Source organism: Arthrobacter sp. 3Tela_A (assembly GCF_049311025.1).
In the GTDB taxonomy this organism is placed as follows: Bacteria; Actinomycetota; Actinomycetes; order Actinomycetales; family Micrococcaceae; genus Arthrobacter_B.
Window position 1 is genome coordinate 1 of record NZ_JAXIOM010000034.1, and the last position, 42,377, is coordinate 42,377.

Consider the following 42,377-nt stretch of genomic DNA (forward strand, 5'->3'; position numbering starts at 1 on the left):
CCCCCCGGCCCGGCGCGGGGCCGCGGCAGCAATCCCCACGCCCCGGGGGGCCCCCGCCCCCCACGGCAGCAACGCGCCCGGTGCCTGCGCGAAGAAGCGGGCTACACCGGCGACCCATCCTGAGCCGGCGCCTGCGGAGACCAGAAGGGGAAAGTCCAGGGGCGGGGCAAGGTACCCAAGCAGCACGGCGGCCATGCCCGCAATGGTCACGAACGGAACCACCGGGGCTGCGGCAATGTTGGCGGGCAGGGAGTATGCCGGCAGATTCGGTTGGAGCAGGACGAGCACCGGAGAGCACGCGACCTGCGCCGCGAGGGGTACCGCCGTGAGGACTGCCACCGGCTGCGGCAGGAACCGTGCCAGGCCCCCGGACAGGGGCGGACCCAGGAAGATCAGTCCCGCCGTCGCGCACACCGAGAGAATGAATGCATAGCTTCCGCTGAGCCAGGGATCCACTGCCAGCAGGACGGTGGCGCATAGACAGAGCAGTGCAGCCGGGACCTTTCCCCGTCCGGTGAGCACCGCGGCTGTACCGATTGATCCCATGACTGCTGCCCGCAGCACGCTGGCGTCGGGCCGGACTACCAGCACAAAACCGGCCAGCATCAGGACGGCGACGGCCGCAGCGGCCCCCCGCGGAAGGCGGATCAGGCGGGACAGCAGGAAGACGAAGGCCAGCAGGTAACTGCAGTTGGCTCCGGAAACTGCGGTGAGATGAGTGAGCCCGGTGTCCTGCATCGCCGTGGTGAGCTCGGGAGGGGCGGTTGATCTGTCCCCCAGAACCATACCGGGCAGCAGACCCGCGGCATCCGTAGTGCCCAGCGTCTGTGCACGTTCCGCGAATCCCGTCCTCAGGGCCGTCGCAAAGGCCAGAAGCCCGTCTGCGGGTTCGACGGCCGGGGCGCGTGAGGCACGGAGCACCGCAGCTGTGCGGTCACCCGGATCGGAAGCGCTGAGCACACCTGCAGTGGTGAATGTATCCCCCAAATGGATGTCGGCGTAGGCATCGTTTCCGATGACGAGGACAGGCAGCCGGGCAGGTGAACGTTCACCGGCCAGCGTGAAGCTGTGCAGCTGCGCTTCCAGGAGATACCTCGGCTTGCCGCTGAACCGGTCCGCCGCCGCTGCGCGGGCATCACTGGTCGCGACGAACTCACCCGTGATGGAAGCGCCCGATGCCACGGCCGCACCCGCCGGGCCGGCGGCACGGGACACCACAGCCGAACCCGCCGAACTGGCTACCAGGACCAGCACGGCGAGGGGCGCCAGCACGGCAGCGGTTGGGCCGCGGAACTGTGGCTTCCTTCTCCGCCTGGACAGCAGAAGGAGCAGCAGCAGGAGTACCGCACCGGTTGCCGCGGCCAGCAGGCTGAACGGACCCGGCAGACGGACCGCTGCTGCAGCACTCGCCCAGGCGCAGGCAGCAACGGGCACCAGCCGCAATTCGGTATGTGGCCTGAAGTCGCCACCAGCACTTTCGGATCCGGAACGCCCGGGAGCCTGATCGCTCGTCCGGGACCCCAGAACAGAATTGGCCAAGCGCCGCAGGATGGCCGAAATACCGTCCATGCGGCCGCCGGGTGGGCCGCCGGAATAGCTGTTCAGGAGCCCGCCCGGGGAGCTGTTGGAGCGCCGGCTGCGGGAACCGCTTACATCTGGTCCGGCGGCCTCAGCTCCGTTGCCGTCCGCTGGGTCTCTCCTTCCGGGGTACGCCGCGCCGCCTGGGTTGGAACCGGCTCCCTCGCTTGCCGCCACAGTGTAGCGTTCCCAGCGGCTCCGGCGTCCCATCAGGCTGGTCCCCGCAGACACGATTGCGCCGATGTCCTCTTCCCTGAGCCCCGGCACTCCGGCGGGTCCACCCAGTTCACACGGCAACCAGGGGGAGCAGTGCGGCGAGCATGGCCTCTCCAATCCCCGGCACGGCGTCCAGATCCTCAGCGCGCTGGAACGGTCCGTGTTCGGTACGCCAGGCAATGATCCGGGCGGCCAGCACCGGGCCCACCCGGGGCAGCGTCTGCAGTTCAGCTTCCCCGGCCGTGTTGAGGTTGACGACTGACGCTCCGGCACCGGAGCCTGTCCCAGCCGGGGTTCCCGGTGAGGGCTGGACTGGTGAGGGCTGGACTGAGGAGGGCTGGCCTGGGGGTCCGGCGTCCGGCGCTGCAACCGGGCCGCTCGGGTCACCCCGAGCGGGGATCACCACCATGGATCCGTCAGGCATGGGGGCAGCAAGGTTGACCCGGGTAAGGTCGGCTTCACCCGTTGCTCCTCCAGCCGCAGCAACGGCATCGGCAACCCTGCTTCCCTCCGGGATACGCACCAGCCCCGGAGCACCGACGGCGCCGGCCACGTGCACCACAAGTTGGGTGCCCCGGCCGGCCTCTCCCGTTGTTTCAGGTTCGCCGGGTGCCTCCGGAGCATCTGGCTGGCCGGTCCCCCGGTCCGCCTGCGGCTGGCCCTCATCCAACTCATCAGGCCCCGGTGTTCCCGTTGCTGCCGGGTGCCCGCCAGAACCGGCCGTGGCGAGGTTCGAACCGAGTTCCACACTGAGTACCTCGGACGACGCGCGGTCGCGCAGCAGGGGCACCGCAGCGGCTGCTGCCAGCATCAGGCAGGCAGCGAGGATTCCCGCGCGCAGTGGAAATCTCCAGCGCCGTGGGTTCTGAAATGAAACACCCGGATCAGTGCTGGAATCCGGTTCATCTTCCTCGGGATCCGGAAGCTGCCACACGGCCTCGGTGTCCTCCAGCTCGGGACGGCCGCGGGAGTCCGTCCCGACTCCCGGTTGGCCGCCGGGCGGCGGAAGGTCAACGCCAGCGGCACGGCGCCGGGCGGCTAGACGGGACGGCAGTACGGCAGGAGGTTCGGTCTCCCAGCGGTGATTGGCCATACCGGCAACCTACGGTCCCGGAAGAACGGAGAGTTCCCGGCTGAAGGGCGTTGTGAACTGCCTGGGTTTGCGGCAGGCGTTGTGCAGGAAGACTGGGCCGCGGCCGTCTCAGTCGATGTCCCGGTCAGGGTCCGCGGGACGGACCTCCGTCCGGGCCGCCGCACCCGGCGCCGCACCCCCCGCCTCGGTTCCCGCGGCAGTTCCCTCCGCAGGGTCCGCGGAAGCGTCGATGCCGGTCCCAGCCGGAATCCCCGCATCGCCGTCAACCGGCTCCGAGCCGGAATATCCACTCGGCGCAATAGCCACCGCCAGCACCCCCAGGCCGGCATGCGCGGCAAGCACTGCGGGCAGCGGGCAGAGCATCACTTCCGCTTCGGGCAGCTCACGGATCACAGCAGATGCCAGGCGTTCAGCCTCCGCTTCGTTGCCAAAATGGTGGACGGCAACGCGAACCGGACCGGAACGGCGGGACAGTTCCGCCCGGGAAAGTTCCTCAAGCCGGGCCAGTGCCTTCGGCGCGGTCCGCACGCGCTCCAGGGGAACCACCAGGCCGTCCCGGATCGCCAGGATCGGTTTGACCGCGAACAGGGTGCCGAACCAGCCGGCGGCAGCACCAATCCGGCCGCCGCGGCGCAGCTGGTCCAGGCTGGGAACGTAAAAGAGAATATGGGCCGCTTCGGCACTGAAGCGGGCGGCAGCGGCGACGTCGGGCCCCTCCGCGCCCCCAAGTGCCGCACGGGCCGCAGCCTGGACCGCGTATCCCAGGCCCATGGCAACCGACTCCGTATCCACAACGAGCACGGGAAGCTCAGCAGACCTCGCCGCAAGCCGGGCCGAATCGACGGTTCCGGAGAGCTTGGAGGAGAGGTGAACCGAAACGACAGCCTCAAAACCGGCAGCAGCAAGTTCAGCGTAGACGGCCTCAAACTGGCCCGGAGCAGGCCGTGAGGTACGGACTTCCTGGCCCTGTGCAAGGGCTAGCGCTAGGGCACCGATCATTTTGTCAGTGCCCTCGCCGTAGATCTGGTCCCCGATCATCACCGGCATTGAAACAACCCGCACCAGCGAGGCAAGCGCGGGAGTCTCCGCCCACTGTTCAGGCAGGGAACACGATGAGTCAGTGACGACGGCGACGCGCGGACGTAAAGCAGGTTCAGTCCCGGCCTCCCGGGATTTGAACCACCGCCCGCGCAGCGCCGCCCAGTCCATCATGGCTAGGCAGGCACGATGTTTACGAGCTTGGGCGCCTTCACGATGATGGTGCGGATACCGGCGCCGTCGAGCGTGCGCTGCACCTGCTCCGAAGCCAGCGCCAGCTCACGCAGCGCGTCTTCGGTGATGTCTGCCGGAACTTCCAGGCGGTCGCGGACCTTGCCCTTGACCTGCACGATCGCGGTGACGGTGTCCTGCACAAGCAGGGACTGATCAACCGCAGGCCAGCCTGCGTTCGCGACCGACGCCGGGTGGCCCAGAGCGTTCCAGAGGTCTTCGGCAGTGTACGGGGCGAAGAGGCTCAGGATCACGGCCACCGTTTCGGCAGCTTCACGGACTGCGGGATCCGAAGCGCCGGCACCGGCGTCGATGGTCTTGCGGGTCGCGTTGACCAGCTCCATCAGCTTAGCGATCACGACGTTGAACTTGCCGGCGTCCAGCAGCTCAGCGGCGTCGGCGATGGTCCGGTGCGTGACGGAGCGCAGTTTCTTGTCCCCGGAGGTGAAGTCCGCACCGGGCTCGGAGGCCACGTCCTGGCCGAGGCGCCAGGCGCGTGCCAGGAACTTGGCGGAGCCCGACGGCGAGACGTCCGCCCAGTCGACGTCGTCTTCCGGCGGGGATGCGAAGACCATGGTCAGGCGCACGGCGTCGACGCCGTACTTGTCCAGCTGCTCGCCCAGGTCCACACCGTTGCCGAGGGACTTGGACATTGCCTTGCCGCCGTTGAGGACCTGGCCCTGGTTCAGCAGCGCAGTGAAGGGTTCGTCGGCCTCGATCAGGCCCATGTCCTTGACCACCTTGGTGAAGAACCGGGAGTAAAGCAGGTGCAGGATGGCGTGCTCGACGCCGCCCACGTACTGCCCCACCGGCATCCAGTTCCGAACTGCTTCGGGATCAAACGGACCCTCGGTGAAGTGCGGGGAAACGAAGCGCATGAAGTACCAGGACGAGTCCACGAAAGTGTCCATGGTGTCGGTGTCCCGCTTGGCCGGGCCGGCGCAGGAGGGGCAGGAAACGTTGACCCACTCTTCCACGGAGGCCAGCGGAGAGGTGCCCTTCGGGGCCAGTGCCTCACCCTTCAGCCCGGTGGGCAGGGTGACCGGCAGCTGGTCATCGGGAACCGGAACTTCGCCGCACTCTTCGCAGTGGATGATGGGGATCGGGGTGCCCCAGAACCGCTGGCGGGAGAGCAGCCAGTCGCGCAGGCGGAAGTTCACGAACTTCTCGCCGGTGCCCTTTTCTTCCAGGATGCGGATCGCCGCGGGAATGGCTTCGGACTTCGGCAGGCCGTCCAGCTCACCGGAGTTCACCAGGGTGCCCTCGCCGGTGGTGGCGGTGCCGGAAACGGCAGGATCTTCTTCGCCGGTGTCCAGCACCGCGCGGACGGGCAGGTCGAAGGTGCGGGCGAAGTCGAGGTCTCGCTGGTCGTGCGCGGGTACGGCCATGATGGCGCCGGTACCGTAGTCGGCCAGCACATAGTCGGCTGCCCAGACCGGCAGCTTCTCACCGTTGAGCGGGTTGATCGCGTACCGGCCGGTGAAGACACCGGTCTTGGTGCGGTCCGTGGCCTGGCGTTCAATGTCGGAGAGCGCCTTGACGTCCTCACGGTACTGCAGCAGCGCTTCGCGGTGCTCGTCGTCCACCAGGTCCAGGGCCAGCGGTGCATCCGCTGCCACTACGAAGAACGTTGCTCCGTACAGGGTGTCCGGGCGGGTGGTGAAGACGGTGACCTGCTCTTCGGGCTTGTTCCCGGCAGCCTCAATGGCGAACCGGACGTGGGCACCCTCGGAACGGCCGATCCAGTTCTTCTGCATGGCCAGCACGCGCTCAGGCCAGTGGCCCTTCAGCTGCTCCATGTCGTCCAGCAGGCGGTCGGCGTAGTCGGTGATCTTGAAGTACCACTGGTTCAGGGCCTTCTTGGTGACCTGGGTGCCGCAGCGTTCGCAGGCGCCGTTGACGACCTGCTCGTTGGCCAGCACGGTCTGGTCCTTCGGGCACCAGTTGACCGGGGAGTTCTTGCGGTAGGCCAGGCCGCGGTCGTAGAAGCGGGTGAACAGCCACTGGGTCCAGCGGTAGTACTCCGGATCCGAAGTGTGCAGGCGGCGGGACCAGTCAACGCTGATCGCGTAGCGCTTGAAGGAGCCGGCCTGGGTGTCGATGTTGCGGTACGTCCACTCGCTGGGATGCGCGTTGTGCTTGATCGCGGCGTTTTCCGCGGGCAGGCCAAAGGAATCCCAGCCGATCGGGTGCAGCACGTCGAAGCCGAGCTGGCGCCAGTAGCGTGCAACCACGTCGCCCATCGCGAACGCTTCAGCGTGGCCCATGTGCAGGTCGCCGGACGGGTAAGGGAACATGTCCAGGACGTAGCGGCGCTCCTTCGAACCGTCGTCGGCCGGGGTGAAAACGCCAAGGTCGTCCCAGACAGCCGGCCACTTCTTCTCCATGGCCGCGAAACTGTATACGGCCTCTTCCGACTGGTCAGTCTGTGACTGCGTGCTCACTATGCTTCGCCTCTGTCCTCAAGAAAATCCTGGTGATCCGCGGACTCCGGCGTGCCGCCGGTTCCGCCTGCGCTGTTGACTCTTCCCCAGACACACAAAAGCCCCTCGTCAGATGCAAGGGGCTGCCGCGTTTGATACAAACGCGGCTATCTAAGGAGGAGCAATGCGGTCATTTCTCCACTTTACAACAGGCAGCGCCCGACGGCGGTGCCCGGCACAGGGCTGTAACGGACCGGACATCCGCAGTTTCCCCTCCTGCGCTTCAGCCATGCGGCGGAAGGCGCCGGCTACGGCGTATCTTTTGGCCCTGCCTGTGCGTCTACCCGGTAAGGGCATGGCACAGTGCCATGCTTTTTATCAGGTACCGCCATGGGCGGGAGAGCGAGGGGATGCGCAATGACACTGGGAACGGGAACGGACTTCGAAGCCGGCGCGGCAGGCGAAACGCAGGCTTTGGCCGAAAACAGGGTGACCCTGCGGCAGGCCCGCCGCGATTTCCTGGTGGCATTGGAACCGGTCCGGGCTTCGGTGTACGCCTACTGCCGCAGCCTGACCCCCACCGTGTGGGACGCCGAGGACCTGCTGCAGGAAACCCTGACGAAGGCTCTGGCGGAAGCGTCGCAGCGGTATGAACCGATCCGCAATACCCAGGCGTGGCTTGTCCGAATCGCCACGAACACGTGGATCGACTCACTGCGCCGCAGCAGCCGGGTGACCCTTGAGTGGACAGAATCCGCCCTTGACCTTCCTGATGACGGGGCGGCGGATCCACTGGAAGCCCTTGCAGTCGAATCCGCACTGCGTCAGCTGCTGCACCTGCTGCCTCCCCGGGAACGGGCGTGTGTGGTCCTTAAGGATGTGTTCTCCTATCCCCTGGCCGAGATTGCCGAGATCCTGGAGACGACTCCCGGCGCCGTCAAGTCCGCCCTGCACCGCGGCCGGGCCACGCTGCAGGCGGCACGTACGGGCTCTGCAGGACCATCCCCGGCAACCTTGGCGCCCGGAACCCGGGCCGCCGTCCAGCACCCCAGACACCAGGCGCTGCTGCGCCGGCTGGCCGCGGCGTTCAACGCCTACGACATCGACGCCATGGTGTCCCTGTTCCTGGCAAGCGGACGATCCGAGGTGGTTGGCAACGCCACTGAAACCGGACATGAGGAAATCCGTACCGGATCCCTGACGGACACGTTCGGCCCGGACGCCGCAGAGATCCACCGGTCCACAGTCCACCACTTCGACGGCGAGGACATCATCCTGATGTGGGAGCAGCAGAAGAATGCCCCCGGGGCATCTGAGGTGGTGTCGGACGTCCTGCGGGTGCGGCCCGCCTTCGGCACCCCGCTGGTCGCGGAACTAAAGTGGTACTTCTTCTGCCCCGAGGTCCTGGCGGAAGTGGCCGGAGGGCTGGGACTGCCCTTCAAAACCAATGGTGTGAGCTACTTCTAGCCCTTCCGGGGATCCGCTGCCGGCCGCGCAATCCAGTGCGGGCGGCAGCGGCGACGTCATCGTTGCCGGCCCCCCTCGGCGTCCCGCGCTTTCCGGAATTCCAGGAACGCTTCCCGGCTGGTTCGCGTGGGAGTGAAGCCGAACTCCTGTTTCAGGGCTGTGTTGTCCAGCACCGGCCGGTAGCGCAGGAACCGCAGCTGCTCCGGGCCGTGCACGGTGAGCTTCAGCTTCTGACCCAGCCAGAGACCGGCGGCGAGCAGCGGTGCCGGTACGGTAATAGTCCTTTTGCCCATCAGGGCAGCAATCTCCCGGACGGTGAGGGCGCCGTCGCCGGCCACGTTGAAGATCCCGCTCCGGCCGGTGACCACGGCCTGTGCCATGGCATCAGCGACGTCCTGGTCCCAGATAAACACGAACGGAGACTCGCTGCCGGCCACGCGCAGCAGCCGGGGCGCGTCGAACAGTGCCGTGATCTGGTTCCGGACCCGCTCCCCCAGGATCGTGCCGATCCGGAAGATGGTCTGCCGCAGTTCCGGATGCTCAGTGCGCAGCCGAGCCAGTTCCTCTTCGACCAGCCGCTTGTGCCGGGAGTAGGCAAACTCGTCATTGCCGCGCAGCGGATGGGACTCGTTCAGCCACGGCGCATTGTCCGCGTGGTAGCCGTAAGCTGCGCCGGATGAGGAGATGACCACGTGCTTCACCCCGGCCGAGAGGCAGGCGCCCAGCACATTCTGCGTACCGGTAACGTCGACGCGGTATTCCTGCTCCCTGGTGGTGTCCCTGCCCGGATTCACGATCGCCGCCAGATGAACCACGGTGTCGATCCGGTGCTCCTGCAACGCCTTGGAAACGTCCGGGGAACAGACGTCCGCCAGCGCATAGTGAACGCCGTCAACCTTCCGGTCAGCCGCGGGCTCCCGGATATCCAGGCTCAGGACGTGGCTCACGGCAGGGTCTGCCGCCAGCCGGGATACGACGGCGCTGCCCAGGAAGCCGTTGCCGCCGGTCACGCAGACGCGGGTCACAGTGCAGCCTCCTGTGCCTTGGCAGGTTTCCGGGCATCCCGCCGGCGCCACCAGGCAGCCAGCGCCAGTCCCGCCAGGATGTCCCAGATCCCCCACCAGGCGGCGACCATCGCCATCCCGCCCAGCCCCGAGAAGAAGGTCAGGGTGAGGCCCAGGCCCAGGCCCGTGTTGCGGGCGCCCACCTCGAACGTCACCGCCCGCCGGCTGGCTTCATCCAGCCGCACGGCCGCGGCCGCCCAGTACCCCACGGCCAGCGCAACGGCGTCGTGCAGGGCGACCACCAGGAAGATGGTGCCGAGGTGCTCGCGCAGGGGGCCAAGGTTGCTGGCGGTTCCGGCAACGATGAAGGCAAGCAGGGCAACCAGTCCGATCCGCTGCACCCAGGGCCGCAGCCGGTCCGTGAGCTCGGGAAAGCGGCGGGCGAGCGGCATGCCCAGTGCAAACGGCACTCCGATGATCAGCAGGACCTGGACCAGCATTCCGCCGCGGTCCAGTGAAAAGTCCCGCATCAGGGAGTCCGTGGACGGGCTCAGCGCGGCCCAGAATGCCACGTTCAGCGGCATCACGATGATCGCCACCAGGTTGGAGACGGCGGTCATGGACGCGGAGAGCGCCACATCCCCGTGGGCGCGGTAGGTCAGCACGTTCGAAATGCCGCCCGGCGGGCAGCAGGCCACCAGGATCATTCCCAGTGCTATGGAGGCCGGAACCTGCAGTGCCAGGGCAATGCCGACGGTCACCGCAGGCAAAAGGAGGTACTGCGCGGCAATGCCCAGCAGGATGGCCTTCGGACTCCGGGCCACTGTGCGGAAGTCGGCGGGACGGACTTCCAAGGCGATGCCCAGGATGATCACGGCCAGGACCACGTTCAGGATCACCAGCGACCCGGGAGAGAAGTTGAGTACGACGTCGTCGATGGGCATCAGCGGTTCACCTCCGCGGGTGCTGGGGCCGCTTCCGCGGCTGGTTCGATCAGCCGCGCGAGGTGCGCGTCCAGTTCCGCCCGGTAGGCATCCTTGTTCACGTAGTAGCTCATCCGGTCCAGGCCCAGGTAGCGGTAGCCGCCGGTGACATCGGGCGACGGGCCGCTGACTGCGCCGTCGAACACCGCAGCCGTGCCGGGACTTTCCTGCTGGGCTGCGAGGTAGGCCGCCACGAGCTCGGCCTGGCGGTATCTGCCTTCCCAGCCCAGCCCGGAGGCTTCCACCATCCCCACCACCATCAGGTTCTTTGCCTGGCGGCTGAAGATGTTCAGGTACAGCTGCGGCGACGCACCCTTCCAGCCCAGCAGGTCCGAAGACAGGAACGGATAGCTGAGCACATAGCCGGTGGCGCAGAGCAGCAGGTCGTACTCCCCCGATGTGCCGTCCCGGAAGTGGACGGTGGATCCTTCCAGCCGATCGATGTCCGGCTTCACGGACAAATCGCCGTGGCCCAGATGGTGCAGGATCAGGGAGTTGACCACCGGGTGGGACTCGTAAATCCGGTAGTCGGGTTTCGGGAAACCGAAGCGCACGGGGTCGCCGGTGAACATGCGCAGCAGGCGCTTGTCCAGGAACTGCTTCAGCGGCCGCGGCAGCGGCTTGCCCTGGTTGAGCGTGTCAGTGGGCCTGCCGAACACGTACTTTGGCACGAAGTAGTAGCCGCGGCGGACACTGATGTCCACTGCCGCAGCGTGGTGCACGGCGTCCACGGCGATGTCACACCCGCTGTTTCCCGCCCCCACGATGAGCACGCGTTTCCCGGCCAGTTCCGCTGCGTCCTTGTACTGGGCCGAATGCCGGATCTGCCCCGCGAACTCTCCTTGGAAGGACGGCAGGAACGGCGTGTGCAAAGTACCCGAGGCAACGACGACGGCGCTGAAGCGGCCGCTGCCCGGACCGTCCGGCCCTTCCCACGCGAGGCTCCAGCTGCCGTCGGCATCCGGAACGGCACTGCTGACCCGGGTGCTGAACCGGATCCGCCCGGTGAGCCCAAAAGCCGCCGCGTAGCTGCGGAAGTAGTCGAGCAGATGCCGGTGGCCGGGATAATCCGGTGTTCCCTCCGGCATCGGGAATTCAGCGAACTCCGTGGTGGTCCGGGAGGAAATCAGGTGCGCGGATTCGTACACCGTGCTCGCCGGATTGCTGATGTTCCAAAGCCCGCCGACGTCGCTGTGCGCCTCAAAGCCGACGACGTCGAGTCCGCGTTTGGAGAGGGCACGCATGGCCGCGAGCCCGCTGGGGCCGGCACCGATCACCGCTACCGGCAGCGGACGCCTCTCCGTGCGGACCTCGTTTGTACCTGCTGTTGCTGCCACTGCGACCCGCTTCTATGTGATGTGCATCACCCTTGATGCTGCCAGCACGTTACCGGCCAGCGTTCCTGCAGGTCAAACGCAACACACTCATGAATCGGTACGCAAAAAGCCGCTCCTGGATCCGAAGATCCGGGAGCGGCCTTTTCCGGCTGGGAAGCCTGGCGCCCTGTGCTAGAGGACATCCTTGTCGACCCAGTCAAAGGTGCGGGTCACGGCCTTGCTCCACAGCCGCATCTGACGGTCACGCTCGGCCCCGTCCATACTCGGAGTCCAGCGCTTGCCCTCGTTCCAGTTCGCTGCCAGCTCGTCCGTGTCGTTCCAGAAACCAACCGCGAGTCCCGCCGCGTAGGCAGCACCCAGGGCAGTGGTTTCAACAACTTCGGGACGCACTACGTCCACGCCGAGGATATCCGCCTGGAACTGCATCAGGGCGTCGTTGGCGACCATGCCGCCGTCGACCCGCAGTTCCGTGAGCGGTACGCCGGAGTCTGCGTTGACAGCATCCAGGACTTCACGGGTCTGGAAGGCGGTGGATTCGAGTGCAGCGCGGGCAATGTGGTTCTTGTTCACGAACCGCGTCAGCCCAACGATCGCGCCACGTGCGTCCGAGCGCCAGTGCGGTGCGAACAGGCCGGAGAACGCCGGAACAATGTAGACGCCGCCGTTGTCCTCCACTGCGCTGGCAAGCTGCTCGATTTCCGGGGCGCTCTTGATGATGCCAAGGTTGTCCCGCAGCCACTGGACCAGGGAACCGGTCACAGCAATCGAGCCTTCGAGTGCGTACACCGGTGCAGCGTCGCCAATCTTGTACGCGACGGTGGTGAGCAGCCCGTTCTCGGACATCACCTTTTCCTCACCGGTGTTGAAGATGAGGAAGTTGCCGGTGCCGTAGGTGTTCTTGGCATCGCCGACGCCGAAGGCGGCCTGCCCGAAGGTGGCAGCCTGCTGGTCACCGAGGATGCCGGCAACCGGAGTCTCGCGCAGCAGCTGGGAGCCGTGCACCTTGCCGTAGATCTCGGAGGACGAACGGATTTCCGGAAGCATGGAGGCCGGAACACCGAAGGTGTCCAGGATCGACTGATCCCAGGTGAGGGTGTCCAGGTCCATGAACATGGTCCGGGAGGCGTTGGAGACGTCGGTGATGTGCACACCGCCGTCGGTCCCGCCGGTCAGGTTCCAGGTAACCCACGAGTCGGTGTTACCGAACATCAGGTCACCGTTTTCAGCCTTCTCCCGGGCTCCCTCAACGTTGTCCAGGATCCATTTGACCTTGGTTCCGGAGAAGTAGGTGGCAAGCGGCAGGCCCACGGTGTCCTTGAAACGGTCCAGTCCGCCGTCCTGTGCCAGCTCGTCAACGATCGGCTGGGTCCGGGTGTCCTGCCAGACGATTGCGTTGTACACGGGCTTGCCGGTGTTCCGATCCCAGACCACCGCGGTTTCGCGCTGGTTGGTGATGCCGACGGCGGCGATGTCGTGCCGGGTCAGGTTTGCCTTGGACAGTGCGGTACCGACGACCTCGCGGACGTTGGTCCAGATCTCCATGGGGTCATGCTCAACCCAGCCGGCGCGCGGGAAGATCTGTTTGTGTTCCTTCTGGCCGGTTGAAACGATCTTGCCGTCGTGGTCGAAGACAATTGCACGGCTGCTGGTAGTGCCCTGGTCAATTGCGATCACGTACTGCTGTTTGCTGTCGGTCACGTGGGTCTCTCCTTTGAGGTTTTGGCGCTTGCGGACGGAGAACTGCTAGACGATTTCCGGGAGCGGAATGATGCCGCCGGCCCAGCCGCCGAGTGCGCCGCCGAGCAGCGGCCCAACGACCGGAACCCAGGAGTAGGCCCAGTCGCTGTTGCCCTTGTTCTTGATGGGCAGCAGTGCGTGGACGATACGCGGGCCGAGGTCACGTGCCGGGTTGATGGCGTACCCGGTGGGGCCGCCGAGCGAAGCGCCGATACCGACCACCAGCAGGGCGACGGCCAGCGGACCGATCTCCGTGGGCGTCCCGGCGAAGGCGACAATGACGAACACCAGCATGAACGTGCCAACAACTTCGGTGACGACGTTCCAGCCGTAGGAGCGGATTGCGGGACCGGTGGAGAAGACACCCAGGATGTTCGCCGGATCCTGTTCTTCGTCGAACTGCTTCTTGTAGGCCAGCCAGGCGACAAAGGCACCGATGATGGCGCCGAGCATCTGTCCGCCGAAATAGGTGAGGGTGGATCCGATAGTTACGGCGACGCCAGGTACGAATTCGTCGGCACCGCCGGTAATGACACCTACCGTCACTGCGGGGTTGATATGTGCCCCGGACATCACGGAGAGATAGACGCCGGCGAACACGCCGAGCCCCCATCCCCAGTTGACCATCAGGAAGCCGCCGCCGTTGCCTTTGGTTTTACCCAGGGCAACGTTGGCGACCACACCGCAGCCCAGGACTATCAGCGCTGCTGTACCCAGCATTTCGCTGACAAAAACCTCTCCAAGAGTCACCATCGACTACTCCGATCCATTAGTTGTGCCATTTTGTTGGGGGTAAGCAGGGATGCAGGTCCCGCCACGGGGCACCGGCGTGGAACGGGGGCATTTTTCACCTGCCGCAGCCTGTCGGCGCACTGTAAGGCCCTATGCAATCAATCTTTTTCCAGAAACGCCATGACTTTAGGGAAACTGCTTGTCAGCAGGCGTTTACAGGCCCTTCACGCTACACGCGGCACGGCAGGAGCGCACGCTGGGTGGACGTCGGTAGAGTTGCATCATGGATCCGGCACCAAAACTGACACCAAAGCTGACATTGAACAACGGCGTACTCATGGACCAGGCGGGCTACGGAACCTACAAAGTTCCCTCACAGGATGCAGCGCCGCTGGTCAGCTCCGCCCTGTCCCTGGGCTACCGGCACATTGACACCGCTGCCCTGTACGGCAATGAACAGGGTGTGGGCGACGCGGTCCGTAATTTCACCGAGACCGGCCATGTGGTCCGCGAGGACCTGTTTGTCACCTCGAAGGTATGGAACACGGACCATGGCTATGACTCCGCACTGCGGGCCTTCGATACCTCGATGCAGAAGCTGGGCTTCGAATACCTGGACCTGTACCTGATCCACTGGCCCTGCCCGGACCGCGGCCTGTTCACCGAAACGTACCGGGCACTCGAGAAGCTGTATTCGGAGGGGCGGATCCGGGCGATCGGCGTCTCCAACTTCAACCGTGAACACCTTGAAGAACTGCTGGACGCGGCCTCGGTTGTTCCCGCCGTCAACCAGGTGGAACTGCACCCCTGGCTCCCCCAGCGGGACCTGCGTTCCTTCCACGAAGCCCACGGTATCCGCACCGTCGCCTGGAGCCCCCTGGGACGCGGTGCCGTACTGGCGGAGCCCGCCGTCCAGGAGATTGCCGGCGAAACCGGACGCACGCCGGCCCAGGTTGTGCTGCGCTGGCATGTCCAGGCCGGACACACCGTCATTCCCAAGGCCAGTACCGAAGAGCGGATGGCGGAGAACCTGGACATCTTCTCCTTCGAGCTCAGCCCCGAGCAGGTGGCAGCCCTGGACAGGTTGGAATCCGGGCGCCGCACCGGTTCCAACCCCAGCGAGGTGAACTGATGCTCCTGCAGCGGCACCGCACTGCGTCCCGGTCAGGCGGTGCACCTGCACCGTTCCGGCGCCGGGCCAGCGTTCGAACCATCGCCGTCGAGGGCTCCGCGCAGCGGTTCTGGGACTTCCCCGCCGCAGACCCGGGCACTGCTGCTCCCGCAATTTTTATGGTCCACGGTTTCCGCGGCGACCACCACGGCCTGCTGCGCCTGGTGGAGGCACTGCCGAATAACCGGGTTATCCTGCCGGACCTTCCCGGGTTCGGCCAGGGTGCGGTCCTGCCCGGAGTGCACGACGCCGCTGCCTACGCGGGTTTTGTCCGCACCGGTTTTGATGCCCTGGGCCTGGGCCCGGACACCGTCATGCTGGGTCATTCCTTCGGCTCGATCATCGCCGCCCGGACAGCGGCCGAGCACCCGCAGCTGATCAGCGAACTCATCCTGGTCAACCCGATCAGCGAACCGGCGTTGGAAGGCCCCAAAGGGTTCACCAGCAAACTCGCGGAACTGTACTACCTGGCTGCTGCCAGGCTCCCGGAGAAGCCCGGGCGGGCGCTGCTGGCGAACCCGGTGATCGTCCGCGGCATGAGCATGCTCATGGCCAAGACGAGGGAGCCCGGGCTGCGGCGCTGGATCCATGCCCAGCACGACGCCTACTTCAGTGCTTTCGCCTCCCGCGCCGTCGTCCTGGAGGCCTTCCGCTCCTCGATCTCAGAAACCGTCCGCGACTTCGCGCCTCTGCTGCAGATGCCGGTGCTGCTGATCGCCGCCGACCGTGACGACATCGGATCGGTTCCGGCCCAGCGCCGGCTGGCAGCACTGGTCCCTGATTCCGAACTTGAGATCCTCGAAGGGGTGGGCCATCTGGTCCATTACGAGGCACCGGATTCAGCCGCCGCCCTCATCACGGATTTCCTGAGCCGGAGGCACCGCTCGGCATGAGAATTGTCTTTGACGCCCGCTTCACCCGCACCGACCAGCACGACGGCATCAGCCGCTACGGCGCCAGCCTCATGGAAGCCGTAGCCCGGCACACCGATGTGCGGATGCTGATCAGTGATGAACGGCAGCTGGCACTGCTGCCCCGTCTGCCCTGGACCAAGATCAATTCCCCGCTCTCCCCTGCCGAGCTGTTCGTGTCCCGGCACGTCAACAGGCTGGGCGCCGACGTCGTGGTCTGCCCCATGCAGACCATGGGCAGCTGGGGGCGGCGCTATCCGCTGATCCTCACCCTCCACGACCTGATCTACTACCAGAACCCGACGCCGCCGGGTTTCCTGCCGCCGCCGGTCCGCCTGCTGTGGCGGCTCTACCATTTGGCCTACTGGCCCCAGCGGCTGCTGCTCAACCGCGCCGACGTCGTCGCCACCATCTCGGAAACGACCCGCGGACTCATGGAGCGGCACCGGCTGACCCGGCGCCCGGTACGGATGGTTTCGAATGCTCCCCAGCCCGGTACGGTACCGCGGGACGCGTCCCGGCTCCCGGAGAAATCCCTGCTCTACATGGGTTCCTTTATGCCGTACAAGAACGTCGAGACAATCGTGCGCGCCATGGACAAACTGCCGGGCTATACACTGCACCTGCTCAGCAGGATTTCACCCGCCCGGCGCAGTGAACTTGAAGCACTCTGCGCTGATCGGTCCCGGGTGGTGTTCCACAACGGCGTCACCGATGCGGAGTACGACGCGCTGCTGCGGCGTGCCACGGCACTGGTCTCGCTTTCGAAGGCTGAGGGCTACGGCCTGCCCATTATCGAATCAATGGCGGCCGGCACTCCGGTGATCGCTGCGGACACTCCCATCTTCCGGGAAGTCTCCGGCGGTGCTGCCGTGCTGGTGGACCCGGATAGCCCGGATGCCTTTGCACGGGCCGTCGGCTCGCTGTCTGATCCGGACCGCTGGCGCGAAGCGGCCCGGGCCGGACTGGCCCGGGCCGCAGCGTACGACTGGGAGGCTTCCGCCGGGCAGCTGCTGGACGCTGCAGCTGAAGCGTCCCGGCTGTTTGCGGCCCGGACGCCGAAGACCACGGCCCGGAGGAACGGGATCCGGAAGAACTCCTAGCCCAGCCGGACGATCATCTTGCCGGTATTGGCGCCCTTCATCAGGTCAATAAAGGCCTGTGGAGCGTTTTCCAGGCCGTCGACGAACGTCTCGTCGTAGGTGACGCTGCCGTCCCGGAGCCAGCCGGCCATCAGGGACGCGAATTCTGCGGTGTACTGGTTGTAGCTGTTGGCAATAAAGCCCTTCAGGGTCAGTTCCTTGCCGATCGCTTGGAAGAGGTTGCGCGGTGCACTCTGCGGCTCGGTGGCGTTGTAGGCGGAAATGGCGCCGCACATGGCAACCCGCCCGTACTTGTTCAGCACGGAGATTGCAGCCTCCAGATGGTCCCCTCCGACGTTGTCGAAGTACACATCGATTCCACCGGCACCGGCGGCTTCCTTCAGCTGCGCCTTCACCGGCCCGTCGTGGTAGTTGAAGGCGGCGTCGAAACCGAGTTCACGCAGGCGGCGGACCTTCTCCTCCGAGCCGGCACTGCCGATGACCCTGCCCGCGCCGAGTGCCTTGGCGATCTGCCCGGCCATTGAACCGACGGCCCCAGCCGCACCGGAGACAAATACCGCGTCACCTTCACGCAAATCCGCCACCTTGGTGAGGCCCGCCCAGGCCGTGAGCCCGGTCAGGCCCATGGCACCCAGATAAGCACTGGCCGGTGCGATGCCGGTATCGATGACACGGGCACGTTTGGCATCGAGGACCGCATAATCGCGCCAGCCGAGGTTGTGGAGGACAGTATCCCCGGCCTTGTGCGTTTCAGCGCGTGATTCGACGACTTCGCCAACAGCGCCGCCCTCCAGCGGGGCGTCAAGCTGGAAGGGCGGAACGTAGGACTTCACGTCATTCATGCGGCCGCGCATGTACGGATCAACCGACATCAGGGTGTTGCGGACCAGGACCTGTCCGTCCTGCAGTTCCGGCACCGCCGTCTCGGACAGCCGAAAATTCTCATCAGCCGGCCAGCCTTCGGGACGGGCAGCAAGCTGAATTTCACGGCTGGTTGCAGGGTAGGTCATGGATCTCCTCTCAGGCACCGGACTTACCGGGCACGGATAGAACATAAGCAACCTGTCTATCATGCGCTGTGTCCTGCCCGTGACGGCCGGAGCACTACCTGCTTACCTGAGGCGGACATCCCAGAGGTGATGGGCGGCGTCGTGCATAAAGTACCTGGCCAGGGACTCAACGGTGAACGTGCTGCCGTCAGAGCGGAGGCCGCGGCGTGAGCGGTCCTGGAGCTCGACGGCGGCAAAGGCATCCGCCGTCGCCTCGGCTTCATCAAGCAGATCTGCGGCGACCCGGGCCGGGTCCTGCTCGCCGTACCGTTCCGCGACTGCCGTCGCGTCCTGGTCCCAGTCGGCGAACTCCGCGCCGTCAGTATCCACCATCAGCAGCAGGCGCATCCGATAGACATTGCACAGGTCCCGGACGTGGGCCGCATATTCAAGCGGCGACCAGGTGCTCTCATTCGGCCGCTCCGCCGCGTCCGGACGCTCCAGCACGGACTGCCACCCTTCGGCGTTGTCCAGCAGCAGCTGCGGGATGTCTTCGTAAGCAATCTCCGAGGCGGTGAAACCGCACTCAGGGCAGGTGCGGTCCAGGACCCAGATCCAGCTTTTCTTGTCGGGAATTATGGCCATTGCCACACTGTAGAGGATTCGGTTTGGGAACCGCAGCACTCCTAGAATTGCAGCACCGGAAAGTTCTTCTGCCAGGAGATGATATCCATGCCGAGCGGGGTTGCGCCGCAGGACCACGAACGGATAAGAGCGGCGCTGGAAGCCCGCAGCCAGGCACGGGGCGGCACCGCCGTCGACCTGTACCGGCACGACGGTTTCCTTGTCCTTAACGCCGACCTCCCCGGAATTGATCCGGGCTCGCTCTTTGTGGAGCTGGACGGCAACGCCCTGCTGATCCGGGCCCACCGCAGCCTTCGCGGCATGGACAGGACAACCCGCTGGAATGTCCGCGAACGGGAGGACGGAATGATCCTGCGGCGGATACCGGTGGGTGAAGGCGTGGATCCATCCGCAGTTGCACCGCACTACTCCAACGGCGTACTCAGCCTCCACATCCCGCTGCGGCCGGCCATGCGGCAGCGCAGGGTACCGGTGCAGTACCGGGAACCGGCCGGCGAAGCTGCGTAGTAGCTACAGACCGTCCGGGGCATCCACGCGAATATAGACCGGATCACCGGTCCGCCGGGCTGACAAAGCGGCCTTGGCAGCCCGCATCGCCGGGGTGATGGCCGTTGCTTCGCTGTACGGGAAGAAGCACAGGGTCCGCCAGCGGGGAACGGTTTCGCCTGCGCCGGGGGCCGGGGGCTCCTCGACGGGAGCTGGCCCCACAATGCGGGCGCTTTCGGGCAGGTCCAGCCGTGACACAAATCCGTCCAGGCCCTCACGCGAGCCGGTGAGTTCCGCGTAGCGGACAGCGGGCGGCAGGCCCAGTTCCCGCCGGAGGGCCAGTTCGCGTTCGGCTGCGCCAGCAGGATCCCAGCGCAGCAGATGGCCCACAGTCGCGGTATCGTCCGCGGTAACCACTACCACTCCCCCGTCGCCGGCCGGACGGACCAAAGCGGCCGCGGTTAGCCAACGGCGCAGGGTCTCTTCCTGGGCGCGGAGAGACTGCCGGGAAAGCATGGCGGTCCCGTCCAGCAGGAGCGCGGCGGCATACCCCGACGGCGCCACGGGCTCAGCGCCGGGAGTCGCTACGACGAGGGCCGGCGCATCCGGAACCTCGGCGCGGATGTGGTCTCCGGCAGAAGACACCACAGTGACGGACGGGAAGGCGCGGCCGAGCTCTTCGGCCGTCCGCCCGGCACCTGCAGTTGAAGCACGGAGCCGGAAGCTGCCGCAGTGCGGGCAATGCCAGCGCGGTTCGGGGCGCGCGCACCACCGGCAGGCGGGCGGCGAGTTCCGTCCGGCCTGCGCCAGCGGCCCCTGGCACTGCCGGCAGCGCGCCGGTTCCCGGCAGTCCTGGCAGGACAGCGCCGGGGAGAACCCGGTTCTGGCAACCTGAACGAGCACGGGTCCGCGCTTCAGACCATCCTGCGCGGCCTTCCAGGCAGCATGCGGAATACGTGCACGGGCGGCCAGCGGGTCCCGTTCCTGGTTAAAAGTGTCAGCTGTGCTCATCACCCGGGCGGTGGAGGAACGCACCAGGGAACGCTCGGCATTCAGCGGTGCGGCCCAGCCGGATTCAAGCAGCCGCTGGGCTTCGGTACTGCGGGTATGGGAGGCCACGAGCATGGCTGCGCCCGCGGCTTCCGCCCTCAGCAGGAGCACATCGCGGGCGTGCTGGTAGGGGGCGCGCTGCTCGGCATGCAGGTCATCGGCGTCGTCCCAGATACAGACCAGACCGAGGTTGGCCACCGGCGCGTAAGCCGCTGAGCGGGTGCCCACTGCCACTGTTGCGTCACCGTAGAGCAGCTGGAGGAAGCTGCGGTACCGGGGCGTGGGTCCGTCCTCGCCGGTGAGCCGTACCGCTGTACCCGTCGGCACCCGGCCCTGAAGTGCGTCCATGACACGGGCCAGGTCTTTCTGGTCCGGAACCACCACGACGGCGCCGCGTCCGGAAAGCACGGTGGCTTCCACGGCGGCGGCGATCTCATGGGGCCAGGCGTCGGGGCCGTAGCCGCGCAGTGAGCTGAGGACGGCACGGGGGCTGTGCCCGGCAGCGAGGTGGCTCAGGAAACGAGGCCCGTGCGGGTAGCGCCGGAACGGATTTTCCGGCAGCACGTTTTCGGCCGCAGCCTCCGGCGCTGCGGATTCCGCTGCACGGTCCTCCGGCACCGTCGTACCGGCCTTGGGCACCCGATCCGCGAATTCCTTCTCTACCCGGGCCACCCGCGGCGGAACTGCCACCCGGAGGACGTCATGGACGGAACCGGCGTACCGCGCCGCCACGGCCTGGGCCAGCGCAAGAACCTCAGGGCTGAGCACCGGGACCGGCGAGACGACCTTTCCCAGGTTCACCAGCCGCGCCGTGGTGTCAGTTGATCCAAGCCGTTCAGTAAGGAAACCGGCCAGTTCCTGCCCGCCGAAACGGACCTTCACCCGAACACCGGGTGCGGCGGCTTCGCTCAGTTCCGCCGGAACAAGGTAGTCAAAGGGCCGGTCGAGATGCGGCAGCGGGGAATCAAGCAGCACCCGGGCAATAGGCAGCTCCGGAGCCGGCTGGGACTTGCCCACCGGCGCCGCAGGCGGGGTAAACCCGTGCAGCAGGGACAGCTGCACGGCTTCCTCCGCTGAAGCACGCTGTCCCTGGGGCGCGCGCTGCGGCGGATGCTCTCCCATGGGCCTAGGCGTTAAACCAGCGGCGCAGTTCCTCGACCTTGTCGAGGCGCTCCCAGGTGAAGCCTTCATCCTCACGGCCGAAGTGGCCGTGCGCTGCGGTCTTCTGGTAGATCGGCCGCTTCAGGTCCAGGGCGTTGATGATGCCCAGGGGACGCAGGTCGAAGACTTCATTGATGGCCTTGGAGATCTGCATCGGATCCACCGTCTCGGTGCCGAAGGTCTCTACGTAGATGCCCACCGGGTGGGCCATGCCGATCGCGTAGGCAATCTGGATCTCGGCCCGGCGGGCAAGACCTGCAGCAACTACGTTCTTGGCGACCCAGCGCATGGCGTAGGCGGCCGAGCGGTCAACCTTGCTCGGGTCCTTTCCGGAGAAAGCCCCGCCGCCGTGGCGGGAGAATCCGCCGTAGGTGTCAACGATGATCTTGCGCCCGGTCAGGCCCGCGTCGCCCACGGGGCCGCCGATGACAAAGGGGCCGCCGGGGTTGATGATGTGGCGGACGCTGGAAGTGTCCAGTTCCGTTCCGGCCAGCACGGGGTTGACCACGTACTCCACCATGTCCCGGTGCAGCTGTCCCTGGTCCAGGTCAGCGGCGTGCTGGGTGGAAACAACCACGGAGTCCACCGAGACCGGCCGGTCGCCGTCATAGCCGATGGTCACCTGGGTCTTGCCGTCAGGGCGCAGGTAGGGCAGCGAACCGTCCTTGCGCACCTTGGTGAGCCGCTCGGAGAGGCGGTGGGCCAGCCAGATGGGCGTGGGCATCAGGACGCTGGTTTCGTCGCTGGCAAACCCAAACATGATGCCTTGGTCGCCGGCGCCCTGGGCGTCGAGCGGGTCCACGGTGTCACCCGAACGGTTTTCCACCGAGTTGAATACGCGTGAGGCAATCTCCGGGGACTGCTGGCCGATGGAAACGGAGACGCCGCAGCGCGCGCCGTCAAAGCCGTTGGCCGAGGAGTCGTAACCGATTTCGAGGATGGTGTCCCGGACCAACTGAGGGATTTCAACGTAGCCCTCGGTAGTGACCTCGCCGGCAACATGCACCAGACCGGTGGTGACGAGGGTCTCCACGGCAACGCGGGATTCGGGGTCGGCCTTGAGCAGGCCGTCGAGGATCGCATCGCTGATCTGGTCACAGATCTTGTCCGGGTGACCTTCGGTCACGGACTCTGAGGTGAACAGCCGCAGGGCGCTGGATTCGGCGGGGGCAGTCGTATTGCTGGAAGTCACGGGTTTACTCTACTTCGTTCCGGGGACAGTCCCCGTTCGGGGTCAGGCCGTGCCATGCACGGTCATCTTAGGTCGCATTGCTGCACAGGAAGTCATACGGATCCCTGCCCGGCCACCGTGCGCGAAAAAGCAGGTGCCGGTAAAGGAAGGGTCTGGGAGGGTTTTATCCGGGAGGAACCGGAGCGGCTGCGGAGTCCGGTGCCGTGGATTCCGCCAGTTCGACGGCGATCCGCTGCACCAGGTGCTGCGCGATTTCAGTCTTGCTCCCGGTCAGCACGGGTGGCTCGACGCCGGGGTCCTCCTGCGGTGAGAGGATGCGCACTTCCGTGCTGTCCTGGCCGAATACCAGCGACCGGCCAACCTGATTCAGGACCAGCAGGTCACAGCCCTTGCGTTCGAGTTTGCGCCGGCCGTATTCAAGTACCGAGCCGCTGCCGTCACCGGTCTCCGCTGCGAATCCGACAATCAGTGCCGGCCCGGCGCCGCCGGCGGAGCGGTTCTGCACGGTTTCAGCCAGGATGTCCGGGTTGCGGACCAGGGTGATCACCGGGTCTGTGCCGTCATCGCGCTTTTTGATCTTGGTGTCCGCGTTTTCCCCGGGCCGGAAGTCGGCGACGGCGGCAGACATCACCAGCACATCGGTGGACCGGGCAGCTTCGTGGACGGCGTCGCGCAGCTCAAGTGCGGTTTCAACCTGCACCAGTTCCACACCCTCGGGGACGGGAACTTCCAGGTGTGCTGCAATGAACCGCACCTGGGCGCCTTCGGCAACGGCCGCGGCCGCAATGGCTGCGCCCTGTTTGCCGGATGAGCGGTTGCCCAGGAAACGCACGGGATCCAGGGGTTCACGGGTGCCGCCGGCGGTGACCGTTACCCGGCGCCCGGCCAGGAGGCCTTCGGCGGGACCGGCAGTTGAGGCCGCTGCGGCCGGAGCTTCACCGGCAGCGGCCAGCGCCGCGGCGAAGATGTCTTCCGGTTCGGGAAGCCGGCCGGGCCCTGAATCCTTGCCGGTGAGGCGTCCGGTGGCCGGTTCCATCACGACGGCGCCGCGGGAGCGCAGCGTGGCCACGTTGGCCCGGGTGGCCGGATGGTTCCACATTTCGGTGTGCATGGCCGGAGCAAAGAACACCGGGCCGCGTGCCATGAGCAGCGTGTTGGTGAGCAGGTCCGAGGCGAGCCCGGCAGCTGCCCTGGCCAGGAGGTCGGCGGTGGCCGGCGCCACCACGATCAGGTCGGCCTCATGGCCGAGCCGGACGTGGTTAACGGTGTCCACGGCGTCGAACACCGTGGTGCTGACCGGGTGGCCGGACAGTGCTTCCCAGGTGGCTACGCCCACAAAGCGGGTGGATGCCTCGGTGGGAACCACCTGGACACTGTGGCCGGCTTCGGTGAACAGGCGCAGCAGTGACGCTGCCTTGTAGGCGGCAATACCGCCGCCCACCCCCAGGACAATGCGCACGCCTGTCCTACCTCCTAGCCGTAGGTTTTGTGCCTTACTCGGCGGTTTCGTTGGCGCGGACTACCAGCATGCCGTCGTTGATCTCGCGCAGGGCGATGGACAGCGGCTTTTCGTTGAGCTTGGTTTCCACCAGCGGGCCAACGTACTCGAACAGGCCCTCGTGCAGCTGGGAGTAGTAGGCGTTGATCTGCCGGGCACGCTTGGCACCGTAGATGACCAGGGCGTACTTGGAATCAGCGGCCGTCAGCAGGTCGTCGATCGGCGGGTTGATGATGCCTTCAGGCTGGGTAGACAAGAGATCTCCAAAGTTTTCGTGCGGATCAAGAACAGCAGCTCAGCGTTGGCGAGGGCTGATCCCCATGAGTGAAACGAGCTCTGCTGCAGCCCGCTGAACGTCATCATTGATGACAGTGTGATCGAACTCGGGCTCGGCAGCAAGTTCCAGTTTAGCGGTTTCCAGCCGCCGCTGCTGCTCCTCGGGTGTTTCGGTGCCCCGGCCCACCAGACGGCGGACCATTTCGTCCCACGACGGCGGTGCCAGGAAGACGAAATTCGCCTCCGGCATTGACTCCTTGACCTGGCGGGCGCCCTGCAGATCGATTTCAAGCAGGACCGACCGGCCTTCGGCCATGGCGGCCTCCACTGTCCGGCGCAGCGTGCCGTAGCGGTTGTGTCCGTGGACCACGGCCCACTCAAGCATCTGCCCGTCGGAGATGAGCTCGTCGAACTCGTCAGCGGTCACGAAGAAGTAGTGCACACCGTTTTCCTCACCCGGACGCGGGGCCCGGGTGGTGGCGGAAACGGAGAGCCAGACCTCGGGATAGTTATCCCGAATGTAGGTGGACACAGTGCCTTTGCCAACGGCGGTGGGACCTGCCAGAACTGTCAGCCGCGGTTGCGACACGTAGACCTCACTTGTTTAGGGAACAGGTCCGACGCCGCCGCAGCCGCATCAAGCGGCGTCCGGCTTAGTCGGACTCCAGTAATTCGATCAGCGCCTTGCGCTGGTGGACACCAAGACCCCGCACCCGGCGGGTTGGGGCGATACCCACGGTAGCCATTATTCCAGCTGCGCGGCGTTCCCCCACACCGGGCAGTGCCCGCAGCAGGTCGACGACCTTCAAGCGCCCCACGGCTTCCTCCGAAGCGCGGGAGACGATGACCTCTTCAACCGAGAGTTCACCGGACTTGATCTTGGATTTGATTTCGGCCCGCACCGTGCGGGCGGCGGTGGCCTTCTCCCGCGCCCTGGTGCGCTCAGCTTCAGTCAGTGGTTTGAGGTTCAATTGGCTCTCCCGGGCGAAGACTGACCACCCGTCAAACTGGTTGTGACCGGCGGCTTTGCGGTTTCTTGGGCTAGGGTCCGAACCTATCCGCACTGTGCGGGCATTGCAATGGAAACCGGTACGTAAGCACGTACCGGTTTCCACTATGGCTGTGGCAGGCCCTCCAGCGTGCGGGCTGCGGCGTTCCGCAGGGCCGCAGGTTCCGGCCCTGCCTTGAGGATGTCCCGGCTGGAAGTGGCCAGCACGTTGGCGTATGCGGCGCCGAAGGTTTTCCGCAGGTCCTCTCCCGTTGCCCCCTGGGCGCCGAGCCCGGGTGCAAGGATCGGCGCGTTGGCCGCCGCCAGGTCAATGCCCAGGTCACCGAGTGCTGATCCGACGGTTGCACCGATGACCAAGCCAGTGGAACCAAGCGGAGAAGCCGCCGCGTTCTCCGCCGCGGCAGCATCAACGATCCGTGCTGCCACGGACCGTTCGGCGCCGACGTGCTGCACGGAGGCGCCCTCGGGGTTCGAGGTCAGGCCCAGGACAAAAACTCCCCTGCCGGTGGCGGCCGCCAGGTCCAGGGCGGGACGCAGCGATTCGTAGCCCAGGTACGGGCTGAGGGTGACCGAGTCTGCTGCCAGCGGTGAGCCGTCCCGAAGCCAGGCGTCAGCGTAGGCGGCCATGGTGGAACCAATGTCCCCGCGCTTGGCATCTGCAATGGAGAGCACACCGGCTTCGGTGCACGCAGCGAGCAGGCGCTCCAGCACGGCAATGCCTGCAGAGCCGTGCCGTTCAAAGAGCGCCACCTGCGGCTTGACGGCGGCGGCCTGCTCCCCCACCGCCTCCAGGACGGTGAGTGAGAAGCGTTCCAGCCCTGCGGCGTCGTCGTTCAGGCCCCAGGCGGCCAGCAGGCCCGGGTGCGGATCGATGCCGACGCAGAGCGGTCCGCGGGCGTCCATGGCTGCCCGCAGGCGCGCCCCCAAGGGTGCGCGCCCGCCGGCAGCGTTAGTGCTGTGCTCAGGCAACGGTGGAGGCCTGGAGCTTGGCTGCGTATTCCTGCAGCGAGCAGACGTCCCACTCGTAGGAGCGCATGGCCTCGATGGCCTGCACGGCTGCAGTGAATTCGGACACGGTGGTGATGACCGGGCAGCCGATCGACGTCGCGGCGGCGCGGATTTCGTAGCCGTCACCGCGGGCCTGGCCGCCGGAGGGGGTGTTGATGACCATGTTGATGTCGCCAGCGGTGATCAGGTCCACCACCGTGCCCTCACCGTCCGGTCCGGTGCCTTCGCCGACCTTGCGGACGGTGGTGGCCTGGATGCCGTTGCGGCGCAGCACGTCAGCGGTTCCCCCGGTGGAGAGGATCTCGAAGCCGAGGTCGCTCATGAGCTTCACCGGCATGATGATCGAACGCTTGTCCCGGTTGGCCACGGAGACGAAGATCTTCCCGGCCGTAGGCAGCGCCGAGTTGGCTGCTGCCTGGGACTTGGCGAAGGCAGTGTCGAAGTACTTGTCGATGCCCATGACCTCGCCGGTGGAACGCATTTCCGGGCCGAGCAGGGAATCCACCACGGTGCCTTCGGGGGTGCGGAAGCGGCTGAAGGGCAGCACGGCTTCCTTCACCGCCACCGGAGCGTCCAGCGGGAGCGCCGAGCCGTCTCCGGTTGCCTTGAGCTTTCCGGCGGCCCGCAGCTCCGCGATGGTGGTCCCGGTGCCGATCAGCGCGGCGGCCTTGGCCAGCTGGACGCCGGTGGCCTTGGAGACGAACGGCACGGTGCGGGAGGCACGCGGGTTGGCTTCGATCACGTAGAGAACATCCGAGGCCAGGGCGAACTGGATGTTGATCAGGCCGCGGACGCCGACGCCGGAGGCGATGGCGCGGGTGGCCTCGACCACGCGGCCGATCACGTCAGTGCCCAGCGTGATGGGGGGCAGCACACAGGCGGAGTCGCCGGAGTGGATGCCGGCTTCTTCGATGTGCTCCATGATGCCGCCCACGTACAGGTCGGTGCCGTCGAAGAGCGCATCGACGTCGATCTCGATGGCGTCTTCCAGGAACCGGTCCACCAGGACGGGGTGGTCCGGGGTGATTTCCGTGGCGTTCGCGATGTAGCGGGACAGGTTGGCTTCGTCGTAGACGATTTCCATGCCGCGGCCGCCCAGGACGTAGGACGGGCGGACCAGGACGGGGTAGCCGATCTCGTCGGCGATCTTCTTGGCGTCCTCGAAGGACACAGCGGTGCCGTTCTTCGGGGCGATCAGCCCGCCCTCGTCCAGAACGCGCTGGAAGGCTCCGCGGTGCTCAGCCAGGTCGATCGCTTCGGGTGAGGTGCCCAGGATCGGGATGCCGGCGTCGGCCAGTTCCTGCGCAAGCTTCAGCGGGGTCTGGCCGCCGAGCTGGACAAAGACACCCAGCACGCCGCCGGTGCGCTGTTCGGCGTGGATGACTTCCAGCACGTCCTCAAGGGTGAGCGGCTCGAAGTACAGGCGGTCGGAGATGTCGTAGTCCGTGGACACGGTCTCCGGGTTGCAGTTGATCATCACGGTCTCGTGGCCGGCTTCGCGCAGCGCCATGGTGGCGTGGACACAGGAGTAGTCGAACTCAATGCCCTGGCCGATGCGGTTCGGACCGGAACCGAGGATGATCACCGAGGGCTTGGCGTGCTGCCCAACCTCGTCCTCCTCGTCGTAGGAGGAGTAGTGGTACGGGGTGTACGCGGCGAACTCGGCGGCGCAGGTGTCCACGGTCTTGTAGACCGGGCGGATGCCCAGGACGTGCCGCACTCCGCGGACAACGGCCTCGGACTGGTTGGTGAGCTTGCCGATCTGCTCGTCGGAGAAGCCGTGGCGCTTGGCCAGGCGCAGGATGTCCTCCGTGACCTGGGCGGCGCCGCGGATTTCTTCGGCGACCTCGTTGATCAGTTCAAGCTGGTCCAGGTACCACGGGTCGATGCCGGTGGCTTCGTAGAGCTGCTCGGCGGTGGCGCCGCCCAGCAGGGCCTGCTGTACCTGGGCCAGGCGCTGTGTGGTGGGGCGCTTGGCAGCTTCGATGAGGGCCGGAACCGCTGCGGGGTCCACCGGGTCGAAGCTGAGCTGGGAACCCTTCTGCTCCAGGGAGCGCAGGGCCTTCTGCAGCGCTTCGGTGAAGTTGCGGCCGATGGCCATGGCTTCGCCGACGGACTTCATGGTGGTGGTCAGCGTGGGATCCGCTGCCGGGAACTTCTCGAACGCGAAGCGGGGAACCTTCACCACCACGTAGTCCAGCGTCGGCTCGAAGGACGCCGGAGTCTTCTTGGTGATGTCGTTGGGGATCTCATCCAGGGTGTAGCCCAGGGAGAGCTTCGTGGCGATCTTGGCGATCGCGAAGCCGGTGGCCTTGGACGCCAGCGCCGAGGAGCGGGAGACGCGCGGGTTCATTTCAATGACGACGACGCGGCCGGTGTCCGGTTCGATGGCGAACTGGATGTTGCAGCCGCCGGTGTCCACGCCGACTTCACGGATGACGGCGATCGCGATGTCCCGCAGCTTCTGGTATTCGCGGTCGGTCAGCGTCATGGCCGGTGCCACGGTGATGGAGTCGCCGGTGTGCACGCCTACCGGGTCGAAGTTTTCGATGGAGCAGACAACAACCACGTTGTCGTTCTTGTCCCGCATCATTTCCAGTTCGTATTCCTTCCACCCCAGGATGCTCTCTTCGAGCAGCACCTCTGAGGTGGGGCTGTACTGGATGCCGGCGCCGGCGATGCGGCGCAGATCCTCGGCGTTGTAGGCCAGGCCGGAGCCCAGCCCGCCCATGGTGAAGGAGGGGCGGACCACCATCGGGTAGCCCAGTTCATCGGCGGCGGCGAAGGCTTCATCCATGCTGTGCACGATGATCGACTTCGCGGACTCGGCGCCGCAGCGTTCGACGACGCCCTTGAACTTCTCGCGGTCTTCGCCGAGTTCGATGGCTTCGATGTTGGCGCCGATGAGTTCGACGTTGTACCTCTCCAGCACACCGTTCTTATCCAGCGCAATTGCCGTGTTGAGCGCGGTCTGGCCGCCCAGGGTGGGCAGCACGGCGTCGGGACGTTCCTTGGCGATGATCTTCTCGACCACCTCGGGAGTGATCGGCTCGACGTACGTGGCGTCGGCGAATTCCGGGTCGGTCATGATCGTTGCCGGGTTGGAGTTGACCAGGATGACCCGCAGGCCTTCCTCCTTGAGCACGCGCAGTGCCTGCGTGCCGGAGTAGTCGAATTCGGCGGCCTGGCCAATGACGATCGGGCCGGAGCCGATCACCAGGACGGACTTGAGATCGGTTCTGCGGGGCATTAGCGGGATTCCTTGTTCTTGCTGGAGGCCATCAGGTCGACGAAGCGGTCGAAGAGGTAGGCGGAGTCGTGCGGGCCGGCGGCGGCTTCGGGGTGGTACTGGACGGAGAACGCGGGGATGTCCAGGCAGGCAAGGCCTTCCACCACGTTGTCGTTGAGGCTGATGTGGCTCACTTCCACCTTGCCGAACCGGGCCTCGGGGGCCGTGACGGGACCGTCCAGCGGTGCGTCGACGGCGAATCCGTGGTTCTGGGAGGTGATTTCCACCTTGCCGGTGCGCCGGTCCAGGACGGGCTGGTTGATGCCGCGGTGGCCGTAGGGCAGCTTGTAGGTGCCGAACCCGAGGGCACGGCCCAGGATCTGGTTGCCGAAGCAGATGCCGAAGAACGGAGTGCCGGTGTCCAGCACGTCGCGCAGCAGCTTGACCTGGTTGTCGGCGGTGGCGGGGTCGCCGGGGCCGTTGGACATAAACACGCCGTCCGGGTTCAGGGCCTGGACGTCTTCGAGGGTGGCCGAGGCGGGCAGCACGTGCACACGGACGCCGCGTTCGGCGAAGCGCACCGGGGTCATGGACTTGATGCCGAGGTCCAGTGCGGCGACGGTGAAGAGCGGTTCCCCCTCCCAGCCGTGGGCGGAGGGTTCGATGACGTAGCTGGCCTCGATGCTGACTTCCTCAGCCAGGCGGGAGCCGGCCATGGATTCCTGGGCGCGCACTTCGGCGAGCAGCTCGGCGTCGCTGCGCAGGGCAGCTTCGCCGGAGAAGATGCCGGCCTTCATGGCGCCGCGCTCACGCAGGTGGCGGGTGATGGCCCGGGTGTCGACGCCGGAGATGCCGACGACGCCCTGGGCTGCCAGATCCTCATCCAGGGTGCGCTCGGAGCGCCAGTTGGAGGGCTTGCGGGCTGCGTCGCGGACAATGTAGCCGGCCACCCAGATGCGGCGGGACTCGGCGTCGTCGCTGTTCACACCGGTGTTGCCGATGTGCGGGGCGGTCTGGACAACCAGCTGGCGGGCGTAGGAGGGGTCGGTGATGGTCTCCTGGTACCCGGTCATGCCGGTGGCGAAGACTGCCTCGCCCAGGGCGGTGCCCGTGGCACCGTAGCTGCGGCCGCGGAAGCTGCGGCCGTCCTCCAGCATGAGGACAGCTGTTCTCGGGGCGGGGGTTTGGTTCACTGTCACAGTTGTTCCTCGCTAGATGTTGCAGATTCCGGCAGCAGCGCCTTGATCGCCGAAACCAGGGGGGTTTTGTGGTCGGCAGCCCGGGTGCGGAACCCGGTGTCGACGCGCTTTGGTCCGAGCTGCCAGGTCACCAGGACCAGGCCCTCTTTCTCCACGAACTTTCCGGCCATTCCGCGCTCCAGGCGGACATCACGCAGATCCGCGCGCGGGATCCAGACATCCGGGGCGCCCTTGCGGGCGAAGAGCAGGCCTTCATCAAAGACCGCGGCGGTCGCAACGGACTTCACACCCATGCCGTAGACCGCCACGCGGTCCAGCCAGTCTCCGGCGGTGGTGGTGGCCACGTACTGGCCGTCAGCTTCGAACCGGGGCAGGTCCAGGTCCGCAGGCAGCGGCCGGGGCCGGGGAATGTCCGACTGGCGCTGGCGGCGTCCGCGCCAGCCGACCGCAAAAAGCGTCAGCACAATGGCAGCGGCGGCGGCGAACCCGATGAAGAAGATCAGCCGATCCACGGGGTCTCCTCTGCTGCTGCGGCCCGGGGACCGTTCAGCGCTCCGTCCAGGACGGTGGGGTGTCCGGCGTAGAAGGCGGTTCGGACCATTCCGGGCAGTTCCAGCCCTGCATAAGGACTGTTCTTGCCCATGGTTGCCATCTTATGGGGGTCTACCGTGCGCCGCGCAGCCGGGTCGACCAATATGACGTTGGCCGGTTCGCCCGTTTCCAGCGGTCTTCCCTGTGTTCCCACGCGTCCGATTCGTGCCGGAGTGGTGGAAGTCACGCGGGCAAAGCCGGCCCAGTCCATCAGGCCCGTCTCAATCATGGTGGCCTGCACCACGGACAGTGCGGTTTCCAGCCCGGTCATGCCCATGGCAGCCTGCGCCCACTCGCATTCCTTATGCTCGCTGGGGTGCGGGGCGTGGTCGGTGCCGACGATGTCGATGGTCCCGTCAGCCAGGCCGCGGCGCAGCGCCTCGACGTCGGACTCGGTGCGCAGCGGCGGGTTCACCTTGTACACCGGGTCGTAGCTGCGGACGGCTTCGTCCGTGAGCAGCAGGTGGTGCGGGGTGACTTCGGCGGTGACGTTGATGCCGCGTTCCTTGGCCCAGCGGATGATCTCCACTGAACCGGCGGTGGAGACGTGGCAGACGTGCAGCCGGGAACCGGTGTGCTGTGCCAGCAGCACGTCGCGGGCAATGATGGATTCCTCGGCCACTGCGGGCCAGCCCGGCAGGCCCAGAACGGCGCTGACTTCACCCTCGTGCATCTGAGCGCCCTCGGTCATGCGGGGCTCCTGCGCGTGCTGGGCCACAACGCCGTCGAACGCCTTGACGTATTCCAGCGCGCGGCGCATCAGCACCGGGTCGTGGACGCACATGCCGTCGTCGGAGAAGACCCGGACGCGGGCGCGGGAGTCGGCCATGGCGCCGAGTTCGGCCAGCCGTTCGCCCTTCAGTCCCACGGTCACTGCACCCACCGGGCGGACATCCACCCAGCCGGACTTCAGGCCCAGGCTGTAGACCTGCTCCACCACCCCGGCGGTGTCCGCCACGGGGTTGGAGTTGGCCATGGCATGCACGGCGGTGAAACCGCCCAGGGCTGCGGCACGGGTGCCGGTCTCGACGGTCTCGGCGTCTTCCCGGCCGGGTTCACGCAGGTGGGTGTGCAGGTCCACCATGCCGGGCAGGGCAATGAGCCCTTCGGCCTCGATCACCAGGGAGCCCTCGGGTGCCTCGAGCTCCTGGCCCACGGCGGCGATGACGCCGTCCCGGATCAGCAGGTCAGCGCGTTCGGCGCCCAGGAGCGAGGCGCCGCGGATCAGGTAGGTTCCCGTCGGCGAAAGCACCGGCGAGGCGGAGGGAGCGGGCTTGGCGGTTGTAGCGGGGTTTGCTGTAGTCACTGTGCGGATACTTCCTGTGGTGTGCGCTGGGGGCTGCCTTCACCGGAGAGCAGCAGGTAGAGGGCGGCCATGCGGACCGAAACGCCGTTGCTGACCTGGGCCAGTACGGTGGCCCGCGGCGAGTCGGCAGCGCGTGAAGAGATTTCAAGGCCGCGGTTCATGGGCCCGGGGTGCAGCAGGATCGTGTTGTCCAGACCAATCGTGTCCAGCCGGTCCAGCCGGACGTCGTCGAAGCCCCACCGGCGGGAATACTCCCGCACCGTGGGGAAGAACGCGGAGTGCATGCGTTCGGCCTGCACCCGGAGCATCATCACGGCGTCGGGTTTGGTTTCAAGGGTCTCGTCCAGGGAATAGCTGACCTTGCAGGGCCAGGATTCGACACCGAAGGGCAGCAGCGTGGGAGGGGCGACGAGCGTGACGTCGGCGCCGAGGGTCTTCAGCAGCCAGAGATCCGAGCGGGCCACCCGGGAGTGCAGGATGTCTCCCACAATCGCCACGTGCATGCCGGTGAGGTCGGTGCCCTGTGACGGGACGCCGTGCAGCTGTGCCCAGTGCCGGCGCATGGTGAAGGCATCCAGCAGGGCCTGGGTGGGGTGTTCATGCGTGCCGTCTCCTGCGTTCAGGACAGCGGCGTCGATCCAGCCGGAGTTGGCCAGCCGGGCAGGCGCGCCGGAGGCTCCGTGGCGGATGACGACGGCGTCGGCACCGATTGCGGCCAGGGTCTGGGCCGTGTCCTTCAGCGACTCGCCCTTGGAGACCGATGATCCCTTGGCCGAGAAGTTGATGACGTCCGCGGAGAGCCGCTTGGCGGCTGCTTCGAAGGAGATGCGGGTACGGGTTGAGTCCTCGAAGAAGAGGTTGACCACCGTCCGGCCGCGCAGCGCGGGAAGCTTCTTGACTTCCCGCTCCCCTACTGCGGACATCGCCTCGGCTGTGTCCAGGATCGAGATGGCGTCCTGGTAGGAGAGGTCCAGGGTGGAGAGCAGGTGTTTCATGCGGCGCCTTCGATCACGACTTCGTCCAGGGGCGGCGAGTCAGTCTCCGCCAGCCTCACCCGGACCTTTTCCACGGCCGCGGTCGGCAGGTTCTTGCCGACGTGGTCCGCCCGGATGGGCAGCTCGCGGTGGCCGCGGTCCACCAGGACTGCCAGGCGTACGGCGCGGGGGCGGCCCAGGTCGATCAGGGCATCCAGTGCCGCACGGATGGTGCGGCCGGAATAGAGCACATCGTCAACAAGCACTACGACTTTGCCGTCGATGCCGTTGGGCGGAAGCTGTGTGGGGTGCGGGGGCCGCGTGGGCTGGTGCGCAAGGTCGTCACGGAACATCGTGACGTCAAGCTGCCCCGTAATCGCGTCTGCGTTAACGGTGGGGTCAGCCGCTGCGATCTTGGCAGCAAGCCTGCGGGCCAGTGGATAGCCCCGGCGGGGAATGCCCATCAGCACCAGATCGGTGCCGCCCTTGTTTGCTTCAAGGATCTCGTAGGCAATGCGTGTCAGCACGCGGTCAATGTCAGCTGAAGTCAGAACGGTACGGGCAGGCACGGCGGCCTGCTGGGGATCGGTAAGATCCATATTCTGCTTCCTCCTTCCCCGCCTCACAGGACGGATTTAAAGGTTGAATGCCAATCAAAACTATCACAGCAGGTGACGCGTATATTCTTGGGTCCATGACAGGCATGCGCCCATGACGTCCCAGCCCGAAACCGGGCAGTCCCCGCTGCCGGAGCAGCCCCAGGGCCACGTTCCGGAACTCAGCGTGCCTTCCTCGGCACGCGGCCGGACGGGGATAGTGAATGTCCTGCTCATCGCTGCAGCCGGCGTCGTCCTGGTTCTGGTCGGGCTGTTTCTTTTCGCGGCGCTCGGCAGTGAGGCATTCATCCTGTGCGGCGTCCTTGCCCTGATACCGCTGGGCATCTGCCTGGTGGGACTGCGCTGGATTGACCGGTGGGAGCCTGAACCGCGCGGCGCGCTGGTCTTTGCCTTCCTGTGGGGTGCGGGCGTCTCAGTGGCCATTACCCTGCTGCTGGGCGGCACTGTCAACGAAGTGCTGGTAATGCTCCTGCCGATGACCCCCGCGGACGTGATCACCACTGTCATCCAGGCCCCGCTCGTGGAGGAAGCAGCAAAAGGACTGGGTGTGCTCCTGCTGGTTTTTGTCAGGCGCTCCCATTTCGACGGACCGTTGGACGGGATTGTCTACGCCGGTGTGGTTGGTGCCGGTTTCGCATTCACGGAGAACATCCTCTACTTCAGCGCCGCACTGTTCGAAGCCGGCGGGGTGGGCCTGCAGCTGGGATTTGTTTTTGTGCTGCGCGGACTTTTCTCCCCGTTCGCGCACGTGCTCTTCACCGCAGCGATCGGCCTGGCCCTGGGCATTGCCGTCCGCAGGCCCGGCACCGGGCGGATTGTGGCCGGGTTCGCTGCGGGGCTGGCAGCGGCTGTGGCCGGGCACATGTTCTGGAACGGCGGCATGGCACTGGTGGCTGACGATTTCTTCCTCTTCTACTTCCTGCTCCAGGTGCCGCTGTTCGCGCTGGCAGTTGGCGGAGTGACCTGGCTCCGGCGCCAGGAGCAGCAGCTCACCCGGCAGCGGCTGGGGGAATACGCAGCGGCGGGCTGGTTTACCCCGGCTGAGGTGAACCTGCTGTCCACTCCCGCAGGGCGGCGGCAGGCCCTGCACTGGGCTGGTGCCTTCGGCGCGAAGGCGCCCATGCGCACGTTCATCCGGGAGGCAACCCACCTTGCGCTCACCCGCCAGCAGCTCGTCAACGGCAGGGACCCGGAAAAGAACACCCAGCGCGAGCATCTGCTCCTGGCCGGCCTGACCCGTACCCGGGCCAGCCTGCTCGGCATCGCAGCCGCCGGGCGCCGGTAGCAGCGCCGCAAACCTGGAAAACGTCCGGACCTGGAAAGCGTCCGGATACACGAATGCCCGGCAGGGAAGAACCCTGCCGGGCATAATGCGTGGTTTCCGCTGAACTAGGCCAGCAGTGAATCCTTGAGCTGGTGCAGCCGGCTCAGCAGACCGTTGATGAACGCCGGCGACTCGTCCGTGGAAAGCGACTTGGCGAGTTCAACGGCTTCGCTGATGGCGACCTTGTCCGGGACGTCGTCGTTGTAGAGCAGCTCCCAGCTGCCCAGCCGCAGGATGATGCGGTCAACAGCCGGCATCCTCTCCAGCGGCCAGCCCTGGGAATAGGTGCTCAGGAATTCATCGATCTGTTCCTGCTTGGCAATGACACCCTCCACCAGGTCCATGGTGTAGGGGTTGATTACCTGGTCCGTCTTTTCCCGGCGGGAACGGAGGGACTCAAGCGGAGACATGGATCGCTGTTCCGCTTCGAAGAGCACCTCAAGTGCCCGTGTTCTTGCTTTACTGCGGGCACTCACTCGTTAACGCGTCCCAGGTAGTCGCCGGTGCGGGTATCAACCTTCACCTTGGTGCCGGTTTCCAGGAACAGCGGAACCTGGATTTCGTAGCCGGTTTCAACCGTGGCGGGCTTGGTGCCGCCGGTGGAGCGGTCGCCCTGCAGGCCCGGTTCGGTGTACGTGATCTCCAGGACCACGGAAGCCGGAAGTTCAATGTAGAGCGGGGCGCCTTCGTGCATGGCGATGGTGACCATCATGGACTCAAGCATGAAGTTGGCGTAGTCGCCGACGATCGAGCCGGGGACCGTGAGCTGGTCATAGTCCGAGGTGTCCATGAAGACGTAGTCTTCGCCGTCCTTGTACAGGTACTGGTAATCGCGGCGGTCAACCGTGGCAGTTTCGATCTTGATGCCCGCGTTGAACGTCTTGTCGACGACTTTGCCCGAGCGGACGTTGCGCATCTTGGTACGGACAAACGCACCACCCTTGCCCGGCTTTACGTGCTGGAACTCAATGATGCTCCAGAGGTTGCCTTCAAGCTTCAGCACGGTGCCGTTCTTGATGTCGTTGGTCGTTGCCACAGTTTCTCTTTCGTCGTTTCGCGTTGCTGCGTGTCTGGTCCGTCGACCATTCTACCTGTTCGGCGATTCCCTACAGGCTGAGCCGGATCCCGGTCTGCGGCTCGGAGGCAATCTCCTGGTACGCGGCGAAGAGCAGCGAGGTGTCCGGGACCTCCAGGATGGAGGGCTTGGCCAGTCCGTCCAGGACCACAAAGCGCAGCAGGTCGCCGCGTGACTTCTTGTCGCGGCGCATGCCGTCCAGCAGTGCACTCCAGCGGTCCCGGCGGTAGGTCACCGGAAGGCCGAGTGAGGTCAGGATCTCCTTGTGCCGGTCCGCAGTGGCGTCGTCGAGCCGTCCCACCATGCGGCCCAGCTCGGCGGCAAAGACCATACCAACGGAGACGGCCGCACCGTGGCGCCACTGGTAGCGTTCGGCCAGCTCAATGGAGTGTCCCAGCGTGTGCCCGTAGTTCAGGAACTCACGGCGTCCTGCTTCACGCAGGTCGCTGGAGACGACCTCAGCCTTCACCTTCACTGCCCGCTCAACCAGTTCACGCACCGTATCCGAAGCGCCGTCGGCGACTGCTTCCGGGTTGGCTTCGATCAGGTCCAGGATCGCGGGATCGGCAATGAAACCGCACTTGACTACCTCGGCCATGCCGCTGAGCAGTTCGTTCTTCGGCAGTGAACCGAGCGCGTCCAGGTCCGCGAGGACCCCTGCCGGCGGATGGAAGGCGCCCACCAGGTTCTTGCCTTCAGCGGTGTTGATGCCGGTCTTGCCGCCCACGGCTGCGTCCACCATGCCCAGCAGGCTGGTGGGGATGTGAACTACCTTGATGCCGCGCAGCCAGGTGGCCGCCACAAAACCGGCGACGTCGGTGACCGCTCCCCCGCCCACGGCCACAATGGCGTCGGAGCGGGTGAAGTCGTTCTGCCCCAGGACCTGCCAGCAGAAGGAGGCAACCTGGATGTGCTTGCCCTCTTCGGCGTCGGGAATCTCCGCGGTGAGGGCTGTCAGGCCGGCTTCGGCGAGTTCGTCGCGGACGGTGTCACCCGTGGTGCGAAGTGCGCGGGGGTGGATCACCAGAACCCGGCGGACCCGCTCTCCCAGCATGTCCGGGAGGCGCCCAAGCAGGCCGTTGCCGATGACGACGTCGTAATTCTCTGCGGGCTTCTCACCGGTCACCGGGATGATGGTGGCTTCAGCGGGCATTTAGTTCTCTCCTTCGTCCAGGGCTGCGGTGATGCGATCCACCACCTCGGCTACTGCCAGTCCCCTGGTATCTATGACTATGTCTGCCAGCGATTCGTAAATTGGTCTGCGGACCTCTGCCAGTGCGCTCCAGCGCTTCGCCGGGTCACCGGCCAGCAGCGGACGGTGGGCCGTGCGTGAAATGCGCGGCAGCACCGTGGCGAGGTCGGTATCCAGGAATACAACCGTAGCGCGATCCAGCAGCTGCTGGGTTCCGGTGTCCAGGACTGCCCCGCCGCCCAGGGAGATCACGGAGCGCTCGGGTGAGTCCAGCGCGCCGGCAACGGCGCGTGCCTCAGCTTCGCGGAAGAACCGTTCGCTGTGCCGGGCAAAGATCTCCGGGATGGGTCCGTGTTCGTCCACTACCAGCTGGTCGGTGTCGACGTAGGGCAGGTTGTGGCGGGCAGCCAGGGACCGGCCGACAACGGATTTGCCGGCGGCCATCAGCCCGATCAGGACCAGATGCTGCTCAGGCACCTGTACCGGTACCGGTCGAGGAGAGTGAGTCCGGAATGTTCTCCAGGTAGGTCCGCAGGTTCCGGGCAGTCTCCGCAACGGAGTCTCCGCCGAACTTTTCGGTCATCGCCTCGGCGAGGACCAGGGCCACCATGGCTTCGGCGACGACGCCGGCAGCCGGCACGGCGCAGACGTCCGAGCGCTGGTGGTGGGCACGGGCGGGTTCCCCGGTGGAAACGTCCACGGTCTTCAGGGCACGCGGAACGGTGGCGATGGGCTTCATGGCCGCGCGGACGCGGAGCACTTCACCGATGCTCATGCCGCCTTCGATGCCGCCGGCACGGTTGCCGGAGCGGATGACGCGGCCAGACTCGTCCTGCAGGATCTCATCGTGGGCGGCGGAGCCGCGGCGGGAGGCAGTGAGGAAACCGTCGCCGACTTCAACACCCTTGATGGCCTGGATGCCCATCAGGGCTCCGGCCAGGCGGGCATCAAGGCGGCGGTCCCAGTGAACGTAGCTGCCCAGTCCCGGCGGCAGCCCGTAGGCGAGGACTTCCACGACTCCGCCCAGGGTTTCGCCTTCCTTGTGGGCGGTGTCCACCTCGGCAACCATGGCTTCGGTAACTGCCGGGTCAAAGCAGCGCATCGGGTTTTCGTCCAGTGCGGCTACATCGGAGGGCAGCGGCAGCGCCGAACCTTCCGGGGAAGCAACCGTTGCGATAGACACGGTGTGGCTGACCAGTTCGACGCCGAGCTGCTTCAGGAACGCAGCAGCAACTGCGCCGAGTGCCACGCGGGCTGCAGTTTCCCGGGCACTGGCACGTTCCAGGACCGGACGGGCTTCATCGAAGCCGTACTTCTGCATGCCGGTGAAGTCTGCGTGTCCCGGACGCGGCCGGGTCAGCGGAGCGTTACGGGCCTGGCCGTCAAGGATCTCCGCGGGGACGGGATCCGAGGCCATGATCTGCTCCCACTTAGGCCACTCGGTGTTACCCACCTCGATAGCCACCGGGCCGCCCTGGGTGAGTCCGTGGCGGACGCCGCCGAGGATGCGGACCTCGTCCTGTTCAAACTTCATCCGGGCACCGCGGCCGTAGCCGAGACGGCGTCGGGCCAGCGCTTCCTGGATGGACGGGGTGCTTACTTCGACGCCAGCGGGGACGCCCTCAATAATTCCAACCAGTGCAGGCCCATGAGACTCACCGGCGGTCAACCAACGCAACATGGCTTCAATACTGCCACGTTCGGAAGGGCCGTTCAGCGCCGGGGCAGTCCCACTGCGTCACACATCACGTTTATGACGGCGGCCTCGTCGCGGAACGAACTGCCGGTGAACAGGCGCACCTGTTCCACAGCCTGGTAGAGCAGCATTTCAAGTCCCGGCACAATCGTTCCCCCCGCCTGTTCCCAGGCAGCGGCGATCCGGCTGGGCCAGGGGTCGTAGGCGGCGTCCAGCAGCACCGCACCGGCACAGCCGGCTCCCAGTGCCTGGAGCCCGTCCGCCAGCGTGTCCGCACCGCGCGGCGGCAGTGTGCAGATGACGACGTCGGCGCGGGAGCAGGCAGCTGCGGCGTCTTCCCAGGGACGCAGGTTCACCTGCACGCCGAGCCGGTCTCCGACCAGCTGCACGTCGGCCCGGAGCCCGGACGCTGCTGTGCCGGAGGCGCCGGCGGCGGAAGCGCTGCGGAAACTGCGGGCATGGACGTCCACGCTGGTGCAGCCCATCCGGGCCAGGGCAGCGACAGCCGCGCAGGCCGTCCCCCCGGCGCCGAGGATGACCCCGCGCGGAGCTTCCCTGGCCCCGGCATGCCTCAGGGCATTCACCAGGCCCAGGACATCGGTGTTCCATCCGGTGAGCACGGTCCGGTCAGATCCGTGTTCGAAGGTGACTGTATTGAGCACACCGAGCGCTTCGGCCAGCGGATCCAGCCGGTCCACGGCTGCGGCCATAGCGGCCTTCAGCGGCATGGTGACGGAGAGGCCGTTCCATTCCGGTTCACGCCGCACCGCGGCAGCGAAGTCCGCTGCGGCGTCCTCTGTTACGTCAATTGCCTCGTAGCTGCAGTCGAATCCCAGGTAGTCATACGCGGCGCGGTGCAGCTGGGGCGACCGGGAGTGCCCGATCGGATGCCCCAGTACTGCCGCCCGTTTGCGGCCGGGCAACTAGTCGCACCTTCCGGCTTCCTGGGTGCCGCACCACTGCTGGTATTCGGCAACGTAGCGTCCGTGTTCGGCCAGGGTGGAGGAGAACTTGGTCTCTCCCGTGTCCAGGTTGACAGTGACCCAGTAGAAGTACGGTACGTCCGCGGGATTGGCTGCAGCGTCGATCGCTTCCACACTCGGGGAACCGATCGGTCCCACCGGCAGGCCGGGGTTGGCGTAGGTGTTCCAGCGGTTGGACGTATCCGCCTTTTCCTCCGGTGTGAGGTTGTAGCTCTTCCGGCCGAGACCGTAGGTGACGGTTGCATCCGACTGGATCAGGCCGTTGGTCTCGGTATTGTCTGCCCGGAGACGGTTCTCGATCGCTCCGGCAACGGTGGCATAGTCGGCTTCGCCGGCCTCAGCCTGGATGATGCTTGCCTTGGTCAGCACCCGGTACTGCTCGGCAGGGTCCGTGACTCCCGCATCCTCAAGTGCTGCGAAAGCGTTCTGCACCATTTCGGTGATGATTTCCTCGGCCGTGGTGTCAACCGGGAACCGGTATTCACCGGGGAAAAGATAGCCTTCCAGGCTCACGGCCTGCTCCGGGAGGCCAAAGGCCTGGGGATTCCCTGCAAGGGAAGTGAATTCCTCCAGCGGAATGCCGGTGGCTTCGACCAGCTTGTCGAAGGACTCGTTCTGGCGGAGGTCGCGGTCTATTGCTGCGTAGTGAACTGCAGTTCCACCGTCGCCCAGCAGCGCATCCAGGGCACCGGAGGAGCTCATCTGGTAGCGCATCTCGAAGGTACCGGGCTGGATCTCGCGGCCCTGCGATTCCTGCTGGAATACTTCGACGAATTTTTTGGAGCTTGCCACGATGTCCTGGCTGGCCAGGTTGTTGCCGATGACAAGGGGTCCGTCGCCGGGCTGCACCACAAAGGAGACTGTTCCCTCCCCGGGGCCCGGGTAGTCCTTAACCTCATTCATTCCCAGCAGGTCGCGCAGGAAGACCGTCAGGCCAAAGACCGCTCCGGCGAAGACCGCCAGCACTGCGATCATGACTATGGTGCGGCGACGGCGGCGGCGCTGCTTCTCCCGGGACGGGCGGCGGCTGCGGCGGCTGGGTGCTGCTTCCTCTGCTGCGAAGAAGTGCTGGACGGCGGGAGCCGCCTCCTGGTGCTGCGTTCCCCTGTGGGCACCGGCATGCTGGGCTTCGGCGTGGACGTACTGGTCGTCCTCGTACCGTGCGTCGTCATACCCGGCGTCGTCATAACGGGCACCGTCATACGGCGGCGGAGGATGCTGGGCATCCTCGTAGTCCGCATAGCCGTCTGCAGCCGGTTCGTTCTCCGGCTGTTCGCCCGTACCGTGGGGGTCAGGGTACCGGTGGCTCACGACGCCGTATCGCTTTCGGGGCGGCTTTGCTCGGAAATAGTTCGCTCCTCGTTCGGGGCCGGAGCAGCAGATTGCGCACTCCGGCGAAGTGTGACCGGCACCCCCACATCGCGTCCCAGTGAACGCTGCATGTCTATGGCCTGCTGCAATATACCCACAGCGGCCACTTGGTCTACTACTCTACGGTGATTTCGTGTGTCCAAGCCAGCTTCACGCAGTGAGCGGTGGGCACTTACCGTGCTCAGCCGCTCGTCAATCAGCCGCACCGGGACGCTGAGCCCGGCCTTCTCCAGTGCCTGGGCAAGCGTCTGGGCATAGCTGCGGGCCATCTCCGTGGACGCAGTTTCAGTGCCCTTCATGCTCTGCGGCAGGCCAACGAAGAACTCGACAGTCCCCCGTTCGGCTGCCTCTTTTACCAGGACCTGGATGTCGCTGTTCTTCTTGGCGTCCCGTTTCAGGGTGCGCACAGGCGTGGCCAGCAGGCCGTGGGGGGGCGGGGGCGGGGGGCCGCCCCACCCCCCCCCCCCCCCGCCCCCGCCCCG

The 42,377-nt window shown here is 66.2% G+C and carries 38 protein-coding genes; 6 read left to right on the plus strand and 32 right to left on the minus strand.

Annotated elements, in window-relative coordinates:
- From TVC13_RS11025 to leuS, 4 genes are all read right to left on the minus strand, one after another.
- Window positions 1-1,434 (minus strand): ComEC/Rec2 family competence protein (locus TVC13_RS11025; protein ID WP_422401254.1); only part of this gene is annotated, 1,434 nt, incomplete at its 3' end.
- Between the two features lie 430 nt (window positions 1,435-1,864).
- The gene (locus TVC13_RS11030; protein ID WP_422401255.1) at window positions 1,865-2,887 is read right to left on the minus strand and encodes a helix-hairpin-helix domain-containing protein; all 1,023 of its coding nucleotides are present in this window, start codon (window positions 2,885-2,887) and stop codon (window positions 1,865-1,867) included.
- Between the two features lie 108 nt (window positions 2,888-2,995).
- Entirely contained in the window at window positions 2,996-4,099 is a 1,104-nt protein-coding gene (locus TVC13_RS11035) for a DegV family protein (protein ID WP_422401256.1), read from the minus strand.
- 2 nt (window positions 4,100-4,101) lie between these two features.
- Entirely contained in the window at window positions 4,102-6,603 is a 2,502-nt protein-coding gene (gene leuS, locus TVC13_RS11040; RefSeq protein WP_422401284.1) for a leucine--tRNA ligase, read from the minus strand.
- 393 nt (window positions 6,604-6,996) lie between these two features.
- Between leuS and TVC13_RS11045 the strand changes: the two genes are divergently transcribed.
- Window positions 6,997-8,046 carry a sigma-70 family RNA polymerase sigma factor gene (locus TVC13_RS11045; protein ID WP_422401257.1) on the plus strand — a complete coding sequence of 350 codons (1,050 nt, stop codon included), beginning with the start codon at window positions 6,997-6,999 and terminating at the stop codon, window positions 8,044-8,046.
- 56 nt (window positions 8,047-8,102) lie between these two features.
- Here the strand turns inward: TVC13_RS11045 and TVC13_RS11050 are convergent, their stop codons facing one another.
- From TVC13_RS11050 to TVC13_RS11070, 5 genes are all read right to left on the minus strand, one after another.
- A complete protein-coding gene (locus tag TVC13_RS11050; RefSeq protein WP_422401258.1) occupies window positions 8,103-9,071 on the minus strand; it encodes an SDR family oxidoreductase in 969 nt (322 codons plus the stop codon).
- Entirely contained in the window at window positions 9,068-9,994 is a 927-nt protein-coding gene (locus TVC13_RS11055) for a bile acid:sodium symporter family protein (protein ID WP_422401259.1), read from the minus strand. Before TVC13_RS11055 ends, TVC13_RS11050 begins: the two co-directional genes overlap by 4 nt.
- On the minus strand, window positions 9,994-11,370 hold the full coding sequence (locus TVC13_RS11060) for a flavin-containing monooxygenase (protein ID WP_422401260.1): 1,377 nt from the start codon (window positions 11,368-11,370) through the stop codon (window positions 9,994-9,996). Before TVC13_RS11060 ends, TVC13_RS11055 begins: the two co-directional genes overlap by 1 nt.
- A 171-nt stretch (window positions 11,371-11,541) precedes the next feature.
- Window positions 11,542-13,068 (minus strand): glycerol kinase GlpK, encoded by a 1,527-nt coding sequence (glpK, locus tag TVC13_RS11065; RefSeq protein ID WP_422401261.1) that lies wholly within the window; start codon window positions 13,066-13,068, stop codon window positions 11,542-11,544.
- Between the two features lie 45 nt (window positions 13,069-13,113).
- Window positions 13,114-13,857: an MIP/aquaporin family protein gene (locus TVC13_RS11070; protein ID WP_422401285.1), complete on the minus strand. Its 744-nt coding sequence runs from the start codon at window positions 13,855-13,857 to the stop codon at window positions 13,114-13,116.
- A gap of 265 nt (window positions 13,858-14,122) precedes the next feature.
- Here TVC13_RS11070 and TVC13_RS11075 point away from each other — a divergent pair, with 265 nt between their 5' ends.
- Genes TVC13_RS11075 through TVC13_RS11085 form a run of 3 tightly spaced genes read left to right on the plus strand, consistent with a single transcriptional unit; the run spans window position 14,123 to window position 17,024 of the window.
- Window positions 14,123-14,971 (plus strand): aldo/keto reductase, encoded by an 849-nt coding sequence (locus tag TVC13_RS11075; RefSeq protein ID WP_422401262.1) that lies wholly within the window; start codon window positions 14,123-14,125, stop codon window positions 14,969-14,971.
- Entirely contained in the window at window positions 14,971-15,903 is a 933-nt protein-coding gene (locus TVC13_RS11080; protein ID WP_422401263.1) for an alpha/beta fold hydrolase, read from the plus strand. The genes TVC13_RS11075 and TVC13_RS11080 overlap by 1 nt, the downstream gene beginning before the upstream one ends.
- Window positions 15,900-17,024 carry a glycosyltransferase family 4 protein gene (locus tag TVC13_RS11085; RefSeq protein WP_422401264.1) on the plus strand — a complete coding sequence of 375 codons (1,125 nt, stop codon included), beginning with the start codon at window positions 15,900-15,902 and terminating at the stop codon, window positions 17,022-17,024. The genes TVC13_RS11080 and TVC13_RS11085 overlap by 4 nt, the downstream gene beginning before the upstream one ends.
- Here the strand turns inward: TVC13_RS11085 and TVC13_RS11090 are convergent.
- Window positions 17,021-18,034 (minus strand): NADP-dependent oxidoreductase, encoded by a 1,014-nt coding sequence (locus TVC13_RS11090; protein ID WP_422401265.1) that lies wholly within the window; start codon window positions 18,032-18,034, stop codon window positions 17,021-17,023. The genes TVC13_RS11085 and TVC13_RS11090 overlap by 4 nt on opposite strands.
- Window positions 18,035-18,136: 102 nt before the next feature.
- A complete protein-coding gene (locus TVC13_RS11095) occupies window positions 18,137-18,658 on the minus strand; it encodes a DinB family protein (protein WP_422401266.1) in 522 nt (173 codons plus the stop codon).
- 87 nt (window positions 18,659-18,745) lie between these two features.
- Between TVC13_RS11095 and TVC13_RS11100 the strand changes: the two genes are divergently transcribed.
- A complete protein-coding gene (locus tag TVC13_RS11100) occupies window positions 18,746-19,165 on the plus strand; it encodes an Hsp20/alpha crystallin family protein (protein WP_422401267.1) in 420 nt (139 codons plus the stop codon).
- A 3-nt stretch (window positions 19,166-19,168) separates the two neighbouring features.
- Here TVC13_RS11100 and TVC13_RS11105 read toward each other — a convergent pair whose 3' ends face one another.
- The 13 genes from TVC13_RS11105 to pyrR form a co-directional block, all read right to left on the minus strand.
- Window positions 19,169-21,316 (minus strand): primosomal protein N', encoded by a 2,148-nt coding sequence (locus TVC13_RS11105; protein ID WP_422401268.1) that lies wholly within the window; start codon window positions 21,314-21,316, stop codon window positions 19,169-19,171.
- Window positions 21,317-21,320: 4 nt separating this feature from the next.
- On the minus strand, window positions 21,321-22,547 hold the full coding sequence (metK, locus tag TVC13_RS11110; RefSeq protein WP_422401269.1) for a methionine adenosyltransferase: 1,227 nt from the start codon (window positions 22,545-22,547) through the stop codon (window positions 21,321-21,323).
- A gap of 163 nt (window positions 22,548-22,710) precedes the next feature.
- Complete coding sequence (gene coaBC, locus TVC13_RS11115) at window positions 22,711-24,006, minus strand: bifunctional phosphopantothenoylcysteine decarboxylase/phosphopantothenate--cysteine ligase CoaBC (protein ID WP_422401270.1); 1,296 nt, start codon at window positions 24,004-24,006, stop codon at window positions 22,711-22,713.
- Window positions 24,007-24,040: 34 nt separating this feature from the next.
- The gene (gene rpoZ, locus TVC13_RS11120; RefSeq protein WP_055241005.1) at window positions 24,041-24,301 is read right to left on the minus strand and encodes a DNA-directed RNA polymerase subunit omega; all 261 of its coding nucleotides are present in this window, start codon (window positions 24,299-24,301) and stop codon (window positions 24,041-24,043) included.
- Window positions 24,302-24,340: 39 nt separating this feature from the next.
- Window positions 24,341-24,910 carry a guanylate kinase gene (gmk, locus tag TVC13_RS11125; RefSeq protein ID WP_422401271.1) on the minus strand — a complete coding sequence of 190 codons (570 nt, stop codon included), beginning with the start codon at window positions 24,908-24,910 and terminating at the stop codon, window positions 24,341-24,343.
- Window positions 24,911-24,974: 64 nt separating this feature from the next.
- The gene (gene mihF, locus TVC13_RS11130; RefSeq protein ID WP_091604601.1) at window positions 24,975-25,292 is read right to left on the minus strand and encodes an integration host factor, actinobacterial type; all 318 of its coding nucleotides are present in this window, start codon (window positions 25,290-25,292) and stop codon (window positions 24,975-24,977) included.
- 143 nt (window positions 25,293-25,435) lie between these two features.
- Entirely contained in the window at window positions 25,436-26,299 is an 864-nt protein-coding gene (pyrF, locus tag TVC13_RS11135; protein ID WP_422401272.1) for an orotidine-5'-phosphate decarboxylase, read from the minus strand.
- On the minus strand, window positions 26,292-29,588 hold the full coding sequence (carB, locus tag TVC13_RS11140) for a carbamoyl-phosphate synthase large subunit (RefSeq protein WP_422401273.1): 3,297 nt from the start codon (window positions 29,586-29,588) through the stop codon (window positions 26,292-26,294). Before carB ends, pyrF begins: the two co-directional genes overlap by 8 nt.
- Window positions 29,588-30,724: a glutamine-hydrolyzing carbamoyl-phosphate synthase small subunit gene (carA, locus tag TVC13_RS11145; protein ID WP_422401286.1), complete on the minus strand. Its 1,137-nt coding sequence runs from the start codon at window positions 30,722-30,724 to the stop codon at window positions 29,588-29,590. Before carA ends, carB begins: the two co-directional genes overlap by 1 nt.
- 38 nt (window positions 30,725-30,762) lie before the next feature.
- A complete protein-coding gene (locus tag TVC13_RS11150; RefSeq protein WP_422401274.1) occupies window positions 30,763-31,278 on the minus strand; it encodes a hypothetical protein in 516 nt (171 codons plus the stop codon).
- Window positions 31,266-32,609 carry a dihydroorotase gene (locus TVC13_RS11155; RefSeq protein ID WP_422401287.1) on the minus strand — a complete coding sequence of 448 codons (1,344 nt, stop codon included), beginning with the start codon at window positions 32,607-32,609 and terminating at the stop codon, window positions 31,266-31,268. The genes TVC13_RS11150 and TVC13_RS11155 overlap by 13 nt, the downstream gene beginning before the upstream one ends.
- A 50-nt stretch (window positions 32,610-32,659) precedes the next feature.
- A complete protein-coding gene (locus tag TVC13_RS11160) occupies window positions 32,660-33,658 on the minus strand; it encodes an aspartate carbamoyltransferase catalytic subunit (RefSeq protein WP_422401275.1) in 999 nt (332 codons plus the stop codon).
- Complete coding sequence (pyrR, locus tag TVC13_RS11165) at window positions 33,655-34,236, minus strand: bifunctional pyr operon transcriptional regulator/uracil phosphoribosyltransferase PyrR (RefSeq protein ID WP_422401276.1); 582 nt, start codon at window positions 34,234-34,236, stop codon at window positions 33,655-33,657. Before pyrR ends, TVC13_RS11160 begins: the two co-directional genes overlap by 4 nt.
- Window positions 34,237-34,348: 112 nt before the next feature.
- Between pyrR and TVC13_RS11170 the strand changes: the two genes are divergently transcribed.
- Window positions 34,349-35,539 carry a PrsW family intramembrane metalloprotease gene (locus TVC13_RS11170; RefSeq protein ID WP_422401277.1) on the plus strand — a complete coding sequence of 397 codons (1,191 nt, stop codon included), beginning with the start codon at window positions 34,349-34,351 and terminating at the stop codon, window positions 35,537-35,539.
- Between the two features lie 104 nt (window positions 35,540-35,643).
- On the opposite strand, the gene nusB is transcribed toward TVC13_RS11170, so the two are convergent.
- The 8 genes from nusB to ruvX form a co-directional block, all read right to left on the minus strand.
- On the minus strand, window positions 35,644-36,054 hold the full coding sequence (nusB, locus tag TVC13_RS11175; RefSeq protein WP_422401278.1) for a transcription antitermination factor NusB: 411 nt from the start codon (window positions 36,052-36,054) through the stop codon (window positions 35,644-35,646).
- Window positions 36,051-36,614 carry an elongation factor P gene (efp, locus tag TVC13_RS11180; protein WP_055240995.1) on the minus strand — a complete coding sequence of 188 codons (564 nt, stop codon included), beginning with the start codon at window positions 36,612-36,614 and terminating at the stop codon, window positions 36,051-36,053. Before efp ends, nusB begins: the two co-directional genes overlap by 4 nt.
- A gap of 70 nt (window positions 36,615-36,684) precedes the next feature.
- Window positions 36,685-37,806, minus strand: a complete 1,122-nt coding sequence (gene aroB / locus TVC13_RS11185) for a 3-dehydroquinate synthase (protein ID WP_422401279.1) — start codon at window positions 37,804-37,806, stop codon at window positions 36,685-36,687.
- Window positions 37,807-38,322 (minus strand): shikimate kinase, encoded by a 516-nt coding sequence (locus TVC13_RS11190; RefSeq protein ID WP_422401280.1) that lies wholly within the window; start codon window positions 38,320-38,322, stop codon window positions 37,807-37,809.
- Window positions 38,315-39,526 (minus strand): chorismate synthase, encoded by a 1,212-nt coding sequence (gene aroC, locus TVC13_RS11195; protein ID WP_422401281.1) that lies wholly within the window; start codon window positions 39,524-39,526, stop codon window positions 38,315-38,317. The genes TVC13_RS11190 and aroC overlap by 8 nt, the downstream gene beginning before the upstream one ends.
- A 32-nt stretch (window positions 39,527-39,558) precedes the next feature.
- Window positions 39,559-40,464 (minus strand): shikimate dehydrogenase family protein, encoded by a 906-nt coding sequence (locus TVC13_RS11200; protein ID WP_422401282.1) that lies wholly within the window; start codon window positions 40,462-40,464, stop codon window positions 39,559-39,561.
- Window positions 40,465-41,835: an endolytic transglycosylase MltG gene (mltG, locus tag TVC13_RS11205; RefSeq protein WP_422401283.1), complete on the minus strand. Its 1,371-nt coding sequence runs from the start codon at window positions 41,833-41,835 to the stop codon at window positions 40,465-40,467.
- A complete protein-coding gene (gene ruvX / locus TVC13_RS11210) occupies window positions 41,832-42,317 on the minus strand; it encodes a Holliday junction resolvase RuvX (RefSeq protein ID WP_422401288.1) in 486 nt (161 codons plus the stop codon). Before ruvX ends, mltG begins: the two co-directional genes overlap by 4 nt.
- Window positions 42,318-42,377 lie beyond the last annotated feature (60 nt).

Bases quoted from the DNA above. Each gene is read 5' to 3' on its own strand.
- pyrR (WP_422401276.1), bottom strand. From the start codon at position 34,236: ATGGATCTTACCGATCCCCAGCAGGCCGCCGTGCCTGCCCGTACCGTT.
- TVC13_RS11095 (WP_422401266.1), bottom strand. From the start codon at position 18,658: ATGGCCATAATTCCCGACAAGAAAAGCTGGATCTGGGTCCTGGACCGC.
- TVC13_RS11100 (WP_422401267.1), top strand. From the start codon at position 18,746: ATGCCGAGCGGGGTTGCGCCGCAGGACCACGAACGGATAAGAGCGGCG.
- carA (WP_422401286.1), bottom strand. From the start codon at position 30,724: ATGCTGGAGGACGGCCGCAGCTTCCGCGGCCGCAGCTACGGTGCCACG.
- TVC13_RS11090 (WP_422401265.1), bottom strand. From the start codon at position 18,034: ATGACCTACCCTGCAACCAGCCGTGAAATTCAGCTTGCTGCCCGTCCC.
- TVC13_RS11160 (WP_422401275.1), bottom strand. From the start codon at position 33,658: ATGAAACACCTGCTCTCCACCCTGGACCTCTCCTACCAGGACGCCATC.
- TVC13_RS11035 (WP_422401256.1), bottom strand. From the start codon at position 4,099: ATGATGGACTGGGCGGCGCTGCGCGGGCGGTGGTTCAAATCCCGGGAG.
- TVC13_RS11105 (WP_422401268.1), bottom strand. From the start codon at position 21,316: ATGGGAGAGCATCCGCCGCAGCGCGCGCCCCAGGGACAGCGTGCTTCA.
- TVC13_RS11170 (WP_422401277.1), top strand. From the start codon at position 34,349: ATGACGTCCCAGCCCGAAACCGGGCAGTCCCCGCTGCCGGAGCAGCCC.
- TVC13_RS11030 (WP_422401255.1), bottom strand. From the start codon at position 2,887: ATGGCCAATCACCGCTGGGAGACCGAACCTCCTGCCGTACTGCCGTCC.
- aroB (WP_422401279.1), bottom strand. From the start codon at position 37,806: ATGCCCGCTGAAGCCACCATCATCCCGGTGACCGGTGAGAAGCCCGCA.
- aroC (WP_422401281.1), bottom strand. From the start codon at position 39,526: ATGTTGCGTTGGTTGACCGCCGGTGAGTCTCATGGGCCTGCACTGGTT.
- carB (WP_422401273.1), bottom strand. From the start codon at position 29,588: ATGCCCCGCAGAACCGATCTCAAGTCCGTCCTGGTGATCGGCTCCGGC.
- TVC13_RS11080 (WP_422401263.1), top strand. From the start codon at position 14,971: ATGCTCCTGCAGCGGCACCGCACTGCGTCCCGGTCAGGCGGTGCACCT.
- TVC13_RS11045 (WP_422401257.1), top strand. From the start codon at position 6,997: ATGACACTGGGAACGGGAACGGACTTCGAAGCCGGCGCGGCAGGCGAA.
- TVC13_RS11085 (WP_422401264.1), top strand. From the start codon at position 15,900: ATGAGAATTGTCTTTGACGCCCGCTTCACCCGCACCGACCAGCACGAC.
- TVC13_RS11055 (WP_422401259.1), bottom strand. From the start codon at position 9,994: ATGCCCATCGACGACGTCGTACTCAACTTCTCTCCCGGGTCGCTGGTG.
- TVC13_RS11075 (WP_422401262.1), top strand. From the start codon at position 14,123: ATGGATCCGGCACCAAAACTGACACCAAAGCTGACATTGAACAACGGC.